The organism is Streptomyces sp. 1222.5 (genome assembly GCF_900105245.1).
Lineage (GTDB): Bacteria > Actinomycetota > Actinomycetes > Streptomycetales > Streptomycetaceae > Streptomyces > Streptomyces albidocamelliae.
Genome location: NZ_FNSZ01000001.1, coordinates 8,456,186 through 8,511,400 on the forward strand (window position 1 = coordinate 8,456,186; position 55,215 = coordinate 8,511,400).

The following is a 55,215-nucleotide window of genomic DNA, read 5'->3' on the forward strand; positions in this document are numbered from 1 at the left end:
CTGACCAGCGGACTTGAGGGCCCCGCACCCGGCGCTCGGATCACGGGGGTCGGAGAGCCCGCCCCACCACGCGACCGGCGCACCTCCTGTCGAGGAGGGAGCCACCGGAGCGCAGGGAGCCGGTTCCGTGCGGGAGGGCCGGGCGGGTTCAGCTCCCGGCCGGGGTGAGCAGAGGGTGCTGCGTGGGCCGCCCCTCGACGTCGGGTAACTCGCCGTCGAGGCGTCGCAGCGGCATCGGCCGGCCGCGCCTCAACGGCCTCTCACTGCTTGCCGTCGCGCAATGCCTCGTCGATCCGACCCAATGCGTGCGTCAGGTGGGCGTAGTCATCGGATGACAGCGGCTTGACGAAGTACTCCTCCACCACGCGAGCGTGGACGGCCGACGCGCGCAGGAACGCCGTCCGTCCCTCGGTGGTCGGTTGCACCAGCGCGAGCCTCCGGTCTTCGGGAGACGCGACGCGGTGCACCAGACCGGCGTTCTCCATCCGGTCGATCAGACGGGTGGTGCCGCTGCTGGTGAGTGTGAGGTCGTCGGCCAGCTGTCGCTGGGAGACCTCCTCGCCGGGGCGACGGCACAGCCGGATGAGCACCTCCAGCATGGTGTGGCTGATCCCGCACTCCCGCCGCAGGGCGCCGTCGATGCGCTGTTCCAGGCGGGTGGCCGACTTGATCAGCAGGCCGAAGTCCCGCACGAGCCTGCTGTCGGCGGCACGGGCGGCGGGGTCGTCGTCGTGCTGTGGCATGGCGTTCATCGCGCACGAGTTTAGTGCCGTATCACCTATTGCTGTCTCAATCTCTGAGCAGTCAATTGCTGACTAGTCAACGAATGGCTACCGTGGGAGCACGTCGGCGAGGGAGAAGGAGAATCCGTGGAATTGCCGCACTGGCTGGCCCGGGCCGCGCACGCGATAGAGGACTGGGCCGGAACCTTCGGCCCCTACCAGCCCCACCCGGCCCTCCAGGTGGACGACGACCGCTTCGCGCCGGTCTTCGAGGAGTTCGCCGGGCGACTGAAGGACAACTACCCCTTCTTCCACCCCCGTTACGCGGGCCAGATGCTCAAGCCGCCCCACCCCGCGGCCGTCGTGGGCTACCTCACCGCGATGCTGATCAACCCCAACAACCACGCTCTGGACGGGGGCCCCGCCACCGCCGCCATGGAGCGCGAGGCCGTCCGGCAACTGGCGGCCATGTTCGGCTACGACGCCCACCTGGGCCATCTCACCACCAGCGGCACCATCGCCAACCTGGAAGCCCTCTTCGTCGCCCGCGAGCTGCATCCCGACCAGGGCATCGCCTACAGCACCGAGGCCCACTACACCCACGGCCGGATGTGTCGCGTCCTCGGCGTGGACGGCCATCCCGTCCCCACCGACGACCTGGGGCGCATGGATGTCGGAGCCCTGGAGGAGCTGCTCGGCACGGGCCGGGTCGGCACGGTGGTGCTCACCGCGGGAACGACCGGCCTGGGCGCCATCGATCCGGTCCACGAGGCCCTCGTCCTGCGCGAGCGCTACGGCGTCCGCGTCCATGTCGACGCCGCCTACGGCGGATTCTTCACCCTGCTGGCCGGAGCGGACGGCCCCGAGGGGCTGCCGGCCGCCCCGTGGCGGGCCGTCGCCCAGGCCGACTCCATCGTGGTGGACCCGCACAAGCACGGTCTGCAGCCCTACGGCTGTGGCGCCGTGCTCTTCCGCGACCCCGCGGTAGGCCGGTTCTACCTCCACGACTCGCCCTACACCTACTTCACCTCCGACGAACTGCACCTGGGCGAGATCAGCCTCGAATGCTCCCGGGCCGGCGCGGCCGCCGCCGCGCTGTGGCTCACCTTCCAGCTGCTGCCGCCCACCCGGGACGGACTGGGGCAGGTGCTGGCGGCCGGCCGGCGTGCCGCCCTGCGCTGGGCCGAACTGATCGAGCAGTCGGACGACTTGGAGCTCTACCAGGCCCCGCAGCTCGACATCGTGAGCTATTTCCCGAAGACCGCCCACGGCGCGCTCTCGGAGATCGACGCCGTCAGCAACCGCATCCTGCTGGAAGGGATGAACGACAGTCAGGACCCGGTCTTCCTCAGCACACTCCGCGTCGGCGCCGACCGGTTCGCCGCCCTGCACCCGAAGGTCACCAGGGACGCCGACGGAGCGCGCATTCTGCGCAGTGTGCTGATGAAGCCGGAATCGGAGACCTACGTGGAGCACCTGCATCGGCGCCTGGAGCGACTCGCCCGCGCCTGACCGGCTGCTGACGCCGTCCGGCCGTAGCGACTTCCCGCCTGACGGGCACCCGGGACGAATCTCCGGCCGCTGCTGCCGCCCGGCGGGAAGTAGCTCTGGTCAGGCGGCTGCTACCAGGTGACGGGCAGTTCGATCGGGAAGCGCCGGATCGTCTTGGTGTCCCAGCGCACCTCCTCGGGCTGCACGGCGAGCCGCAGCGTGGGGAACCGGTCCATGAGCTGCCCGATGGCCACTTCCAGCTCCGCCATCGCCAGTGGCACGGCGACGCACCGGTGTCCGCCCCAGCCGAAGGTCATGTGCGGGGTCGAGGACCGGTCCGGATCGATGAAGTCCGGGTCCGGGAAGCGCCGCGGGTCGCGGTTCGCGGTCAGGTACGACACATGCACGAAGTCGCCCTTGCGGATGCGGACCCCGTCCATCACCACGTCCTCCGTGGCCACCCGGGGAATGCCGACCCCCTTGCGGAACGGGATGACCCGCAACAGCTCGTTGATGACGTCGGTCAGGGCCTCCGGCCGGCCGTCGATGTGCTTCATCAGCTCGGGACGGGTCAGCAGGAGGTAGACGATGTTGCTGATCTGGCAGGTGACCGTGTCCTGGCCGCTGAGGGTCAGCGTCAGTGCCATGACGGCCAGTTCGTCGTCGTCGAACACGTCGTCGCCGTCCACGGCTGAGGCGAGCACGCTGATGAGGTCGTCCCCGGGCGACTCCCTCCGCTGCTGGACCAGCGTGCCGAAGTACGCGCGCAAGGCTGCCTTCGCGGATGCGGCCTTCTCGCGGCTGTCCGGGCCGGTCGCGAGGAGCTGCTGCAGGTTCTGCTGCATGTGGGGCCAGTCGCCCTGCGGGATCCCGAGGAGTTCGAAAATGGTCTGCTGGGGCATGGGGTCGGACAGGTGGCGCACCAGGTCCACCGGAGGCTGCTGAGCGGCCATCTCGTCGAGCAGGGCATCCGTGAGGCGGGTGATCTTGTCCCGCATGCCGTCGACCTGCCGCTGGGTGAACGCCTGCGACGCCAGGCGCCGCAGGCGGCTGCTGAGCGGCGGGTCCATCACGTTGATCGATTCGGGAGAGACGATGGGTTCCGGGGTCAGCCGCGGGTAGTCGAACTCCATAATGCCGGCCCTGCTGAACCGCTGGTCCGTGGTCACCTGCTGCACCCCCTCGAACCCGGTGACCAGCCAGGCGTCGGCGTCACCGTAGGGCAGCCGGATGCGGGTGAGGGAATTCCGGTCCATGAGCGCGGCCAGACAGGGATCGAATTCAAGGCCCTCGCTGAAGTCGAACGGACATGCGATTGTCTCGTCGTCTGGGGTCATCCTGTTCTCCTCTCTTCGCCGGATTTGCTGTGTCTTGAATATGCCAATTTGTGATCGTGGGCCACCGCATGCACCCGGGTGCGCCTCCGTACGATCAGGCGAGTTGGCTCAACGTGCCGGGGAGCCGCCGCGCGGGTCCAGATAGACCTCGTCGACGTAGCACCAGGCCCACGCCTCGCCCGGCGCCGCGGAACGCACGAGGGGGTGCCCGCTGGATTCGTGGTGGGCGGTGGCATGGGCGCCCGGCGAGCTGTCGCTGCATCCCACGTGGCCACAGGTCAGGCAGAGCAGAAGACGCCCCCCGTCCCGCCCTCGGGCGGCGCACTCCAGGCACGAGTCGCTCTGTGCCACGGGCTCCGCGGACAGCGCCGTGGCATGAGCGCAACCGGGGCCATCTGGACGGCCGCCGTCCGGCCGTACGACCCATCCGGTCATGGTGCCTCGCTGTCGGATTGCCCGCCGAATCGCCCTCTCTACTTCGCGCACGGACACCGACCCGGATGCGGCGGAGCCGGTGCACCGATTGAGGTGAGCCGACGCGGGGCACGCGCATCGCAGAACGGCGGACGCCTTGTCGCTCGCGAGGCGGCGGGCGGCAGGGGAAAGGTGAGTCAGGATGGCCGACGGATCAACGACGGTGTCGAGTTCGCGGATCGCTCCACCGGATCGCGGTGGCGTGCGCAAGCCACCGCTGCGCCCCGGCCACTACGACCCCGCCGACTACACCGCATATGTGGTGCGCAGCGCCGGGGAGGCCGGGGTGTCGTCCGTGCTGGTGATGACGGTGCTTCACATCGAGGCGTACAAGCCGCACCATCCGCTGCTGGAGCGGCTGTGGCAGTGGTGGAAGCCCGGGGCGTCCTTCGGGGTGGCCAATATGCACCGGGCGACGTTCGAGCGGGTTCGGCGGACCCACGGCCTGTCGGAGCGGTGGCAGGACCTGCGCGACGATCCCGCCTTCGCGATCCGTGCGGCGGCCCTGCACCTGAAGGACCTCGACCGGAGCCTGCCGCGGCGGCACCTGCGCCGCTACAGCCGTGACGAGCTTCTGGCGCTGGGCTACAACACGGGCGAACGCAACATGCGGACCTTTGCCAGGGGAGTTCCGCCGGGCCCCATGGCGCGGTCGTACCTGCGCCGTTTCCGTGCGTATCGTCCCCGGGCCGCGCAGGTCCTGGCGGACCACGGCGGGCAGCCGCCGTCGTAGCCCCTGAGGCGACCGCCGACGAGTCACTTGGCGTCGGTGGCGTTCTGAGCGCCCTGCGTCTCGTCGTCCCCCTTCATGGGGAGCCGGAACGGCCGGCCGTCGCGGTGTGCCCAGATGTCGCGGAGGACGACCTGGATCATGCCGGCGACGGGGATCGCGAGCAGCGCGCCGAGGATTCCGGCGACCTCTACGGCGATCAGGATGGCCAGCAGCACGGTGAGGGGGTTGAGCTTCACCGTGCGGGAGAGGATGACCGGCTGCAGAAGGTGGTTCTCGACCTGCTGGTAGACGACGAAGAAGACGATCGCGCCGATCCCGGCCGGGAGGGAGTGGACGAGTGCCGCCACCGAGGCGACCACGGCTCCGAGCGTGGCACCGACCAGCGGGATGAGGTCGGCCAGGGCGACGAACAGAGCCAGCAGGCCCGCGAACGGTACACCGGCCACCAGGAGCACGACGTAGGTCAGCACTCCGCAGATCACGCTGATCAGCAGATTGCCGGTCAGGTAGCCGGTGACGGTACGGGCACAGGCGGCTCCCACGCGGCGGATGCGCGCGGCCCGCGGTTCGTCCACCAGGGTCAGGGCGGCATGGACGGCCTTGGGGCCTTCCAGCACCATCAGGTAGGCCAGGACGAAGATCGTGACGGCTCCGGCGAGGGTGGTCGCGGCGCCGCGGACGAACGCCAGGGCCGGGGTGCCCAGGCCGGTGGCGAAGCCGCGGATCTGCTGCTGGTGCTGCTGGACGTACCGCAGAGCGTGGGTGCGCTCCAGGAGGTCGCCGACGGGCCCGCGGCCGGCCCGTGCGTCCTCGATCATCTGGGGCAGCCGGCCGGCGAGCCGGCTTCCCTCCTGGGCCAGCGGGGTGACGAACAGGGCGACCAGCGCGGCGACCGCCACGACCGCGACCAGGAAGACCAGCAAGGTGGCCACCGAGCGGTGGCAGCGTGCCACCCGTCGTTCCAGCGCGTCGACCGCCGGGGAGAGGGCGACGGCGAAGAACAGGGCGATCACCGCCCAGACCAGGACCCGGCGGGTCTCGATCACCAGTTGCAGCACGATGTAGGCGGCGATCACCAGACCGATGGTGACGAGAATGGTCCGGACCGGAACAGGACACGGCTGCATGGGCCCTGGGTGCCCCGCATCGACTGAGGAAAACGACCGGCCGTTCGCCCGACGCCCGCGCCGCCGGGCGACGAGCACCACGGCATCGGTCACCGACACTCGCGAAGATCCACCCGCCGGGAGCGCCGTGCCCGCCCTCGCCCACCGTCGGCGGCACCGACCGCGCACCGCGTGCCGTATCGGACCAGGATGGACACGACGGACGGGTACCTGTGGAGGCACGGTGAGGCAAGGCGACGAGGAGGAAGCCCTCGTGGAGGGTGGCGAGCGCGACGGCGAGGCCGATGCCGAGTACACCGACCCCGAGCCGTGGGACGAGGAGTCCGCGTCGTACGACGAGGCGGGTGCGCTCACCGAGGCGCCCAGCACTTCCGGCGAGACGGTTGCCGGGCGTGCGGTGGCCGACGGGGGCCCTGACGTCTATCTCGACGTACCCGTGCTGAAGGTCGACGAGATCGACCTGGACGTCGAGGACCTGCGTGCGCGCGTCTCGCTGCAGGCCGAGGTGCTGGACCTGCTGAAGCTGAACGTGGGCGCCGACGTCACGCTGGGACGGGTGCACCTCGGCATTTCCGGCGTGGAGGCACAGGCGCAGCTCAAGGTACGGCTGGACAATGTCGCGATGATCATCGACCGGGTGCTGACCACGCTCGATCGCAACCCGGAGCTCCTGCACGAGTTGGCACGGGGCGTGGGGTCTGCCGTGCGGGACGTCGGCGGAGGCGCCCGTCATGCCGTCGGAGAGCTCGGTGCGGGTACCGGACGCGCCGTCCACGACGTCGGCCGGGCCGCCGGGTCCGCAGTCCAGGACGTGGGCCGCGGCGTCGGCGCGGTGGCCGAGGATGTCGGCGAAGGTGCCGGCGCGGCCGTCCAGGAGGTGGGCCGCGGTGTCGGCTCCGCGACCGAGGACCTCGGGGAAGGCGCCGGCGCCGCTGTCCAGGACGTCGGCAGGGGTGCCCGGCGCGCGGTCGAGGACGTCGGCGGGGAGGCCGGACCGGCTGTCGTCAAAGCCGGCCGGAAGGTCGGATACGCGACCGGGAGTGTGGCCGAGAAACCTGCGGAGGCGGCCGGAACGACCGGCGGGGCGGCGGAGGGCGACCCGACCGGCGACACGGTGCGAAAAGGCGCCAGGACCGCTGCCGGCACCACCTCCAAGGCGGCAGGCACCAAGCGTCCGGCCCGGTCGGAAGGACGGGGTGCGGCGCGCAAGCCCGCGGACGGGGACCGGGACGCACCCGCGCGGAGTCCGAGCGGCACGCGCACCCGCCGCGTACGGGACGAGGACGGGAAGCTGCCACCACGGCCCGGCCGCCGCCGTACGTCCGACGGGCGCGAAGAGCCGCCCTGAACGGAGGGTTCGGACACGCGAGGCCCGGCGCCAGACATCTCGTTTCGATCGACGGTCCGCGCGGCGAGGCTCCGCTTCGCCGATGAGCCCCGCACGGCCGTCCGCTTCCCGGGCGGCGGGAAGCGGGAGTCGACGAGTCACAGCGACCGGACCAATCTTCCCGACAAGGTGGTCCCCGGCCGCGAATATCAGGACGCCACGGTGACCTACCGTCTCGCGACCCGGCTCGAGAGGGAGCAGCCGTAGGAGCGTTCGCCCTGGTGACCGCACAGAGCCGGCGCCCGGCGCGTCTGGTCCGGGCCTGTGTGGGCACGTGGAGGGGGACCAGGGGCGCAAGTGGCGAGGAGGGCATCGTGGCCGAGCAGGTGCCGGAGGCACAGAGGAGCCGGAGTACGGGTCGTGAGGACGACCTGCTGAGCGGGCTCGCGGTGGACGACCGGCAGCCGGAGCGGCCGGTGCTTCTCGACGGCGAAGGCCGGCCGATCGAGACCTGGCGGGAGAACCACCCGCACGACCACCGGGTGGGGCGGCGCGAGTACGAGCGGACCAAGCGGATCCTGCAGATCGAGCTGCTCAAACTGCAACGCTGGGTGAAGGAGACGGGGCAGCGGATCGTCGTGGTCTGCGAAGGGCGGGACGCGGCGGGCAAGGGCGGCACCATCAAGCGGTTCACCGAGCGGCTGAACCCCCGTGGGGCCCGTGTGGTGGCGCTGGACAAGCCGACCGAGCGGGAGGCGGGGCAGTGGTACTTCCAGCGGTACGTGACCCACCTGCCGGGTCGCGGTGAGATCGTCTTCTTCGACCGGTCCTGGTACAACCGGGCCGGAGTCGAACGGGTCATGGGGTTCTGCACGGAGGAGGATTACCGGCAGTTCCTCGGGCAGGCCCCGCTGTTCGAGCGGCTGCTCACCGACGACGGCATTCTGCTGGTGAAGTTCTGGTTCTCGGTGTCGCGTGCCGAGCAGCGCACCCGGTTCGCCATACGGCAGGTCGATCCCGTCCGCCGCTGGAAGCTGTCCCCCACCGACCTGGCCTCGCTCGACCGCTGGGACGACTACACCGCGGCCAAGGTCGACATGTTCCGGGCGACGGACACCGAGCACGCGCCCTGGACGGTCGTGAAGAACAACGACAAGCGGCGAGGCCGGCTCGAGGCGATGCGCAGCCTCCTGGACCGTTTCGACTACCCGGCCAAGGACCGCCTGGCGGTGGGAGCGCCCGATCCGCTGATCGTCGGCGCGGCGCACACCCTGCTGGAGCCGGGGGAGGAGCCCACTGCCCTTTCGCCGACACCGCTGGCCGGACCGGGCGGCGGCCCCGGACTCCATCCGGACCCGCGGTGACGACCGACGCGCCGCATGACGAACGGGCTCGTCGCGGCCACGGCACCAGGTGCGGGTGGCCCGGGGAACCGGGCCTGGGGCAGACCCTCTCGGACCCACCCCTCGGCCCGGCCCCGGAATGCCCCGCCCCGGAATGCCCCGCCCGGGAATGCGGCTAGGAATTGACGATGCGGCGTACGTTGTCGACCGAGCCGCAGCCGCCCTTCAGCTGGTGCTCGCGCTCCTCCAGGAACGCCACGCCCAGTTCCTCGCGCCGCTCCATCGAGACGTTCTCGCGCGCGCCGTTGAGGATGGTGCGCTCTTCCTCGTCGGCGTGGTGGGTGACGGCCTCCACCAGGTCCTCCAGCTTGGAGTCCCACTCATCGGAGCCGACCTCCGCCACCTCCAGGAGGGCCAGGAGGGCCTTGTTGCCCTCGTCGTGCTCGTGCTCGCCGTGCTCGACCTCTTCGTCGTCGATGTTCTTGTACCGCTTCAGGGCGGGGTACACCTTGACCTCCTCGGCCAGCGCGTGGGCGATCAGGAGATCCGCGAACTCCTGGCGCGCGGCGGCCCGGTCGGCTTCGACGCTCCGCATCCGGCGGAAGAGATCCTCCATGCGCCGGTGGTCCTGGAGGATGAGCTCGACGACGTCCTGTGTCTCGGCCATGGGACTGCACCACTTTCGTGCGAACGGTCAGGTCGGATCCGCCTACCCTGCCCCTCGGCGTTGATGACCTCCCACCTTCACGGCCACGACGCGCCTCGGATTCAGCCCTTCAGGTACGCCAGTACCGCCAGCACCCTGCGGTTCGCTTCCGGCGACGGTTCCAGGCCCAGCTTCCCGAAGAGCGATGCGATGTGTTTCGCCACGGCGCTCTCGCTGATGTGCAGGGTGCGGGCGATCGCCGCGTTCGAGTGGCCCTCGGCCATGCGGGCGAGGACCTCGTGCTCCCGGGCGGTCAGTGAGTGGACGCGACCGCGCTTCTCACTGCGGGACAGGAGCTTGGCGATGACCTGGGGGTCCATGACCGTGCCGCCGGCGGCGACCGTGCGCAGGGCGTCGAGGAACTGGGCGGTGTGTGTGACCCGGTCCTTGAGGAGGTAGCCGACGGCGCCCTCCCCGGTGGCGAGCAACTCGTGGGCGTAGAGCTGGTCGACGTACTGGGAGAGGATCAGGACCGGGAGCCCGGGGCGGGTGCGGCGTGCTTCCAGTGCCGCCTTCAGTCCCTCGTCCGTGTGGGTCGGTGGCAGGCGGATGTCTATGAGCGCCACGTCCCATTCCGTGTCCTCGAGGGCCCGCCGCAGCTCCGGGCCGTTGTCCACGGAGGCGACGACCTCGCAGCCGTGCTCGCGCAAGGTGCGCGTCAGGCCGTCGCGGAGGAGGAAGAGGTCTTCGGCGAGGAGGACGCGCACGGGATCTCCAGGGTCGCGGTGGTCGGTCCGCCCGGCGGGCTGTGCAGGGCGAGCGTGCCGTCGAAGGTATCCAACCGACGGCGTACTCCGAGCAGCCCGGTTCCGCGGGCCGGATCGGCACCGCCCCGGCCGTCGTCGGTGAGGTCGACGCGCAGACACGCGCCGTCATGCGCCAGGGTGATGTCCACCCTCGTCGCCTCGGCGTGCTTGGCCGCGTTGGCGAGAAGCTCCGACACCGCGAAGTAGGCCGCCGATTCGACGGGGGAGGGCAGTCGTGGCGGGGCCGGGCACGCGGAGATCGCGACGTCCAGGTGACTGTCCAGGGCCAGGGAGCGCACGGCGTCGGTCAGGCCCCGGTCGGCGAGGACCGGGGGGTGGATGCCGTGCACCAGTTCCCGCAGATCCCGCAGGGCGCGCTCGGAGGCGGCGCGGACGTCCAGGAGCAGGGCCCGGGCGGCCGCCGGGTCGCTGTCCAGCAGTCCGGTCGCCTGGTCGAGGGTCAGGCCGAGGGCCACCAGCCGTGCCTGCGCGCCGTCGTGCAGGTCGCGTTCGATACGGGTGATCTCCGCCGCGTGCGCATCCAGGGCGGTGGCCCGGCTGTCGGTGAGCCGCGCCACTCGCCGTGCCAACTCGGCCGTGGGCGGCACGGTGAGCAGGCGGTGGCCCAGCCGGCCGTGCAGGGACAGGACGACACCTGACAGACGCAGGCCCGCCGCCATGAAGGCCAGGCCCAGCAGCAGCGCCAGCGACGCCGTCGTGGTGGAGACGACCGGCAGGAAGGCGTACCAGTTGCCGTCACCCAACTGCCGCCACACGAACGGCTGGACCAGCGCACCGAACGCCCCGAAGACGACCAGCGCCGGCGGCACCGAGGCGAGCGGGCCGCCCAGCAACGGCTCGAGCCACGCCCAGCGCAGGTCCCGCCAGAAGCCGTCGTCGCCGAGGATCGCGGCACTGGTGTGGCGCGCAGACGTGCTCCGGGGCAGAGGGTCCGGCGGGCTGAGGTGGCGGCCGCTCCAGTGAGCGGTGCGGGCGCGGTGGCGGTCGGCGACGCGGCGCAGGACGGCGGCCGCGCGGGGCAGCAGCCAGAGGCCGGGGCCGAGGGGCAGGAGCAGCAGGGCGCAACCCACCAGGAACGCGGCTCCGGCCACCACGAAACCGGACAGCCCGATCAGCTGGCACCGGCCCAGCGCGACCAAGTCGCCGTGCCGCGACACCTTCACCCTCACGCCCCCGGATCCCCCTCCACCGTCGCGGGGATCGTAACCGCCGGGCGCCTGCGCACCCAGGCCGCCGCGATCAGCGCGGACGCCACCCCGAACAGCACCATCGGTGCCGTCCGGCCCGTCTCCTCGTCCATGAACAGGAGCATTCCGAGGTTCACCAGGGCATGGAAGGCCCCCGCCAGGAGCAGCCGTGTCATGCCGCCCGTCCCGTCCAGGGCCAGGCCCAGGACGACGGACAGGGCGATGGTGGCCAGCAGGAAGCCCGCGGCATAGGCCGGGGACCGGCCCAGCACCTGCACGTGCCACAGACCCCACACCGTGCCGACCGCCACCGACGCGGGGAGCGGCCCGAACCTGGTGCGCAGCAGAGGCTGCAGGAAGCAGCGCCAGCCGATCTCCTCACCGCACGCGCCGACGAGTTGCGCGACCGCGACGAGCAGGAAGGAGTGGTGCAGCGTACGCGGGTCGGTGGCGTGGGGAGCGCCGCTGATCAGGGCGTACGGGCCCGCCGACAGCAGGATGATCGGGAAGGGCATGGAGAGAAGCAGCCAGGGGGAGGACGGCCGCCTCCGGGGCCCGCGGACCAGCGTCCACGTGGTCACCGGCCACAGCAGAGCGGTGACCGCCACCGCCAACGCCGGTCCGAACTGCGTGATTTGTAGCACCTCGGCCGGGACGCCCGTCGCCGGCTGGAGGGAGCCCAGTGCTCCGGCGGCCACGAACGCAAGCGTCAGATGGACCGCTGCTCGCGCTGCCGTACGCTCGGCCGGCCGCACCGGCCCGGGCGTCCTCGTCGCCTTGATCGTCCTGGTCGTTCGCACGGGCCCGGTCGTTCTCTTCGTCCACATGACGTCGACGATGCCGGGCTGCCCGACTGTGCGGACTGCACCTGGATACCGAGCGGGGTGTACTTGGGTGCACCCCGGGCGCGTCCGAAGGAAATGCACTTGTGCGGGGGACCGCACCTCGGTTTGAGTGCGTGACCGTGACTGCTCTGAGCGACCTCGTGCGGCCCGACCGCTACCCACGCTCCTCCGGCTACGACCCCGCATGGCTCGTGGATCTCGACATGGGGCCGAACCCGCTGTGGCTGCTGGAGGACCTGGCCCGGGACCTCGAACTGCGCCCCGGGATGCGGCTCCTCGATCTCGGGTCCGGCAAGGGGGCCACCTCGGTGTTCCTGGCCCGCGAGTACGGCGTGGACGTCGTGGCCGCCGACTGGTGGACACCCGCGGAGGAAGCGGCGGCCGTGTTCGCCGAGGCGGGGGTCGCCGACCGGGTCCAGGCCGTGCGGGCGGAAGCGCACACCCTGCCGTTCGAACCGGAGAGCTTCGACGCCGTCGTGAGCATCGACGCCTTCGAGTACTTCGGCACCGCGGACGGCTACCTGCCCTACCTGGTGCGGTTCGTGCGCCCGGGCGGACAGCTGGGCATGGCCACTCCCGCCCTGACCCGGGAGGTCCGCGAACTCGGGGCGATCCCGGCCCACATCAAGAAGGTTGTCGGCTGGGAGGCCATCGCCTGGCACACGGCGCAGTGGTGGCGGTTCCAGTGGGAGATCACCGAACTGGTGGACGTCACCTCCGCGCGCCTCCAGCCGGACGCGTGGAAGGACTGGCTGCTGTGGGCGCGGGCGTGCGCCGAGCGACGGCCGGACGGCCGGACGGCCGACCAGCCGGTGATCGACATGCTCACCGAGGACGGTGGGACGTTCCTCTCCTTCGCCCTGGTGACGGCCCGCAGGAGGTGACCACCGGCTTGATCGTCGAGCGGGTCGGTGGCCTCGTGGTGGGCTCCCTCGACGACGCCGGGGCGGACATCCGGGCGTTGCCGCCCCCGGCGGGCACCTGGGAGGTACGGCGGAAGACGGCCCGGTAGGCGCTCGGACGGTGGCCGGTGTGGCGGGCGAAGAGGGCGGCGAAGGTGCCGGGGTCCTGGTAGCCGACGGCCGCGGCGACGGCGGCGACGGTGCGGTCGGTGGTCTCCAGGAGATGCCGGGCGCGACGGACCCGGGACGACTGCAGATGGGCCAGCGGGCTGCGCCCCGTCTCCTCGGCGAAGCGGCGGAGCAGGGTACGGGTGCTGACCCGGAAGGCAGCCGCGAGGTCGGCGAGGTCGTACCGCTCCGCCAGGTTCTGGTCGAGCCGCCGCATGACCCGCTGGGAGAACTCGCGGCCCGGCTGGGGCAGGAGCCGCGGGTCGACGTAAGGGGTCTGGGAGGTCCGAGCGTCGTCCACCAGTGTCAACCGGGCGGTGGTGCGGGCCACCCGGTCGCCGCTGTGCCGGCGGATCAGGTCCAGCGCGAAGTCGTACATGGCGCTGAAGGCGGCCGTGGTCGTGACACCCGTCTCGGTGACGACCAGGTGCTCGGGCCGCACGTCGGTGTCCGGGCAGCGCCTGGCCAGTTCGCCGGCGTGCAGCCACGACGTGGTGGCCCGGCGCCCGGCGAGGAGCCCGGCCTCGGCGAGCAGGAACGCGCCGACGCACAGGGAGACGACGGCGGTGCCGGCGGCGGCCTGCGCGCGGATCGCCTCGACCTCGGGGCCCAGGCGGGCGAGCCGCGCGTCGAGGTCGGTGTCCGGGCGCAGTTCGAAACCGGGGACCACGAGGACGTCCACTCCCCGCAAAGGACGCACCTCCAGGCTCACCCCGCCCGACGCGGTGACCCGGCGGCGGGGCGAGACGACGGACACCCGGTAGCCGGGCGCGTCCGGCCCGGCGACATGCCCGGCCATCGTCAACAGGTCCGGTACGCCGAACACTTCGGACGCGAAACAGTCCGGGTACGCCAGCACCCCGACCCGCAGCGCACCCGGCCCGACGCCCGCACTCGCGCCTTCCTCCGCCATCGATCCCGTCCCCCTGGTGTACCGCCGGGGCAGGGTCGCCGACCGCGTGTCCGCTCGCCCCTCGGCGTGTGGCGAGATTACCCCTGGCCTTGGCGATCCCGCCCCTGATCCGGCGGCCGTCCTCGGGACCAGGCTGTCCTCATGAGCGACGACGATCCGATCACCGACTTCACCCGCCGGACCATGGCCGTGGAGGGGGTGGCGAAGACGGTGTACGTGGCCGGGGCCGGGCCCGCGGTCGTGGTGCTGCCCGAGATGCCGGGCATCAGCCCCGACGTCCTGCGGCTCGCGCGCTGGGTGCGGGACGCGGGCTTCACCGTCCATGTGCCCTCCCTGTTCGGTACGGACGGCGCCTTCCCCACGGTCGAGGGCGGCCGGGAGGTCGTACGCCGCGCCTGCGTCAGCGCGGAGTTCCGCGCCTTCGCCGGCGGCGGAACCAGCCCGGTGACGCTCTGGCTGCGCGGCCTGGCGCGCCAGGCCCACGCTGCCTGCGGCGGGCCGGGAGTAGGTGCGATCGGCCTGTGCTTCACCGGCAACTTCGCCCTCACCATGGCCCTGGAGCCGGCGGTGATCGCCCCGGTGGTCAATCACCCGTCGCTGCCCCTGGACGACCCCGGCGGACTCGAACTCGACGCGGCGGACGCACGGGCGGTGCGCGACCGCCTCGACCGCGACGGACTCACCGTCCTCGCCTACCGCTTCGAGGGGGACCGCTGGTGCACCGGTCGGCGCTTCGCCGCCTACCGCGCCCTGCTCGGTGACGCGTTCGACGGGCGCGTCCTGCCGGACAGCGCCGCCAACCCGGCCCCGCCGCCCTTCTTCGCCGAACTGGTCGGCACTCCGCACAGTGTCGTCACCGCGCACCTCGTCGACGAGGCCGGCCACCCCACGGTCCGGGCCCGCGACGAGATCCTCGCCTTCCTCACCGGCCGGCTCCACCCGCGGTGAGGCGCCCCTCGCTCCGGGCCGAGGGCAGTGCGCCGGGGCTGGTCAGCGCAGTACGGCCGCCAGCAGGTCGGTGCCCAGCGCCGTCAGGTCGGACACGTTGAGGGTGTGGCGGACGTAGCGGCCCTGCCGTCGGGCGGTGAGGAGACCTGCCCGACGGAGGACGGCCAGATGACGGGAGACCTCCGGGGGTGAGAGTTCCCAGGCGTGGGCCAACTCGCCGGTGGTGTGCGGGCCACGGGCCAGCGTGCGCAGCATCCGCAGCCGTACCGGATGGGAGAGCGCCTCCAGCCGTAGCGTCACCGTTTCCAGCGGAACGGGCTCCGCCGGAGTCGGCTCGGCCACGGCGTACTGCACCACCGGATGCCAGCCGGGTGCGTGGACCGCCACCAGGTGCGGGCGGCCGAAGACACTGGGGATGAAGGTGACCCCACTGCCGTGGGCGGAGGTCGCCTTGTCCTGCAGCTTGTCCACGACGATGCAGTCACCGTCCGCCGCCAGGGTGACCGCGCCGGAGACCGAGGCGAGCGCCGCCGCCAGACCCTGGCGCCTCAGCAGGTCGTTCTTCAGGCGCAGGTCGGTGGCGAGTCGCACGGCGGCTCCCGTCCACGCGGCGTCGAAGAACGCCGAGGCGCACTGCTCCAGGGTGTCGCGCACCCGAGCCCGGACCGCGGCCGGGTCCGCGAGCAGCCGTTCCGCGAACGCCTCCTGCAGGGCACCGCGGGCCTGGGCCACCTCCAGGGCGCGCTCGCGCGCGGTCGCGTCGGTGAGCGGGGACGTGCCCGCGAAGTGGACCCGGTTGCTGCCGCACGTGGTGACGAGCGCGGCGGTCACATACCTCTCGTCGTCGATCCGGTCCACGTCGTCCAGCTCGTCGGCGAGGGTCGGCCGGGGCCTGCCGGGGATCAGGAAGTCGGCCTGCGAGGAACGCCAGAGGAACTCCGCCTCCCTGAGCCGCTCGGCCAGCTCCGGCGGCAGTGCGGCCCAGACGTCCCCGGCCCAGTCGGCGAGCTGCGGATGATGTCCGGGTTCGGCCAGCACGTGCAGCATCGCGGTCAGCTCGGCCAGCGGGGAGGCGGCGAACCTCACCCGCTCGCCCGACAGGCCGCCGATGTCGATCCTCAACGTCATCCCGCCATCATCCCGGCCCCAGCTGCAGTCGCCGCCGTCGGTTGACGGTTCCCGTCAACCGACGTGCCCGCCGGTGCGGTGGTCCGCACCGTCTGACCCATGACCACCACCAAGATCCGGCCCCGCGCGCTCGTCCGCGCCTCCGGAGGCCCCCGCTACGCCCTCGCCCTGGCCGTGGACGCGCTCGGCACCGGTCTGCTGCGACCGTTCCTGCTCCTGTACGGCGTGACGGTGCTGAAGCTGTCCGCGCCGGTCACCGGCACCGCCATGACGGCCGGTGTCGTCGCGGGCCTGGTGTGTGTGCCCGCGGTGGGCCGATGGCTGGACCGGGGCGCACGCAGTACGGTCGTGGCGGCGTCGATGCTGGTGCGGGTGCTCGGCGTGATGCTGCTGCTGGCCACCCCGGCAGGGCACGTCGGGCCGTTCGCCGCGGCGGCGCTCTTCCTCGGCATCGGCAACCAGTCCTGGCCGGCCGCCCACGCGGCACTCGTGGCCACGGTCGCCCACGGCCGGGAGCGCGACACCGCGCTCGCGGCGGCCCGCGCCCTGCGCAACGCCGGGCTGGGTGTCGGCGCCCTCATCGCCACCGTGACCCTGGCGGGCGGTACCACGGCCCTGCGGGCGCTGGCGGCCGTCACCGGGCTCGCCTATCTCGCCGCCGCGAGCCTGGCCTGGTCGGTCCACCTGCGCGCGCGTCCGGCCGCCACCTTGGGCGGGGAGGCCGGTACTGGTCCCACGCCCCGGATGCGGGCGCTGCTCGCCGCCAACGTGATCTACGTTTTCTGCCTCAACGTCCCCGAGATCGCCCTCCCGCTCGTCCTGGTGACACAACTGCACGCGTCCCCGGTGTGGTCGGCGGCGATATTCGTGGCCAACACGGTGCTGGTGGTCACCCTGCAGGTGCCGGTCACCGTGCTGATGTCCCGGTTCCGCCGGCGGACGGCGCTCGCTCTCGCCGGCGTGCTCCTGACTGCCTCCTACCTCGGCTTCCTCGCCGCCACCTCACTCGGCCACGGCTGGGGTGCCCCGGCCGTGGCCGCGGTGTCCGTGGTCTGCACCGTCGGCGAGATCGTCTACGCCGGCAGCGCCACCGCCCTCGTCACCCACCTCGCCCCCGCCCATGCCCTGGGGCGCGTCCTCGCCCGCTTCGAACTCTCCACGGGCTTCGGCCTCGCCGTCTCCCCGGCGGCCATCACCGCCCTCGCGCCCCACGGCCCGGCCACCCTCTGGGGCAGCCTCGCCGCCACGACACTCCTGTCCGCCTCCGCCGTCGCCGCCGAGTCGTGACGGACATGGTCCCCGAAGCGCGGCGTCGGTGTCAGCGGGCGAAGACGTCCGCGAACTTGCGGCCCTCGACCACCGGATACGCGAAGTCCGTCGCGTTGAAGGCGGTTGCGTACGACGTCGTCAGTCCCGAGGTCGTGCCGCGCAGCACCCACGCCGCCCCGTCGTCGTACCCTCCGGGAACCACGTCCTCGCCGAACGCTCCGATCGCCAGGTCCGCCCTGCCGTTGCCGTTGATGTCGCGCAGCCGCAGCGATGAGCCGAAGTGGTCGCCCGCTTCGGCGGCGCCCGGTACGCCCGGCGTGCCCTGGTGGAAGGACTGGGCCCCGCTCGTGGTCAGCCCGGCCGAAGAACCCTTGAGCAGGACGACGTCCCCGACGTTCCGGTGGCCGTCCACGTCCTCGTACGAAGCGCCGACCGCGATGTCCGCGTAGCCGTCGCCGGTCGCGTCGCCCACCGCGACCGCGGCGCCGAAGTCGTCGCCGCTCTCGTCGGTTCCCGGCACTCCGGGGCTGGCCTGGGTGTACGTCCTGCCCGTGGCGGGCAGTCCGGCCGCCCTGCCGTACCGCACGGTGAACGAACCGCCGTTGCCCACGTTCTCGTTACCGGTGACCAGGTCGTCGTAGCCGTCGCGGTCGATGTCGCCCGCCGCGACGGCCCGGCCCCAGGCTGCCCCGCCCGCGGCGCCGCCCTCGGCGAGCACCGAGTAGGAGGAGCCGATGTCGCCGGGACCGCCGCGGAGGAGACCCACGTAGTTGCCGGTGAGGGCGCCGCTGCTGTCCACGCGCCGGCCGTGCACGACGAAGTCGCTGCCGGCGGTGCTGGAGAAGTGGCCGGCGACGACACCGTCCAGGCGTACGCCCTCGGGCAGGAAATCCACCTCCGGTGCCAGCGCGCCGTCCTGGGTGGGCTTCCCCTCGCCGTACCACCAGAAGGTGTCGGCACCGACGACGACCAGGTTCCCGGCACCGTCGCCGTCCAGGTCCGCGAAGGCGGCACCCGACCCGAACCCGTAGGCCTCGGCGGTCGGCGCGGTGAGCAGGGTGCCGCCGGACGTGAACGGTTTCGCGCCGCCCCAGACGATCGTCACCGATCCCCCCGGCTTGCCCGCGACCTGCTCGTACGGTGCCCCGACGATCAGGTCGGCGTAGCCGTCGCCGTCGACGTCACCGCTGGTGACGTTCGCGCCGAACTGGTCCACGGACTCCGAAGTCCCCGGCACACCGGGAGTGTTCTGGGTGATGTTCACCGATCGCGCCGGGGTGACCCCGGACGCCGAGCCGAACAGAACGGTGACCGTGCCGCCGCTCGCCTTGGGCGTGCCGATGGCCAGATCGCGATACCCGTCACCGTTGAAGTCGTCCCACAGCCCGGAGGGCGCCGCCACGGCGGCCGGAGCGCCCAGCCCCGCCACGGCAAGGGCAGCGGACACCGCGACGGCGTAGGTACGAATGCGCAAGGTCGTGCTCCTGTCAGTGATCCCACGTCTCAGCGACGTACGACGTCCGCGGTGAACAAAGGGTTGTACGCGCAGGGTCCACGAATCTCAGGTGCGGTGCTCTTCGACGCCCGTTGCGCGGCCAACTGCCATTGCAACCGGTGCCGTTGTCCATGAGTCTCATCTGGTGACGGCGAGTGGAGGCGCAGGTGGACGAGCGCGAGCCCATGCTGAACGGCGACCCGGATGAGCGCGCTTCTCTCTTCGGGTGGAAGGCGTCGGCGGTCGCCCTCGCCATCGTGGTGTGGACGGCCTTCAGACCCCCCCTGCCGTTGTGGCTCTATGTTCTTTGCTGGGCCGCCGCGCTGGCCGCGGCGGAGGGTGTCGCCAGGCTGCTGCGTCACCGAGGCTCGGCCCGTCGCCGGGGTGGCCCGGTCCCCGCCCCGAACCACCTCGCAGCGCACCTGCCGCGGCTGGGCCCGGACTCGTGGCTCCTGGACCCCCGTTGGACCAGGGCCCGAACGGCCGCCGCGGGATTCCTGGTGTTCGCCACCCTCGCTGGCATCATGGGATGGAACGCCGCGCAGGAGTACCGGATGCTGGCGACTCTCCGCGACCAGGGCCGTCGGACCGAAGCCACCGTGGTCGAGATCACCGGTCGCACGGAGGAAGGCCGGCCGGCCGCCGTGACCGTCCGCTTCGTCACACCGTCCGGCCCCGTCCAGGCGGATGTGGATGTCACGGACAGCTCGGCGAGCGAGGCGAAGCCGGGAGCGCGGATACCCGTCGCGTACGACCCGGCAACCCCCACCCAGGTCGTCCAGGTCGACTACCTCGACGGGCGCGACGCCGAGGGCATTCGCGAGGGCTCGATCGTGATCGGGCTGCTCGCCGCGGGCTTCCTGGCCGGAGCCACTTGGGAGGCCGTACGGGCCAGGCGGCGAACGGACGCCGACACGGCACCGCATGACCACCGATCCTGAACCACGGCCCCTTGAGGGTTCGGCGGCCCGGCCGCCCGAGCCGCCCGCACGCGCCGCGGGAACCGTCCATCCCCTGTGGCCGTCTTGTGCGCTGACTGTGCACGAAGCAGGGGGGACGCTGTGACGCGGAACATGACGAAGGTCGGTCTCATGGCGGTGGCCATGGCGACGGTGTTGGGGGCCTCGGCCTGTGGCGGGGAAGGCGGCACGGCGGATCGGGGGAGCGGCGGGAAGTCCGCCGCGCACGGGAAGGCGGACGGCCGGACGCGATCCGGGAACGGCGCGCCGTCCGGTTCGTCGTCGAAGTCCGCCGGAGCCGTGGTGAAGATGTCCGGGCTCGCGCGGACCGCGGCCTCGCCCGTCACCCGCAAGGTGCCGTGGAACCTGGACATCCTGGACCAGCGGGCGCGGCCGCTGAACGGGAAGTTCACCACCACCGCCACGGGCAAGGGCGTGCACGTCTACGTGATCGACACCGGGATGGACATCGGCCACAAGGAGTTCGGCGGACGTGCCCACCTCGGCGCCGACTTCGTGGGGCCCAAGGACTCCGGTGACTGCTTCAGCGAGGCGGGGACCGGCCACGGCACGTTCGTCGCGGGGATCATCGGCGGAGCGAAGTACGGAGTCGCGCCCAGAGCCGACCTCGTACGGGTCCAGGGAATCATGTGCGAGAGCGACGGCGGCGGCTCCCCGGCGGAGGCCGAGGCGGCCCTGGTGAAGTCGGTCAAGTGGGTCACCGCGCACGCGCAGAAGCCCGCGGTGGTGAACATGTCGCTCAACCTCGACCACCGGTCGGCGGCACTCGAGTCCGCCGTGAAGAAGATGGTCGACGCCGGACTCCCCACAGTGGTGTCGGCCGGCAACTTCCACGACGACGCCTGCAAGCACTCTCCGGCCGGGGTCCCCGGCACGATCGTCGTGGCGGCCTCCACCTCGAACGACCGCCCATGGAGCGACGGCGGCTCCTACGGATCGGGCTACGGACGCTGCGTGGACCTGTACGCCCCCGGCCAGAAGGTGACCGCCGCGCTCGCCGGCGGCGGTACGACCACGGAGGACGGCGGCGCCACGTCCTGGGCCGCTCCGCACGCGACCGGTGTGATCGCGCTGTACCTGTCGGCACACCCCCACGCCACGGCCAAGGAGGTCCACGTCTGGCTCGACCACACGGCCACCCGGGGGGTCCTGCGCGGAGTGCGCTCCGACACTCCCAACCGGCTGCTGAACACGGGCGGCCTCTGACCTTTCCCGCCCGCGCCGGCCGTACGGTCACCCGGGCAGGCGGCGGAGGAGCGCGCTCGCCCCGCCCCGCGGCCGTTCCCGTTCCCTCATGCCCGGCCCGCCCCTCCACCGTGACGGGGCGGGCCGTCGGCGTCTCCGGCCGACCGCGCAGACGGGTGCCTCCCTCGGCCGCATGCCCGAGGGCCGTACGCCCGCGTTCCGCCATTCGGCCGCGGTCGGCTCGCGCGCGTCGCCGGGCGGCGGTGCCGTGGACACAGACGCGTGCCGGCGCCCACCGCAGAGAGGCGTCCGACCGTCAGCCGTGCGGAAGGACAGGGCATGCACATATCCGGACCGGCAGCGGGCCGTCGCGTGTGTGCCGCGGTCATCGCCTCCTTGGTGACCTGCTCGACCGCTCTGACCGGACGGATACCCGCCGCCGCGGGAGGCGCCCCCACACCCACGGTGCCCGAACTGGACTGGAGACCCTGCGTCCAGGGCAGCCCGTTCGACTGCGCGACCGCGACCGTGCCGCTGGACTACGACAAGCCGGGCGGCCGTGCCATAGAACTCGCCGTCGTCAGACGGAAGGCGACCGACCCCGGCCGACGCGTCGGCACCCTGCTGTTCAACCCCGGCGGGCCCGGCGGACCGGGAACGGTCCAGATGCCACAGAACTACGAGGCCTTCCCGCGCGAGGTACGCGAGCGGTTCGACATCGTCAGCTGGGACCCCCGCGGGATCGGCAGCAGCACCGCGGTCAACTGCTTCGCGACCTCGACGGAGGCCGCCGCGTGGAACGCGAGCAAACCGGCCGGCATCCCGGTGGGCGCACGGCAGCGGGCCGCCGTGATCGCCGCGTACCAGGACCTCGCCCGACGCTGCCAGCGGCGCGATCCCGAACTGCTGCGCCACGTGTCGACCACCGACACCGCTCGCGACCTCGACGAGCTGCGCAAGGCGGTGGGCGATGCACGACTCACCTACCTGGGGACCTCCTACGGCACGATCCTGGGCAGCACCTACGCCAACCTGTTCCCCGGCAGGGTCCGCGCCATGGTCCTCGACAGCGACATCGATCCGCAGGCCTGGACGAACCACGCCTCCGACACGGACCCACGGCTCACCACGTTCCTGCGCATGGGCTCGGACCGCGCCGCGGCGGCCGTCCTGGACCGGTTCCTCACCTTGTGCGGATCCACCGACACCGCGGGCTGCGCCTTCTCCGCCGGCAGCCCGAAAGCCACCCGCGACAGGTACGACCAGCTGATGCGGCGGCTGCGCGCACATCCCGTGGGTGAGTGGACCTACGGCCGTACCGTCGCCGACGTGGTGAGCAGCCTCTACTTCGTCCACCCGGGCTGGACGGACCTCGCCGGCCGGCTGCGGGACCTGTGGCAGGCCCGCGCCCCCAAGCCGTCGCCGCTCCCGCCCCCGCCACCGGTTCCGCAACCGAATCCGTACGTCGGCGAGGAACAGGCGAGCGCCGTGCTCTGCGGCGACAGCCCCAATCCGCGTGACCCCGCCGCCTACCCCGCGATGGAAGAGGCCGCCGCCGGCCGTGCGGGCGACGCCGGACGCTTCTGGACCTGGGCGACCGCGGCCTGCATCACCTGGCCGGCCGTCGCCGCCGACCGCTACCGCGGCCCGTGGAACAGGCCGACGGCACACCCCGTCCTGCTGGTCGGCACCAGGTACGACCCCGCCACCCCCTACGCGAACGCGCAGACGCTCGCCGGGGAACTGGCCGACGCCCGCCTGCTCACCAACGAGGGGTACGGCCACACCGCCCTCACCAACCCCAGCAGCTGTGTGAAGACGTACGAGAGCCGGTACCTGATCGACGGCACACTCCCGCCGCCCGGAACGACCTGCCGGCAGGACGAGCCCCCCTTCCCGGCACCCAAGCCGGTCGGCGGCATGGCCACCGGAGGCGGCGGCTTGGCGGCCGCCACCCCCTGAGCCGGCCACGGCCGCCCGGTACGGCGGCCGGCCATCCTCCGCACAGCACTCCGCCGAGGGTGTCACCGGCACCACCCCCGATCCGGTGTCCAGGCCCAGGGACGTCGGACACGGCCGACGGCAGTCTGGACACGTCGGCGAGCGGACCGACGCGCATCCCACGCACGGACTCGGGGGAATTCCCGTGAACGAACGCTTCGTCAGGCGCCTGACCGGCATCGCCGGCATCGTGACCGCCGTCGCCCTCATCGTCGAAGTGCCGTTGTACTTCGTCTACTCGGGGCCGCCACCGGACGCCAACGTGCTGACCAGGCTGCTGATCGGCATCGTCGGGATCACCTCGCTGGCCGTCTTCGTCACCTCGTTCCGGGAACTCGTCGGACTCGCACGGCCCGACTACGAGTGGGCCGGCTCGATGGCGTTCGCCATCGGCCTGGTGTACACGGCGATCGCCCTGGTCTCGACCGGGTTGGAGGCCGGTGCGGTGATCGCCGCCGACCGTCCCATCGATCCGACGATCACGGTCAGCGGCACCTACATCCTCTACGGCACGATCTCCCGGCTGTTGCTGGCACTGTTCCTGGCAGCACTGGGACATGTCGTCTGCCGCGCCGACTTGCTGCCGCGCTGGGTCGGCCGCTCCGCCTACCTCCTCGCGGGTGTCAACCTGGCTTTCGTACCGTCCCTGTTCTTCGGCAACACCCCGGCCCATTTCTACGCGGCCAACGGCTGGGGCACCACCGCTCTCACGGGGGCGCTCCTCAGCTACTGGCTGCTGGCCGCCGGCATCTCGACCTACCGCAGCTCCACCCGCCACCAGGTCCCGGCCGGTTCCTAGCCACCGATCGGGACCGCGGCCGGAAGCCGCCCCCGGCAGCCCAGGATCTGCCACGCGGACATCGCGCGGCAGATCCTGGGCTCGCTGACGACCCACTCCGAGGCCGGATGCCTGCCGACCCAGCGGCGCACGGGAGTGGGAACGTGACGACGGCCTCAGGGGGCCAGGCGGGCGGCGAGGCCGTGGTAGCCGTGGTCGTGGAGGCGGGCCGCCGAGACGGGGAAGTAGCTCTTGTCCGCCACGACTCCAAGACCTTCGACCATGCGGTTCATGAAGTTGAACAGCGCGCCGACCATCACCGCGTCGTGCAGAGCGCGTTCGTCCCAGCCGGCCGCGAAGACCGCTTCGGCGTCCGCCGGGGTGAGCAGGGCCGGGGTCCGGGTGAGGATGCCGAGATAGCGCAGCACGGGCTTGAGCTTCTCGTCGACCTCGGCGCCGTCCAGATCGGCGAGTGCGTCGGCCAGCAGCCCCTCGGGAACGCCGAAGGCCTCCGCGGTCGCGGTGTGAATGCCGTGGCAATACGTGCAGTCGTTGAGACCGGAGACGTACGCCGCCATCAATTCGCGTTCGGCGACGGTGAAGGGCGACTCCTCCCGGAGGACCGACTCGTGGAGCTCCAGGAGCGGCCGCGAGGTGCGCGGGTAGGCCTCGAAGACCTGTAGGAGCGCCGCGTCCGCGGGCAGGGACTTCAGGTAGGTCATCGTGCCGTCATCTCTCCATGGGCCGGGCGCTGGGCCAGCCGGTCGATCTCGTTCCTGCGCAGCCAACACGCCGCCAGATGGGCGGAGGTGGCGGGGCCCGGGTCGCCCAGATCGCAGTAGGCGAACATGCGCAGAGTGTCCTTCCACGCCTTGCGCAGGGCGGCGGGCGGCGACGCCGGTCCGACGGCGGCGGCCAACGCCGGACGGGCCTCGCGCCAGCGCTGCGCACCGGCCTCGACCAGGGCCTCGAAGGTCACGGTCGCCCGTACGCCGTGCCGGATCCGGTCCACGGCCAGGAGCACCTGCGCCGGGTCGTCGGCGAGGGCCGCCAGGCCCAGGCCGGCGAGGAGGCGTTCGGCCTCCAGCCCCATGAGCAGCACACCGGTCTCGGTCATCCCGGGCTCGTCGACCGGCGTCAGGGAGAACCGGGTGTCGAATGCGTCGAGGTCAGACACCGGCCATCACCCTGTCGTCGGTGCTGCGGCTGCCGGAACTCTCCTGGAGGCCGACGGCGACCGCCGTCGCCACCCGGGCCGTCGCGACGCGGTGGCCGTCGATGTTGCGGGCCGCGGGACCCAGCACCATGCCGGCGGCGGCACCGACCGCGAAGACGCGCGGCGCGTTGCGGAAGGCCAAGGTCTTCTCGTCGAGGTCCGGCCAGCCGTCACGCGCCGCGACCACGTCCGCGGGCAGCAGCCGGTCGCCGCTGGAGACGGTGGTGCCGAGAGCCAGCACGGCGTGGTCGGCGACCACGCGCTCGCCGTCGGAGAGGCGGACGGCTACCCGTCCGGCGCGCTCGGGCAGCAGCCCGGTGACCGCGCGGCCGCGGTGGACGATCAGCCGACCGTCGGCCTCGGCGGCCTGCATCTGCGGGCGGAACTCGAACATGACGGACGCCCGGCGCTGGCCGCCCATCAGGGTCAGGCGGTCCTCCCAGCTCGTGCCGTCGAAGCGGGCCCTGCCCTCGGCCCGGAAGAACGACGCGTTGACGTCGGCGCACTGATAGCGCTCTTCGGCGGCCCGCACGATCCAGTGGACGCGCTTGCCGTCGTTGAGGGCGTTCGCGATCAGATGGGCGGCGCTCAGCCCCGCGCCGATGACGGTGAGGTGCTCGGCGTCCTGGGGTACGGGCTCGTCCCAGTAACTGACGCCGGGCGGAACGGAGTCACCCTCCCACCAGTCGCCGGGGGCGGTACGGCGTTCCTCGCCGAGGCAGAGGACGGCGTAGGGCGCGGTGACCGAGGTGCCGTCGGCGTGCACCGTGACCGCGTCGGCGGTGGGCCGGACGTCCCGGACGTCGGCCCGCCATGTGCGCTCGTCCACGTGGTGGAGCGTGGCCACGTGCCGGCAGTAGGCCTCGAACACGTCGACGGGCACCACGGAGCGGTGCCCCGCCTGGGCCATGCGAATCTCCCGGCGTTCCACCGGGGTGAGCCGGGACCAGTTCAGCCGGGCGAAGTCGAGCAGCTCGCAGTCGCGGTAACCCTCGACTCCGGGGTGGTGTTCGTACGGCGAGCGCAGCACGCGCTGCTGGAGCGTGTCGATACGTTCGAAGAACCGGCCGCAGGGCCGTCCGTCGCGGTCGAGCAGGACGACGTCCTGGACGCCGAGGTGCCACAGGGCGGAGGCCGTGGCGAGGCCGGCCGGGCCGGCGCCGACGATGACGACGTCGGCGGTGGCGGGCACCGCGTCCGCACTGACGGCCCGGGGAGCGCTGACCGGGGCCGGGGCCCAGTCACGGCCGCGGGGCGAGTCGAGCAGGTGGGGCTCGGGAACGAAGGTGGTCACCCGATGACCGTCACCGGAACGATGATCTCGATGACCGGTCGCTGGGGCAGTCCCTCGGCGACGAGCCGGTCGAGGGTCTTCGCCGCCGCCTCCGGACTGTCGGTGGCCACAGGGGTGTACCGGGAGTACGAGTACGTGGGCCTGCGGCCGACGGTCTCCAGCGAGTACATCTTCACTACCGCCTCACCGGGGCGCACTTCACCGCCGTAGAAGGTCAGGCGACGCTGGTCGGGGGTGATGAAGGACTTCGAGAACTGTCGTGACATCACGAGGGTGTCGGCGTCGTTCACGAAGACGGAGTCCTCGTCCGTGGCGGCCTGCATGGCGACCCACGTACGGTCCGTCAGGTTGGTCTCGGACTTGATCACCTGCCAGCGTCCGGGCTCGGGAAGATTGACGCACACCGAGACGTCGTGGTCGACGGTGTCGATGGCTCCGGAAATCATCAGCACACGACGTCGTACGTCGGCGACCCCGGCCATTTGGATATCGCGAGCCCGTACTCGCGAAGAAACATCTATCCCCGACACTTCAAGCGACGGCATTGCATCTCTCCGACTTCTTGACAGAGACCCCTGGTGTCACAAGTGGGACCGAGATTTTCACAGGCCCCACACCCTGTCAAGCACGCTTGTGCGAAGGGTAGTTGGATGTTCGACAACTGGCCGGGGCGGAGACCGGTCGAGTAACCGCCGTCACGCCGCCCGACCGGTCTGGAGGTCGATTCCCGGCGCTTCGTCGGCGGATCCGACGTAGGTGATCTCGAACATGTCGAAGTCGCGGATGCGGATCTTCATGACGAGACCCCTCCGTAACCGGACGAAGAACTCCTGCGGCTGCGCGGCGACTTCGGACGTGTCGTACGTCCTGAAGACCGTCCTGTCGACGATCGCGAACAGCGCCTGGTGCACGGCGTTCTTCTCGATCTGGTTCGCCGTGCCGGACCACTGCTCCAGCAGGTCCCAGCCCGCGACGAGCCGGAACGCCGGGTGTCGGGCTCCGGCGCCCTGGGTGCCCGGCTCCAACTCCGAGCGGCGCAGGGACTGGAAATCTGTTTCGGCGGGGCGTCCCAGCAGGGTGCAGGCAAGACGCAGTTGGCTCCGCACCAAGGGCGCGGCCCGGTGGCGCAGCACGGCGCGCAGAATGCGCTCGGCCGTCCAGCTGTCACCGGTGCCGAGGTACCGAAGAGCCTGCTCATGGAGGAAGTCCACCTCGTCCTCGCTGAGTCGACCGCCCGATCGGGCCAGGTGATCGATGCGCAGTTCCCGTCCCGAGACCGTGGCCGAAAGATGCTCCTCGGAGTTGGCGAGTTCTTCCCTGCGGATGTCGACCAGCCCCTCGGACTGATCGGCGAGCGTGGCGAAGAACTCCCGGCTGCCGTCGTCGAGCAGGTCGGCGTCGAGCACGTCGATGCGGCACGGACCCACCTGCTTCAGCCAGGCGCGGCCCACCTCGCGGAAGCTGCGGATCACGCGCTCTTGATGGAACAGGCGGAGGCGGTCGGGAGGCAGTCGTCGGACAGCGTCGACGCGCTCCTCCTGGTCCCCGGGCGTGGCGCTCGCCGGGTCGTCGGGCGCGATGAGCTTCAGCCCGACGCGGGCCGGCCGCGGCCAGGCAGCGGTGACGCCCGCACCCATCAGAGCCCGCACGGGCAGGAATCCGATCAGGCCGTTTTCGGCTCGCACGGTGAAGTGCCGCATCTGTACCCCAGATTCGAAGGGCCCGGACAAGGCCGGGCGCAAGCGGGAATTTCCACCGCCCGCGGAGCGGTGGCGCTGTGTGCCGACGGGCCGCCAGGTGTTGTTGCCGCCCCAGGAACGCGCTGCCTCCGGCGATAGACGCAACCGTCACAGAGTTCATCCGGTCCTCCTGGGAAAGCAGTTCCGGCGGTCCGACACTTTTGAAAGTAGGCACGTCTCCGCGCGCCGACATCTTCCAAATTGCTTTTGATCCTGCGGCGTTCCGCAATCCCGCCCATCTCGCCAAGTAGCCCTTGCCAGACGGCCCGGCGGGTTGCTGGGAGGCATGCGGGTGTTCAAGCGGATGTTCAACTCGCCGGTCGGACGCTCCAGGGTCCCGAGGGCGAGGCTCGCGCGTGGCTCGGCCCGGAGGGGATCCGGCGGAGCATGCGCTGCCGGGTTCTTCCTGGGTGTCGTCAGCTGTGGTGGCCGGGAAGAACCGTCCTTCTTCCTGCGGACGGCACCCCAGCTGTCCGTGTGCTGGACGTCCGTCCGGTCGTTCCGAACCGTACCTAGCGGTGTGATCTCGGGGCCCGGCATGGCCAGAGGCCATCCCCGCCCTCCAGGCACCGCTGCGACCCCATGTGAGGATGTGGCCATGACGTCGCCGAAAAACCGCGGGAGCCGGTCGGCCAGGCTCGTGGTCGCGGCCGGTGCCGCACTCGCACTTTCCGCCTGCGCCACAAGTGCTTCCGACGACGGCGGTTCCGGGAGCCGTGAGGCGGAGTACAGACGAGTCATCGAGGACCCTGCCCCGAGCCCTGCCGACGTCGTCGAAGCCGCCGGCGCACCCAGTGGCGTGGCCCGCGCGGACAACGGCTCGCTGCTCCTGACGTACGACGCCGGAAACGTCGAGGACGACGAAGGACCGGCCGCCTTCGCCTGGCGCATCGTGGACCCCGACGGGCGAACGGTCGCCGAGCACGCGGAACACACGGACGCGGAGGCGGCGCGGGTCGCGTTCGAAGGAGTGCGCGGTGGCTTCATACGGGTGCCGCCCGGCGAGGGAGCCGGGGGAGCGTACGCCCTCGACGTGGACGGCAAGCGGCACAAGGTGGTGATCACCGAGACCGCCCTGCGCACCCGTCCCGGCGACATCCTGCTCGCCGCACCGGAGCCGACCCTTGTCTACCGGCCTGCCACGCGCACCCTGGCGTCCCCGGCCGGAATCCCGGCGAACGGCATCCGCTTCGCCGTGGACGAGCGGGGCACGGTGTGGAGCCTCGACCAGCCCCTGACCGAGGAACCCCACCGCGTCGTACGGCAACGCGGCGGTCGCACGCTCGGCAGCATCGCCGTCCCGAAGCCGTACACGGGAGGTGTTCTCGCCGCGCGGGGCGGCACCGCGGCACTGTCGCTCATCCAGGGGGACGGGGTGCGAGGCCTGCTGATGACGACGGACGGCGGCGGACACTGGCGGACCGTGCTCGGCGGTGGGATCCCCTTCGAGTCCCTGAAGAGGGGACCGGAAGCACTCGTCCTGGAGGCACTTGCGGACGGGCGGCTCCTCGTCGGCGAGGAGGGCGGCCGCTACTGGCTTGCCGGCGACCGCACCAACACCGTCTTCCGGGAGTTGAGGACGCCGGTGAGATTCACGTCGCTCACCGTCGACGGCACCACGCTCTACGGCATCGCGGACGCGACGACGGCGACCTACGACCTGGTCAACGGCGAAGGTCTATGGATCTCTCGCGACGGCGGACGCCAGTGGCGGCGCTACCGGGAGCGCTGATGTCGGCCGGTCGGCACGGTCTGTCCGGACCGGTCCTCACGTCGGCCTAGCCGGGCCTCAGGCTCTGATCAGTGCTTGAAGCTGTCCTTGGCCCTCTCTTTGGTCTCCCGGGCCTTGCCCCGGGCCTCGAGTGCGGCACCCTTGGCTGCGACGGTCTCCTTGCCCACGGCGTGAGCCGCCTTCCTCACCGCTTTCCCGACAGCCTGCTCGCCCATGGCCATGGCCTTCTGTCCGGCACTCATGGCGGTCCCTTCATCGGCACTTACCCGTCCACCTGCCCCTGTCCCTGACGCGGAAACGGCATACGGCGCATAGAGAACATTGTGGCCTCTTGGAGTAACAGGTGAGAGCCATTACGGGACGTGCCGGCGGTGCCAGGGCGCAAGAACAACTGGTCCCCGCCGGATAGCGTCGTCTCGTACCGCGCCGTCGTGAGGGAAGGGGAAGCGTGCAGGATCTGCCCAGGTCGACGACGGAGCCCGACGGCTCCGTGGTGGTGCGTGTGCTCAGCTACAACATCCGCTCCATGCGCGACGACGTCGCGGCCCTCGCCCGGGTGATCCGGGCCTGCCGCCCGGACGTCGTGTGCGTTCAGGAGGCGCCGCGGTTCTACGGCTGGCGCAAGGCCGCCGCCCGCCTCGCGCGGAACTCCGGGCTCGTGTACGTCTCGGGCGGCGCCCCGGCCGCCGGCCCCATGATCCTCTCCTCCCTGCGTGCTCACGTGGAGCGCGTCGAGGACGTCCTGCTGCCCCGTACCCCCGGCCTGCACCAGCGAGGCTTCGCGACAGCCGTGCTGCGGTTCGGCCGGGCCCGGCTCGGGGTGCTCAGCTGCCATCTGAGCATCGACGACCATGAGCGCTACGAGCAGGGGCGACTGCTCCTCGAAAGGCTGTCCGCCCTGGACGCGCCGTACGCCGTCGTCGGGGGCGACTTCAACGACCGGCCCGACGGTCGTACCTTCGGCCTCCTCGCCGACGCCCTGCGGGACGGCTGGGCGACGAACCCATGGGGGAGGGAGCACACCACGCGGCTGGGTGATCCGCTGCAGCGGATCGACGCGGTCTTCACGACGGAGAGAGTGGAGGTACTGGGGTGCGGGGTACCGATGGGCCTCCGCGGGGTCCGGGAAAGAGATCTTCGGGCAGCCACGGACCACCTGCCGGTGCTGGCCGCCTTGCGGTTGCCCGCCGGGTAGGAGACGGCTTCGATCCGGCTCGTGCCGTCACGATCGGCCGGGAGTACGCACCGATGCCAGGACAGGATGGTCGACGCGTCAGCGGCACGCTGCGAAAGCTGTCGTATGTGCGGGCCGGTTCGGGGTAGAACAACTGCTGGCTTCCGGCGTCGGCGGAGCCGGAGCGGCCCCCGGAGACAGGGCTGCTCCCGAGCATGAACGAAGGATCGGCATACATGGCCAGCGGTACCGTGAAGTGGTTCAACTCCGAAAAGGGTTTCGGGTTCATCCAGCAGGACGGCGGAGGCCCGGACGTCTTCGCGCACTACTCCGAGATCCAGGGAAGCGGCTACCGCGAACTGACCGAGGGTGAGCACGTCACCTTCGACATCGGGCAGGGCCAGAAGGGCCCGCAGGCGCAGAACATCGTCCGCGGCTGATCAAGCGTCGTACACACCGGAGGGCGGCTGCCATACGGGCAGCCGCCCTCGCTCTAACGCTTCCTGCCGCCCTCTTCGCGCGCCTGCTTGAATGCGTCCGAAATGGTCTCCGCGGCGCCGGAGAGGGCTCCCTTGGTCACTCCGCGGGCGCCGGACTCGGTGAGCTGTCCCTTGAGTTCGGTGAGGCCGGCCGGTTTGCGCGGCCCGGATTCCAGGTCGAGGCGGTTGCAGGCCTCGGCGAAGCGGAGATAGGTGTCGACACTCGCGACGACGATCCGTATGTCGATCTTGAGTATCTCGATGCCGACGAGGGAGACGCGTATGAACGCGTCGATGACGAGCCCGCGGTCGAGGATGAGTTCCAATACGTCGTACAGGCCGCTGGAGCCGCCTCCGCCACCCTGTTGTGTCGCCACGGTCATCGCGACCAACCCCTGTCGTCTGATTCGGCCTGGACCCCGTAGGGGGAGCCCGTCGCAGCACGGTGACCTCGGTGTCATTGCTGCCGAGCAAGCTTCCCCGTGCGGATGCCCCGCCGGTTCCCGAGGAAACACCAGTGCGAAGGCGACGAGGTGTGTTCGGCATGGCCCCGATGGGAGCCGCGCCCCGTCTTGCTGCTGCGGCCGAGGTCAGAGCTGGTGCCCTCTGTTCGCCTGAGGGCCTGCATGCGCGAAGGCATGCTCACCGCCCGGTAAGGGCGAACCGCGGGTCCAGGGTAAGCACGGGGGAGGTCGTCGGAGGGCCGCCTCTCAGGCGGAGCTGTGGTCCGTGTGGTCAGGTACGGCTGTGCAGGTGGAGGTGGGCCACGACCTGCTTGCCGGTCTCCAGGGCGATGGTGTGCAGCTGAGCGCACAGCTGGGTGACGAGGTGGAGGCCGTGGCCGCCGACGCGGCGGGCATCACGATCCCGCGGCTCGGGCGGCCGGGAAGAGCCGTCGCGCACGGCGATCCGCAAGAGGGCGGCGTCGGGTATGACCTCCAGCTCGAGCCCACCGGGGCCCGGTGCGTGCCGGTAGGCGTTGGTGACGAGCTCGCTGACCACGAGCTCGGCGTCCTGGGACGCCCGGTGCTCCGGTGGGTGCCCCGCACGGGTGAGCAGCGCGCGCACCGCTTGCCTGGCTTCGGCGACGGGCGGGTGGTCTGCGTCCCAGACGGTGCTGTACCGCAGGGGCGCCGTCGGTTCTCGTTCATCCGGTGCCTGATCTGTGAGCGCAATGGCCATGGCAGCGTTCCTGTTGGTCGTTCCTTACCTGATCACATTGTGTAGCTGTCGGGCTGGTTCGCTTACCCGCTGTCGTCGCACTCGTGGTTTCGACGTCAGCTGGCAGCCGTGGGGCCGGTGCGGGCGATCCTGAAGTGGTCGTATGTCCCGCTGAGGGTCAGCAGCCTGGTGACGGCCGGTTGCAGGGGCCCGAGGAGGACGAGGTCGCGGCCGTCGGCACAGTGGCGCCGGCGGGCGTCGAGCAAGGCGTTGAGGAGCATGCTGTCGGCGAAGGTGACCTGGGACAAGTCCACCGCCGTGGTGGAAGGCGCTGCCTGATCGGCCTCGGCGAAGGCTGCTTCGACGGCGTCGGTTTCGTCGTGGTCCACTTCCCCGCGCATGGTGATCAGCGAGACCTGCTCATAGCGTGTGACGTGCACTTTCGTCTCGAAGGCGGCGGGCATCGCGCCATCTTCACACCAGGTCCCCGCAGAATCCAATCGCACGGAAGTGCGGTTTTCCGGACTACGTGAAACAAAGTGGTCCGTGTTCCGCTCGTCTCGGCATGCCCGCTGCGGCTGACGCACGGTTGGGACCCGCGCGAAGCGGGCTGCGAGGGCGGGAACGGTGATGAGCCGGCGTCGCCCGTCGGCGGGCGGTCACCGGCCGGCTGCCGGCGGTGTGCGCTGGTCGAGGGTGAGGACCCCGTCGACCATGTGCGCGGCCTGAGCCCTGCGTCGGCGGTCTTCGCATTGTTCGAGGAGCGCGTAGCCCTCGCAGAGCACGGCTTCATGTCCGCTGTAGGACTCGAGGTTGACGACGGACGCTTCGAGATGTCGGATCTCGGTGGCCAGCATCGGCACACCGTCGGCTCCCCGATCCATGGCCGCGTGGGCTCGTGCGCGAAGGGGCGGCAGCAGTTCCGCGCCGCTGGCGTTGCGGATCGTATCGGTGTCGCCGACGCCGGCCAGCGTGAGGCGGGCCTGGGCGTGTTCGATCACGCGGACAAGTGCCCGGTATTCCCGTACGGACAGCTCGAAAGCCGAAAGGTGCGCGCGTGGACGGCCGTCGAGGGGCGTGGTGTCGTGTGCGGGATGCGGATCACCGGCATGTCCCTGTCTGCCGAACCGCGACATCGATCCCCCCGAGAACAAGTGCAACGGCTGATACCGGCGTACTGGTGCCCCACCCCTGGCAGTTCAACACTCAACTGTTGTCCCCCTGGGAGTCTTTAGCCAATCTTGATCGACTCACCGTCGAGGAGTCTCCGGAGGCTCTGCACGCGGAGGTCTTCCAGGAGCTCTACGGCGACGCCGCGACCCACCGGGACCTCGAGGAACTGTGGCGGGACGAGGCGTTCATGGGGGAGGAGGGGACCCACTCGCTCCTGGACATCGATCGCGTCGCCCCCACGACCGGCGCTCCGGCGAGCCACGATGTCGCGGACTACGGAACGTAGCGCCGGGCGTGGGGCGATCGGTGCCGAAATGGTGCACGACGCGTTCCTGCGCTGGCGCGGTCGGTTCGAGGAGCTTCTCGCTCAGGCCCTTGCGGACATCAGGATTCCGCCAACGGCGTGTACGTCGTTCTGTACACCGGCGACGAGGCAACCCACTGAGAGCCTTCGCTCGCGTGCTCGCGTGCTCCAGGCCGCGCGGGCGAAGGCGGACGCGGCGAACCCGTGAGCCTACAGGTGTGCTGCCAAGGCGGAGTAGACCTTCCGCCAGGCGTCGGCGCCGGCTCGCTGGTCGTAGTCGGCCGGACGGTCGGCGCAGGCGAAGCCGTGACGGGCTCCCGGATAGGTCACCAGCTCGTGCGGCACCCCGGCCTTGGTGAGCCGCTGCTCGGCCTGCTCCCATTCCTCGGCCGGAATGATGTGGTCCAGATCCCCGCGGAAGCCCAGCACGAACGCGCCCCCCGCGGCGATGCGTTCGCTGGTCTCCAGCGGGGGCACGGGACCGACCAGGGGGAAGCCGGTGTTGAGCAACCAGCCGGGGTAGAAGACCGCGGCCAACTCGAAGCTCAGCTCGGTCGCCGCCCGCATCGCGATATGGCCGCCCATGCTCAGTCCGAGGAACGCCACGCCACGCTCCCCGGCCTCGACGCGCGCCGCCGCCAGCGCTGCGGAGGCATCGGCGACCAGCTCATCCCGGTCCAGCGCACGCATCAGCACCAGGCCGTCCTCACGCTCCTCGGCGGAGTATCCGAGTCCGGTGCGGCGGGCACTGCGCCAGTAGTAGTCGGGCGCCAACGCGGCATACCCGGCCTCCGCCAACTCCGCGCAGGTCGCGCGGACGTAGGCGTTGACCCCGTACAGTTCGGAGCAGACCACCACGGCGCCCCGCACCTCTCCCGCGGGTCGGTGCACATACGCCTCGATGCCGCCTGCCTCGCCGAGCGTCTCCCACTGACCGGTCATGGCTACCCCCGTGTATGTAATGACGGCGCAACTCTAGCGGCAGGCAACGGAGTTCAGGGGCCGCACAGCTTACGGCAGACGGATGGGGGTGGGCAGGAGAGCGTGGGCCGGCAGCGGGCGCCATCGGTCCCCCGCGGCGACTCGGCCGAACGCCTGGTCGCCGAAGTGGAAGGCGAAGCCGTAGGTGCGCCGCTCGCGCAGCAGTGCCAGCAGTGTCGCTCGCGCCTTGAGCACGCCGTCGACGTTCACGTCGGGCCCGGACGGCCATTCGGGGTGTGCCACCTGGGCGGGAGTGTGGAAGGCGTCGCCGAACACCAGGATCCGCCGCCCGTCATGGGCCGAGACCATGTAGGTGGTGTGGCCGGGGCTGTGCCCGGGAGTGATCAGCGCAGTGACGCCGGGCCACACCTCGTCACCGTCGCCGAACCGGCGCAGCACCCGCGACATCGGCACCATGAACCCGTCCCAGGACGGCGCCCCCACCTTCACCTCCCGGTTCCAGAACGGATCCCACTCGGCTCCCGCCACCAGATAGTCGGCGCAGGGGAACGCCTTGCGCGGCTGCCGGCCGGGCCCGGTGAGGAAGCCGACACCGGTGTGGTCCGTGTGCAGGTGGGTGAAGGCCACGGTGTCGATCGACTCCGGAGGCACCCCCAGCGCCTGGAAGGTGCGCAGCAGCGCCCCGCCGCGGGAGACTCCGAGAGAGGGCGAGAGGACGTTGGCGCCGAGACCGACGTCGATCAGGAGCCGCCGGTCGCCTCGCTCGACGAGGACACCGCCCGCCGAGGCGGCGATGCGCCCCGACGGAGCCAGCGCTTCGGGATGTTCCCTCCAGTACGAGGCAGGGACGGCGGGCAGGAAGCCGGCACGGTCCAACTCCATCGCCGCGTCGACGACATAGGTGAGCCGGACGTCTCCCATGGTGAAACTGCGCACGGCCGACTGGTCACCGAGTGATCCGGTGCGGAACCGCGCGGCGCGCGCTTTCGGGAGCGAGGGCGAGAGGGGTACGGCGAAGGCCGCGCCGGAGACGAATGCGGTGCGCAGCACGCTGCGTCGCGACGGGCGAGAGGTGCGGCCGTCCGGCTCTGTCATGGCAAGGTGTCCTTCGTAGCGTTGAGGAGACCGAGCGGCTGGCCGCCGCTCTCGGGTGGGCCGGCTCCGCAGCGGCATCGCCGACCGGCGGGCCGTGGGCGCGTGGTGCCGGTCCGGTCACGGCGTCAGGAGGGTCACCGGGTTCGCCCAGGTGATGGCTCTGATCTCCTGGCTCGTCAGGCCCGCGCTCCGGAACCACTGCTCGCTCACGTCCAGCCACTCCTTCACGTCCGGCTGGTCGGGCTGGCCGAGGTCGGAACTGAACACCACCCGTGGGTGGGCTCGCACCACTTCCCCGAGGTGGCTGATGTCGCGGTGCCCCAACAGCAGCGTCAGCGCCGTGATTTCGACGTACAGGCCGGGTACCTGGGCCAGGTCCGCCAGGTCGGCGCTCGAGAAGCCCGACATGGGATGCGTGGCGTGGGTGAGGACGAGGCGCGGCACGTCGAGGCGTACGGCCTCGTCCACGACGCGCAGTGCCGCCTCCCGGTCGCAGTGCCCCGTCGCCACGGCGACGGGCAGGTCACGGGCTGCCCGCAGGACCTCGCGCACGTCCCGGCGCAGCCGCCCGTCGGCGTCGAGGACCCGGCCGGTCCGCCAGCGGTCGGCATCGAGCAGGGGGTGGAAGGAGGTACGGCGCAGGCGCGAGGTGTGCGCGGGGCCGACCAGGGTCGGCAGGTGGACGACGAGACGGGCGGGGGTGTCCGGGCCGTGCGCGTAGACGGCCTGCTCCACGGCCTGGGGCCGGACACCGCCGACCAGTTCGTTGAGGACGAGGCTGCCGGAGACCGGCAGCCCTTCCTGGCGGGCCTCCCAGGCGCGGGCCGCGGTGGAGGTGAGATGGCTCTTCAGGACCACCCAGCCGCCGACCTCGGCATACGCCCGGCCCGCGCCGGCCGAGGTGAGCCGGCGACGGTACAGGTCGGGGCCCGCGTGGTAGTGGACGTCCACCACCACGCGCCCCGCCAGGTCATGCATCGGAGGGCCGGGCGCCACTTTTGCCCCAGGGCCTGGCGTAGCCGAACCGGCGCCGGGCCTCGTCGAGACGCAGCCCGGCGCCGACGGCCCCGGCGATCGCGTCCTCGGTGTGCTCGACCCGTTCCGCCCGGTCGGCGACTTCGACGGCGTGGTCGGCGGGCACGACCAGGGCTCCGTTGTCGTCGGCGACGACGACGTCACCGGGCCGTACGGTGACATCGCCGATGACGACGTCCCGGCCCGTGCCGGCCAGTTCCACCCGGTTCTTGCCACTGACCATGGTGACGCCCGTGCTGAACAACGGGTATCCGGCGGCGCGAATCTCGGCGATGTCGCGGGCCGAGCCGTGCAGGGCGGTGCCGCGCACCCCGCGCCGCTGCGCCAGCCTCGTCAACAGCGATCCCCAGTTCGTGCAGGTGGTACTGCCCGCGTTGTCGACCACCACGAAGGACCCCGCGGGTACGTCGTCCAGGTAGTTGGCGGCATTGCGGAAGCCCTGCTCGGAGTCGTCGACGGGCTGGTAGGTGACGGTGAACGCACGGCCCGCCGCTCGGGTGCCGGGCACACGCGCAGCGATGCCGACGAGGACACCGCCGACCCCGAGGCTGTCGAGTGCGTCGGAGACCGACGCGGTGTCGAGGCGGGAGAGCCGGTCCACCACCTCGTCAGTGGTGTCCGACACGGTCTCGTCCGTGGCGAGTTCCTCGGTCACGGCCTGCGCGACCTCCCGGGTGCCGCTCGAGCCGCCCATGTCGTAGGTGACGGTCGTACGGCGTGTGGCCACCGCGCGCACCGCCGCCCTGAGTTCCTCGCCGGGTACGGAGAGGTCCAGGTGGTCGAGCATCTGGGCCACGGCGAGCATCATCGCCATGGGGTTGGCGCGGCCCTGTCCCGCCATGCCCGGGGCACTGCCGTGCACCGGCTCGAAGTAGCTGCCGTGGTCGCCGATGTTGCCGCTGGGCGCGAGGCCGAGGCCCCCCATGACGCCCGCGCCGAGATCGGAGAGGATGTCGCCGAACATGTTCTCGGCGACCAGCACGCCGAACCGCTCGGGCCTGCGCACCATCCACAGGGCGACCGCGTCGACGTTGAGGATCTCGGTCTCGATGTCAGGGTGGTCGCCCGCCATCAGTTCAAGGCGTTCACGCAGGTGGTTGCTGGTGTGGCGCAGCACGTTGGGCTTGTCGACCAGGGTGAGCCGGGTGTAGCCGCGGTAGCGGGCGTAGGCGAACCCGTAACGCAGCAGCCGGTCCATGCCGAACTCGGTCTGCAGACGCAGCGTGACACCGGTCGCCCGCGGGCCGGACGCCTGCGCGTTGGGGTGTTCACGGACCACGTTCCACAGCGCGTCGTCCAGGCCGTGGAAGTCGAACCCCGCGTACAGGCCCTCGGTGTTCTCGCGGATCACCGTGAAGTCAAAGCGCCGGTCGACCAGATCGATGACGGGGCGGACGTTGGCGTACAGGCTGAGCCGCTGACGCAGTTGGATGACGGGGGAGACGAAGGTGAGGCCGGTGCCCCTCAGCCCGGAGGGGAGTTCGGCCTCGGCCTCGCGCAGCGGCTTGCTGGTGATGGCGCCCAGCAGACAGGTGTCGGTCTCCTCCAGAAGCTTCCAGGTGCGCTGCGGGACCGGATCGCCCTCGTGGCGCCAGCACTCCCAGCCGATCTCGCCGAAGCGCAGATCGAGGGGGAGACCGAGCTTCTCCACGACGTCGAGGGCCGCGGCGGTGACCTCCGGCCCGATGCCGTCGCCGGGGAGTACAGCGACGCTTTTCATGTGAGTCCCTTCTCCCGCAGGAAGGATCCGACGAGGGCGGACACTTCAGCGGTGCGTTCGAAATGGGGGCGCATGCCGGCCCCCGGTACGACGGCCACGCGGTGGTGGGCCGCCGCCACGGTGTGGCGTTGGGTGACGAGCTGCGAATGGCTGCCGACGATCTGCAGCAGCGGACCGGGGTGGGCCCGTACTCCGTCGGTCACGTCGATGCCGCACAGCATCCGCATCCCGGCGGCGAGCCGGCGCCCCGCGGCCGGGTCGTGCGGCGCCGGTGCGTCGCCGGCGGTTCCGTGGCACTGGCCCTGTGGCTGGACGCGCCGGTCGAGGAGGGCCAGGGCGTAGTCGGACCGGCCGCCCGCGGCCAGGTCGGCGATCTCCGTGAGCCTGGCTTCCAGGAGGGCGTCCGTCCGGGCCGGCCCGGAGACGAGCAGCACCGCGGTTTCGGGGGCGACGCCAGGGAGCAGTGCCTGGGCCACCGCGCCGCCCAGCGCGTTCCCGCAGAGCATGTCCACGGGGCCGTACCGGGTCAGGAGCGCGCGGCAGCGGGCGACGAGGGAGTCCAGCGAGTCGATCTCCTCGTCCCACAGGGAGAGCGTGTCGACCACGGTGACCCGCAGTCCGGCCTCGGCCAGGATGCCGGTGACGGGGGTGAAGAACGCTCCGCCGTCCCAGCGCGGGGTGACGGGGGCGAGGACGAGGGCATGTGCCGGACCGGCGGCGGCCTCGGGTCCGAAGACCGCCGCCGGGACAGCGAGTTCGGCGTGGGTCACCGAACGGTGGCGAGGGTGCGTGCGGTGGCGATGCCCTCACGGTGATTGCCGCCCAGCAGGTCCTTGCGGTGCTCGACCGGCAGGTCGTAGCGGCCGAGGACCAGGTCGGGCAGTGGCAGGGAGGGCGTGCCCTCGGGAATGGTGGCGAGGAGCAGGTCCGCCAGTTCCAGGGCGGGGCCCAGGTGGAGCCGGGCGGAGGCCTCGGGGTCGGTGCGGTCCAGGTGCGCCAGCCACTGTTCGGCGATGAGGTTGCCCGGGCCCTTGCCCATGCCCTGGATCGACGAGTCCATCCAGGTCGCACCCGCGGCGACGGCGCTGATCGCGTTCGCCAGGGCGAGCCCCAGATTGTTGTGCGCGTGCAGACCGACCGGGCCGCCGGTGACCGACTTGGTCAGAGTGGTGAGATCGGTCGTGTCCACGGGGGAGAGGCTGCCGTTGGAGTCGGCCAGGTAGACGAACTCGGCGCCCGCGTCGGTGGCCGCGGTCGCCACCTCGACGATGTCACGGCCCGGCCACTGACTGATCCGCGCGAAGTTCACGCCGACGCTGAACCCGATGTCCTTGGCCTGGCGTATGTACTCCAGACCGCGTTCGTAGCCCTTGGCCGGCAGGATGATGCGGACCAGTCGGGCACCCGCCGCGTACATGGCGGGCAGATCGTGTTCGGTGATGTTCTTCGGGTGCAGGATCATCGCGACGCGGTGCGCACCGATCTCGTGGGCCACCGCGGCGATGAACTCGTCGTCTCCGCGGCCGGTGAGGCCGAGGTCGGGGATCGGCAGGAGCGAACCCTTGCGGTAGGCGATCTCGACCCAGTCGAAGCCCGCCTCGACGGTGAGCTTCGCGTGCTTGAGCGCGTAGCTCAGCGGGAAGTTGAAGCCGTTGCGGTACCCGCCGTCGCGGAGGGTGACGTCGATGTTGACGATGCTCATGGTTCCTCCAGGTAGCTGGTGTGGGCGGTGTCAGGCGGTCTGCTGGGCCGCGGCGTGGTGCGCGGCGAGCCGGCCGAAGATCAGCGACCGCAGCACGGATGTGGCCGGCGGGTAGGCGTGGTAGTAGAGGCCGGTGGCCTCGCCGGCCGCGTACAGACCCGGAATGGCGGTGCCGGACGGGGTGACGACCCGGCCGTCCAGGTCGGTGCGGATGCCGCCGTAGGTGAAGCAGATGGCAGCGGTGACCGGCACGCCGATGAACGGCGGGGTGTCCAGCGGTGTGGCCCAGTTGGACTTCCTCGGCTCGAGGCCCACGGTGGCCTTGCCGTCGAGGCGGGTCGGGTCGAACTCGCCGGGTCCGACGGCCGCGTTGAACTCCGCGATCGTCTTCTCCAGCCCTTCGGCGTCGATGCCGAGCACGGCGGCGAGTTCCTCGAGGCTGTCGGCCTGCTCCGGCGGCACGTCGCTGAGCAGCGAGTTCATGATGCCGGGGATGGCGAGCGTCTTGGCGTCGGCGATCCAGTACGCCTCCTGCTCCTGGTTCCTCCAGATCTCGTAGCCGACGTGTTCGAAGGTGTTGTCCCAGGTGTCACGGCCTTCGTCGAAGAAGCGCTCCATCCGGCCGTTGACGAACACACCGGTGCTGAAGCCGTAGAGGACGGAGTCGGCCTTCCGGGTTCGGCGGTCGACGGGCTCGGCGTGGATGCCGTCGAACTGGCCCGCGGTGTCGGCACCCAGCTCCAGGGCCATGCGCAGCGCGTCACCGCGGTTGTTGGTGATTCCGGGGGCGATCAGCGGAAGATCGCACGCCTTGTCGCCGACGTAGCGGGTGAGCATCTCGGTGTTGCCCTCGAAGCCGCCGCACGCCAGGACGACGGCGTGGCCGGACAGGCGCTGGGTGCGCCCGTCGGAGGTACGAACCAGCACGCCGTCGACGGCGCCGTCGTCGGAGGTGGTCAGACGCAGTGCCTCCGTCTCGTAGCGGATGTCGACGCGCGGATCGTTCTCCAGGGCGGCGCCCAGGTGTTCGACGATCGAGGCACCGCCGCCGCGGGGGCTGGCCGGCGGGGTCATGGACGGGGTGCCGCCGTCGAACGTGTGGGGCAGCGGGAAGTCCTCGAAGGCGATCTCGACGCCGTGCTTCTCGATGAAGTCGAGGGTCTGGGGGGTCTCACGCTCGACGGTGCGGCAGTACTCGATGTCGGCGAGGCCGCGGGAGACCCGGCTGACGTGCTCGGCCCAGTCGGTGTCCAGGTTCCTGTCCTGGGTGATCCGCAGGAACGCGCCGGTCCAGCGGGTGGCTCCACCGCGCTCGTCACGGCCGGCGCGCTCGAGGACGGCGATCCTCGTGGGGGTCTCGCGGTGTTGGGTGGCCTCGGCGAAGGACAGGGCGGCCGACAGGCCTGCCGCGCCGAACCCGATCACGATGAGGTCGTACTGCGGCGGGGTGTTCGAGCCTGACATGATTTCTCCTCGGAAGAAGGCTGAAAGCTGTGATCCGTCGTGGGGGAGTGGGCTCAGCGGTTGGGCGTGATGACCCGGCTCGTGCGGTAGAGCCGGTACTTGGCGCCGGTCGTGGTCTCGGCGAACGCCTGGTAGCGGCGGGTGAATTCAGGGTCCTCGAAGATCGCGTCGAAGCGCTCCTGGTTCGTCCACGCCGCGAAGTTGACGATGGCGTCGCCGTCGACGCTCGTCAGCAGGCGGGAGCCGCGGAAGCCGTCGGCGGTGGCGGAGACGTGATCGACTGCGGAGGCGAGCGCCGCCACACTGGCGGCGGCGTCGTCGGTGGTGGCCACATTGATGAGCAGCACGCCGTCGTCCGGCTCCGGAGCGGTGATCACGCCCGGGCTCGCGTTGCGGCCCTCGAAGGAGAGCTGCTCGTACGACGCGATGCCGAGCTTGTGCCAGGGGTCGCTCTCGATCAGCTCGCGCACCCGGCTCTCGTCGAGGTCGGCGGTCACGATGACGGCGCCGCCCTCGGGCCGGGGGCCGCTGAGCAGGATCCGGCCCTGGTCCGCGTGCTCGCGCAGCCAGGCCTTGTGCTCGGCCATGTGGGCGACGACGGTCTCACGCGGCGTGAGGTAGGTGAGGGTCAGTACGTGGATCATCGGGTCCTCTGCTTGGGTGGGGAGAGATCAGCGGATCGAACAGGACGAGGGGGACCGGCGGAAGGGGCGAGGAGGCCGGCCCGGTCAGGCAGTGGGAACGCCGGTCCGGCGGGCGAGCCGGGCGAGGATCGCCTCGGCATCGGCCACGACGTCGTGGACGACCTGGGCGGCGGGCTGGATGTCCTGGATCAGGTCGAGGACCTCACCGGCGAACATGGCGCGCTGAGTGGTGTCGTCACGGGCGACGGCGGCGGCCCACTCGGGCTCGACCGTGGCCCGCTGGGCGGCGAGCTCGGCGTCACGGCCGGTCCAGGTGCGGGTGAACTCGTTGCTCACGGAGCGGGCCTGGTAGGCCTCGTCCCACGGGATGCCGCGCACCACGTCGAACGAACGGGTGTCGACGGTGTCCGCGGTGTGCGATGAGACCAGGTGGGACTTGAACCCGGCGGTGGCCAGCGACTCTTCGGTGGCGGCGAACCGGGTGCCCATCATCACCCCGTCGGCGCCGAGCGCGAGGGCCGCGGCCAGACCGCGGCCGTCCGCGATCCCGCCGGCCGCGACCACCGGCACCGCGCCCTGGGTGACGTCGAGTACGGCGGGGATGAGGGGCAGGGTCGCCAGCGACGCGTGGTGGCCGCCGGCCTCGGCACCCTGGGCCACGAGCACGGAGGCTCCGGCCCGCACGGCGACCTCGGCCTGCCCGGCGTCGTGCACTTGGACGATCACGTGGGACCCGGCGTCGGCGGCGGACGCCACGTACTTGTGGACCTGTGCCGCGTCGCCGAAGGAGAGGGCTATGACCGGCGGGGCGTACCCGAGCACCTTGTCCCACAGACCGGGCCGGGTGTCGAAGGTGAACATGACGCAGCCGACGCCCCAGACACCACCGGTCTCCGAGGCCCGCGCCACATGCTCGTCGATGAACGCCGGGTCGCCATAACTGACGCCGACGAGGCCGAGGCCGCCCGCCCGGGTGACGGCGCCGGCGAGCCGGCCACCGGACACGGAGCCCATCGGGGCGCAGACGACCGGGTGGTCGATGCCGAGCAGTTCGGTCAGCTTGGTCGAGATCACGATGCTCCTTGGTCGGGTCGATGGCATGGCACGGCCCGTCAGGCTGAAGAGGAAAAGATGCGCCAGGGAATTCCATAAGAATTTCCCGGCGAAGGAGAGGCGAGGAGTTCCACGGATGGAGACCGCTTCGGAAGGAAGATCGCCTCCGTTTCGTTCAAAAGGCTATCTTCGGTCTCCGCAGCCGTCCAAGACGCAAACAGCGTGACGGCCATAAGCGGGCGGTTATACCGCTTGGCAGCAGAAACCGGAAAGGCGTGTGACCCGGGCCAGGAAGGCCCGGGTCACACGCCGGACGGACAGGAGTGCGGAACTAGTCGGCGACGAACGCCCAGCCGCGCTCCGCCGCGACCTTCTGCAGGAGACGGGCGGTACGGCAGTCGCCGGCGGCGATGACCGCGAGGCGCTCGCGCGGCGGCCGGCTGGTGGGCAGGGGCCGCCACACCAGGTGCGGCTCCCGCTCCACCGCGTGGTGGGGGCGCAGGGCGACGAGGTCCGCGGTGGTCTGCAACGCGTGCAGGAAGAGGGCGTGCTGATCCTGGTTGACCGGGTGCAGCACGGAGTTCCAGCCGAGCTGCGCCAGATGTGCCGGGACGGTCTCCGCGAATCCCGGTGCGCAGCCTTCCTCGTACCAGAGCAGACGCTGGCGGGCGAGGTCCTTCCAGCTGAGCTCCGGGTGTGCGGCGAGCGGGTGTTCCCGCGCCATGACGAGGCCGAGGGGCTCGTCGCGGACCACGGCGCGCACGACGTTCGGCATCGGGATCGGCAGGCGCACGATGCCGAAGGCGATCTCGCCGTGCCGCAGCAGTTCACCCTGGTCCGCGGCGTCGACCGAGCGCATCCGCAGCTTCCCGCCGGTCTCGCGGCTGCCGTCCGGTCGGCTCCCGGACAGAGCGTTCTGCACCTCGATGAGGACCTCTGCCGGGACTCCGCCGCACACGCCGACGGGCCAGGTCTGCGGTGCGGGGGCGGCCGCCGCGATGGCGGAACGCAGTTGACTGGGAATTCCCTGAATTTCCCGGAGAAAGGCCCGGCCCCCGGTCGTCAGCTCCACTCCTCGTGAACTGCGGATGAACAACGCGGCACCGACACGTTGTTCAAGGCGTCGAATTTGCTGACTGAGACTCGGCTGGGATATCCGAAGTTCCTGCGCGGCGGCCGATACGGTTCCGGCGCGGACCACGGTCAGGAAGTAGCGAAGGTGCCGCATGTCGAAGTCGTCGACGCTGCGCGCGTCGGACATCGCGCGAAGTACGGCGTCGCCCGTCGGATCCGGGCCCTGCGTATCGGTGTCCGAATGTTCCGAGGCGATCCGGTCCGTCCACTCGTCCAGCACGCTCATCCGCTTCCCTCCCCAGAGTCGCCGCCCCTGCCCCGCGCAGGGATGCCACCACCCGGCCTCGCAGGCGCGAGACCCGGTGGAGCATGGCAGAAGAATTCGTTCCCGAAGGTATGTTTTATGGACCTGAAACAGCGTCGTCTCCTGCGCGCAAGACTTCTGGCCCGTCGGCCCCCGACAGAGCGTCGAAGAGCAGCCGCCACAAAGAGTCCCCGCCTGTCACGCGGTCGTCGTCGACGCGTCCGGGTGGCGCGTGCAGCAGCCCGTACATCACGATCATCACCAGATGGGCGACGAGCCGCGGCGAGTACGCGGGAAACCCACTGTCGCGCTGGGCTCTGCGAACCAGTTCCATCAAGGCGTTGTGCACCTCGACGAGGACGTCGGACAACGCCCTCGCCAGGACCGGGCAGTCGGCGGCGAGCCGCACCGCGGCCCGCAGTCGCACATCCGACTGCAACCGGCCGGCGAACCCCATGACGACGTCTTCGAGCACACCACCGGCATCGGCGCCCGGGGTGTCGTACTCGGTCCGCAGGCTCGTCCACGCCTGCCGGGACTCGTCGATCAGGGCCCCGGCCAACGACCTCTTCGACGAGAAGTGGCCGTACAGCGCGCCCTTCGTCATGCCGATCCGGTCGGCCACCGAACTGAGTGTGGCCCTGCTGTACCCCTGGGAGGCGAACACCTCTGCGGCGGCCGTCAGCACTCTCTCCCTCGTGCGTCGTGCCCGTTCCTGTTTGATCATGTCTGTGCCCTTCGTCATGGAAAGAGAGCACATACATACCATTGGAGCGACACGCCGCCGCAGCGTTCCGGCCCGCGGGACATCTCACGTGCTCTCCGATCTGAACGGGCCCCGGCGAGCGGAGGCCACCGACCAGCCGAAGCGCTCTGCCTCGTCGTTCAGCAGGGGGGAATCTCCCACCACCACCGGATTCCCCACCGCGCGCAGCATGGCCAGGTCGCTCTCGTGGTCGCCGTACGCGAAACAGTCCTGCGGATCCGCACCGCGTTCCCGCATCACCCGGACCACGGCCTCGCCCTTCGCCGCCCCGATCATCGGGCGGTGCACCTCCCCGGTCAGCACCCCGCCGGGTCCCACCACCAGCTCGGTGCACACGACCGTCGCCACCGCCAACTCGTCGGCCAGCGGGGCGAGGAGCGGGCGCATCGAGCCCGAGACCAGCACCACCTCCCGGCCGGCGGCACGGTGTGCGGCAACGGCGCGCAGGGCGGACCGAACGAAGGCTGTACCACCGCGGCGATAGCCGTCGTACCAGGTCCGGCCCGCGGCTTCGAGGTCGGCCAGGGCCACGCCCGCGTAGCGCCGGTAGTAGCCGCGGTTCAACGTCTCACGGTCGGGGGTCACCGTCGCCTCCGTCCGCAACTCCAGCCAGTCGGTGGCGACCCGCGTGGGGTGCAGGCGCGACCAGTGCCTCCAGAACTCGATCATGCTCTTCTCGGCGATGAGCGTTTCGTCCACGTCGAAGAAGGCCAGTGTCGGACACCCCGTCCCGGTCGCCGTCGTCATCGGGCACCTCCACTCGCCAGAGCCGCGTCCGCGTACGCGTCGGCCGCCGCGTCGAGGCCGAGGGCCCCGTGAGCCGCGGCCGTCGTGACATCCCGCCACGCCCGCTGCAGCCGGCTGTCCGGGGACTGTCCGTGCAGCCCCGAGGCGTGAAAGAGGTCATCGACCGCCTCACGGCACCATGCGACCGCGGTTGCCGCGTCCCGGCGGTTCTCCGCCACCGCGAGCGGGGTCGCCCCGTGCCGGTCCGCTCGGTCCGCGGCGCCCTCGAGAAGCAGACCCGCGGCGTGCAGCCGCGCGGACACCCGGGCCAGCAGCAGGTTCTGGCCCGGTCTGCGCCCCGGCGCCTCCTGCACGCAGTCGTCCGCCCAGGCCCGCAGTGCCGCACGGGCAGCCCCCAGGACGGGAGCCGCGAACATCAGCGCGGCGACCATCGGATAGGGGACGCGGTGGCAGCGGGCCGCGTCCGGCAGGGGACTCAACAGCGCGCCCAACGTGAAGGAACGGTGGGCAGGCACGACGATCCCGTCTGCCGTCACGCTGTTGCTTCCGCTTCCTCGCAGCCCGACGGAGTCCCAGGTGTCCAGGACGGAGAGCTCCTCGCGCGGCACGGCGAAGAGTCGGTGCTCCCGTGCACCGTCCCCGCCCGGCGTCCAGGACGCCAGCAGGACCCATTCCGCGTGGTCGACCCCGCTTGCCGTCCGCCATTCCCCGTCGAGCCGCCAACCGTCGGTCACAGCCGTGGCGCGGCCCTGCGGCGGAACGATGGAAGCGGCGATGCGGACGTCGGGCCCGTTCGCCCAGAGATCCCGCTGTCCCCGCTCCGGAAGGTAGGCGGCGAGTCGGCCGTGCGCCGCGTAGAGCGCGGCGCACCAGCCCGCGGCGGCGCAGGCCTCCGCGACCGCCGAGGCATCCGCGAGCAGCTGCCCGAAGGTCCCGGCCGCGCCGCCCCATCTCACCGGTACGAAGTGGCGCGGGAAGCCCGCGTCGACGACGGCCGCGGCCACCTGGGGCCCGAGCTTGCGCCGCTCGTCGGCCGCCTGCGCGTCCTGCCGGGCGACCTCGATGAGCAGGTCTCGGGCCGGCCGTCCGGCCTGGCTGCTCCGCACGCCCTGGCCGTCCGATGCAGCCTCACCACCCGTCGGATTGCCGTCGGTTCGCCGTTCAGCGGCGGCCCTCTGCTGCGCGGTCAGCATGCTGCCTCCAGCCGCATCCCAGGGGACTCCGGCACGCCGTGGCCAACCTCGGCGGAAGCGAGTTCACGCCCGGCCTGGCGGGCGCGGAGGGTGAAGACGGCCGCACCGCGGTCGGCCGGTTCCGCCGTGATCGACACCGGCACGTCCGGCTCGCAGAACGCGGTGAACGTCACGTCCAGCAGCGTCGCGCCGCTCGCGCCGGGACGGCTGTCCGCCGAGGCGACCCGGCCGGCCTGCCGGAACGCCTCCACGAGCGTCATGCCCGGTACGTGGTCGGACTCGTGGTCGAACAGCACGGGGTGTGCGCGGTCGAGCCGCAGCCACCAGACATTGCCCTCGGAGGTGTCGGCTGCGATGAGCACGTCCCGCTCGGACAGCTGGCCGACGCGAGCCGGCGACAGGGGGACACAGGACGGTGCCGTACGGGGCGCTGCCTCTGCCGGTCCCTGCCCCCCGCGCCGGCGCAACAGGGCATAGCGGCGGGGCTCCATCGGCTCCCAGCGAACCCGTGCCCGCCCGACGGAGCGGTGCCGCACCACGACGTCCGCATCCAGTTCCAGGCGCAACCGCGCGCCCTCGGCGGGCTTGCGGCAGACGACGTCGAGCCCGACGGCCAAGTACGCCTCGCCCACCGGCGGAAGCGCTTCGAACAGTTCGACGGAGATCCCGCTCAGCACGAACGGCACCCCGTGCGCCACACCGAAGAAGCGGTGCGACAAGTAGATCGCGATCTGCCGCGCGGTCTCGGCCAGCAGCACCGGATCGGCCGCGGGACCGCCGTGGTGAGCGAGATAGTGGTCCCGGCGCCACGCGGCCCCGACCGCGAACCGGTCGTCGCCGAGCCGTTCCGCGTCCGTCAGCAGCACCTCCGCCGCGGCCGCCTTGTGGACGGTCTCCCGCGGGACACAGCGGTCGAAGTCCAACCTCTGCCAGTGGCGCTCCGGCCCCGGTCGGCCGATGCCCATCCCTAATCCAGACATGGCGTGCACGCGCAACCTCCTCCCCCTGGCCGCCGTGCCGATCGCGCCGGTATCGTCCCGACGCACACGGCGACTCCCGAAGAAATATACCTTCAGGAAGGTATGTTGCAGGGATTATTTTGCGCCACCAGGTACGGCCGAGCGTGACCGAACACGTCATGACAGAGACCTACAGAGGATGCCCCTCATGCCAGAGCCGCACGTCAACGCCTTCGCCCCGTGGAGAACTCCGTCCAGGAGGGGCTCCGACCCCAAACAAGAGCGTTCGGTCCTCACCCGCCTCCGGGTCCTGCGAGGAGCCGCGGAGCTCTTCACCGAGCGCGGCTACCGCCAGACGTCGGTCAAGGACGTGGCCGACCGGGTCGAGATGACCAAAGGGGCCGTCTACTTCCACTACCCGACCAAGGAAGCCCTGGCCCTGGCCATCGTGGACGAGCACTACGCTCGTTGGCCGAAAATCCTCGATGAGGTCATCAAAGAGGGACTCGGCCCCGTGGATGCCGCGGCACGCATGCTGGAACGTGCGGCGGTCGCGTTCCAGGACGACGTGATCGTGCAGGCCGGCGCCCGGCTACAGCTCGAACGCCCTCAGATCGAAGCCGAATTGCCCACTCCGTACGTCGACTGGATCTCGCTCCTGGAGTCCCTGCTCGTGTCCGCCCAGGAGGCGGGCGAACTTCGTCCCGGCGTCGAGCCCGGCCCGGCCGCGCGCTCCCTGGTCTCCGCGTTCTTCGGTTCCCAGCACGTGTCCGACGTCCTGAGCGGCCGCGCGGACGTGGTGCGGCGCTGGCGCGACCTGAGCGATCTGCTCTTCCGTGCGATCCGAGCCGACTGAGCACGCGTGTCCCCGACCGCGCACAGCACGCTCCCGGGGTTTGGTGCACCACCGCCGTCCAGCGGTGCACCACTCCCCGGGAGCGTGCCGTCCCTCACGGCCCGTCAGGCGGGATCGGTGACCTGACGCCTGGTGCTCAGGACCACCAGGCCGCCGATGACGGCGAGGCCCATGAGCACGGCGCCGAAGATCGTGGCGCCACTGGTCAGGCCCACGGCGTCACTGAGGTAGCCCGCGGAGACGGGCAGGATGCCGGCCGGGATGTAACCGCCCACGTTGAGCGCGGCATTGGCCTCGGCGAGGCGCTGCGTGGGCACACTCGAGTTGAGCAGCGACAGCCCGCCGAGCTGACCCATGCCCTGGCCGGCACCGGCCAGCAACGCGGAGATGATGAGAACGGCGACCGCCGAGGTGTGCACGGCGATGATCAGCGTGATCATGCTCATCGTGGTGCTCACCGCACCCGCCGTGAGGATGGTGCGGCGGCGCAGCCTCTGGACCGCGAACTGCACCCCGGTGGCGGCAAGGAACATCACGAACGCCATGGCCCCGGCGACGATCCGGTTCGTGGTGTCCAGAAGTCCCGACAGCAGCGAGGGGCCCAGCGAGAGCACGAAGGACGTGGCGGTGATACCCGGCGCGAACACCGCGATGCCGAGCGCGAGTTGACGGCCGTTGCCACGCGGCACGCCCGGTACCCGCACCCAGCTGCCCTTGGCTCGCGTCGCGGGACGGCGCACCGGCATCCGCAGCACGCAGAGCACCGCCGTGACCAGGAGCACGGCCTCGACGACGAAGACGGTGACGGTCGGCGCGGGCGCCAGCTCGGAGAGCAGTCCGGCGAGCAGTGGGCCGAGCCCGGCTCCGAACACCATGGCGCAGGAGGCGAGGAGGGCGGCGATCCGCTTGCGCTCGGGTCCGGCGACGTCGGTCACCGCGGCCATGCCGGCCGAGACGACGGCGCCGACCGCGATCCCGGTGAACAGCCGCGCCACGATCAGCGCGGCCACGCTGGTGGCGGTCGCGAAGATCAGGCAGGCGGCCAGCCCGAGCGTCAACGCCGGGAGCAGTACGGGTTTGCGGCCGACCCTGTCGGAAACCACCCCGGACACCAGCAGCGAGCCGAGCAGGCCGACGATGTAGAAGGCGAACACGACGGTCAGTGTGCCCTTGGAGAAACCGATGTCGCGCTGCCAGAGCACGTACAGCGGCGTCGCCGCGTTCGAGAGCACGAACACGGCCGTGACCGGCCATGCTGCCAGCCACACCCACCACAGCGGTGCCGCGGGCCTTCCGGCCCCCGCCTCCGCGGTGTCAGTACGTCGACCCCCGTCGATGGCTTGGACGGATGTGGTCCGGGTCTCGGACATGACTGCTCCTCCCGATCTTTCCTGCCGCGTCTCCAGCAGTACGAGTTGAGTCGAACTTAGCATGCAGTACGATGAGACTCGTACATAGGAATCGCGTTATGAGGAGTTGCCTATGTCTGCGACCAAGGCCGCCGCACCCGCCATCAAGGTGCTCCCCGAGCCGGCCGAACTGCCCGCGCCACTGCCGGAGCCGGGAGTCGACGAGTTGCGTCTGGAGACCGTCCTCGGCGCGCTCAGCGATCCCCTGCGCCTGACGATCGTCCGCAAACTCCTCCTGGAGTCCGAGGACTTCGACCACTCTTGCGGCTGGTTCGGGTTCGACCGGCCCAAGTCGTCACTTACCCACCACTTCAAAGCGCTGCGCGAGGCGGGAGTGACGCGGCAGCGCCAGTACGGTCTCGAACGCCGCAGCCATGTGCGCATCGAAGACCTCAACGCCCGGTTCCCCGGCCTTCTCGACCTGGTGGCGGCCTGGACTCCGCAGGCCTGACGCAGCGCCGGCACTCGGTCCCGGGACGATGGGCAGCGGCTGCGAGGGGGAGTGGCCCTGCGGTGCCGGGCTTCGGCCGACCGGAGCCCAGCGAGTTCCCAAGTGCCGGGCCCGCGCCGCGTGTTCTGGACGAAGGGCTTCGGCGCCTTGTGGCGGCCGGGGGGCGTCAGGTGTCGGCCGCTGCCAGCGCTTCCGCCGCCGCCCGCCGCAGCGCACGGTACGTGGTCCAGCGTTCTCGCCCGCCGGCCAGGTGCGCCACGGCATGGCCCACCCATTCCGGGTCGCCGAGGAGGTGTGGCTTTCCCTCGTCGATGAGCTGCCGCAGCAGATACTCCAGCCGAAGGGCGTCCAGTGCCCGGTACGGGCGCGCATGCTGGTCGAAGCGCAGCAGGTGGTCCTCGTACGGGTGACGCAGCGTCATGTGCATCCAGCCGCCATTACGCGAGGCGACCGATCCCCTCAACGTGTAGACGCCCCTGGCGCTCGTGTTCCAGGAGTGCTTGCCCCAGGTGATCCAGATGCCGGTCATGATCCTGGACCAGGGGATCAACCGTCCCTCGGAGTCCGGCTCGTACTGGTGGAGCCCGTCCGGGCGGAACTCCACCCAGTGGGTGTCCGGGCGTGTGGCGTCCCCGACTCCCCAGCGGCCGTCGGTCAGTTCCAGCGGTCCCAGATGTGTACGGCCTTCCCCCATGCGGTCATTGAACCATGTGTCCTGCGAACCGTTCCTCCGGCTCGGCCGGGACCTCGCCGTCCGTAGGGCGCACACAACCTCTCGCCGAAGACGGGCACCCTCGACGGGCCACGGGCGCAGACGGTCGCAGGACAGCTTTGGTCAAGAGCTGGATCCCGTATGTCTCCCGTTGCGGAAAGAGGCTGGAGAGTGGGGCTCGGGCCGCCCTACGGTGGCGCCATGACCAATCACTCGGAAGCACCTGTCGCGCCTGTCGAGGCGTACGAACCCCCTTACTACGCGGCTGTCTTCACCACGGTGCGAACCCAGGACCAGAGCGGCTACAGCGAGACCAACGCCCGCATGGAAGATCTGGTGAAGGACATCCCCGGGTTCCTCGGCATGGACCACGCGCAGACTCCCGGCGGGCTCGGCATCACCGTCGCGTACTTCCGCGACGCCGACGCCCTCGCGGAGTGGCGGACCAACGCCGAGCACCGAGCGGCGCAAAAGCGCGGGCAGGCCGAGTGGTACGAGAGCTACACGCTTCATGTGGCGAGAGTGGAACGCAGCCACGGGTTCAAGCGAGTCTGAGGGTTGTCCCGTAGATGATCTGCGGGCTGGTGTGAGCGCGATCGTCCGTTGCTGTGGTGACTCGCTTGTCCGGCGAGGCCGGGGTTGTGCAGGCGGGCGATGCCGCGCATCGCGTGGTGGACGCCGTCGCCGCGAAGCCGGCAAGAGCGCAGGACCTTGTACGTCTTCACGCGGGCGAAGACGTACTCGACGCGAGCGCGGACCTGGTCGTGGGGCTTGCGCCATGCTCGACGCTCATACGGCACTCGCCGGCGTGCAGGGCGCGGGCTGGGACCTGCACGAATGGCGCCACTCCGGGCTCACTCACCCCGGCGGCGCCGGAGCCGGCCTGCCGATGCTTATGGCCGAGTCACGGCGCGGGCGCGGCAGGTTCCGGCCGCGCACCGAGCGCGATGGCCGGCCGCAGTCGCGGGTGCCGATCGAGGCCGCCCGCGCCGGTCCGCCATTTCCATAAACTATGAATATAAAAAGGCTATGCTTCGAGCATGAGTCGTCAAGACACCGCTCCTGGCGCGTCCGCCGCCATCGGGGCAGCCCTCTACGGCCTGGCCACCAGGGCCGCGAGACGCCTGCCTCGGGACATGAGCCTGACGTCCGCCGCCACCCTGGCCACCCTGGACCGGACCGGCCCGCGGCGCATCACCGATCTGGCCGCGGTCGAGGGTGTCACCCAGCCCGCGATGACCGCCCTGGTCCGGGTGATGGAGGAGTCCGGCCTGGTCGAGCGGCGGGGCGACGCGTCCGACAAGCGGGTCACGCTGGTGTGCCTGACCGAGGCCGGCGCCTCCTATGTCCGGACGCGGCGCCGGGCGGGCGTCCAGGCGTTCGAGCGGTTGATCGGCGAGCTCACCGGCGACGAGGTCGAGGCGCTGATGGCGGCCCTTCCGGCGCTGAAGCATCTGGCAGAGCTCGAAAGCCAGGACCGCGAAGGGCCGAAGCAGTGACCGGGCAGCCGGGAGGCGGGGTCGCGGTGAAGGCGTTTCCGGTGGCGCGTTCCGAGGCGCGGCTGCTGGTCCCCGCCCTGATGTTCATCGCTCTGGTCGTGGCGGCGGTCGCCAGCCTCGGGACACCGCTCATCACCAGCGTGGCGACCTCTTTCCACGTCTCGCTCGGCAGCGCGCAGTGGACGCTGACCGTCGCGCTGCTCAGCGGCGCCGTCGCCACGCCGGTCCTGGGCCGGCTCGGAGCCGGCCCGCACCGGCGGGCCACGATCCTCGCCACGCTGGCGGTCGTCGTCGCCGGCAGCGCGCTCACCGTGCTGCCGCTGCCGTTCGCGTGGCTGCTGGCCGGCAGGGCGGCCCAGGGCGTCGGGCTCGGGCTGACGGCGCTGATGATGGGCGTGGCCCGGGACCACCTCCCCGAGGAGCGCAGCGCGTCCGTGATCGCCTTGATCTCGGTGGTCTCGATCATCGGGGCCGGCGTCGGCTACCCGCTGGCCGCGCTGCTCGCCGAACTCGGCGGGGTACGTGCCGCCTACGGCCTCGGCCTGGTCGTCACCGCCGCCGCCCTCCTGACCGCGTGGCGCTCCATGCCCGAAGCCCCCGAAGGCCGCTCCGCCCACGTGGACGTGGCAGGCGCGGTGGTCCTGGCCGCTGCGCTGCTCCTGGTGCTGTTCCTCGCCGGCGAACGGAATCTGTGGAGCCTGCACCTCGCCGTGGCGGCGGGCCTCGCCGTCCTCGCGGTGGTGCTGCTCTGCGTCTGGGCCGTCATCGAGCTGCGCAGCAGGACGCCCCTGGTCGATGTGCGGGCGGTGCGGCACCCGGCGGTCGCCGGGGCGAACCTCGCCATGTTCGTCGGCGGGATCGGCATGTACCTCCTGCTCACGCTCATCACCCGGTACGCGCAGACGCCGCACGGCGCCGGCTACGGCTTCGGGCTGACGACCTTCGTCGCCGGGCTGGTCCTCATCCCGTTCTCGGTGCTGGGGTTCGTCGCCGGCAAGCTCACGCCGCGGGTCCGGACGCGGATCGCCGACCCCCTGCTCCTGGCCGGCAGCGCCGTCGTGGTCGGCGGCGGGTTCGCCCTGTTCGCGGCGGCCCGGTCGGACCTGGCCGAACTGTTCGCGGCGATGGGCGTGCTCGGCTTCGGCGTCGGCGGCTTCTCGGCCGCGATGCCCGGCGTCATCCTGGCCGTCACCCCCAAGAGCGAGACGTCGAGCGCCATGAGCTTCAACTACGTCGTCCGCAGTGTCGGGTACTCCCTGGGCAGCGCCATCGGCGGCCTGATCCTCGCCGCGGGCACCGGCCCCGGTCACCTCTTCCCCGACGACAGCGCCTACACCACCGCGGCGCTGGTCGGCATCGGCGCCATGGCGATCACGACGCTGGCAAGCCTCGCTCTCGCCCGCCGACGCTCGTCCGAGACCAAGCCGTAAGCCACTTCCGCGACCGGCTCGCCGAGGGTGACCGCGCCGACCGGCTGCTGGGCCTCGCGCGC

Annotated in this window: 57 protein-coding genes and 1 pseudogene; 20 read left to right on the forward strand and 38 right to left on the reverse strand. The window is 71.2% G+C overall.

The annotated features are described in order from the left end of the window. Positions 1–260 precede the first annotated feature (260 nt). Entirely contained in the window at positions 261–752 is a 492-nt protein-coding gene (locus BLW57_RS38505; protein WP_256339748.1) for a MarR family winged helix-turn-helix transcriptional regulator, read from the reverse strand. 117 nt (positions 753–869) lie between these two features. Between BLW57_RS38505 and BLW57_RS38510 the strand changes: the two genes are divergently transcribed. Beyond that, complete coding sequence (locus BLW57_RS38510; protein WP_093480266.1) at positions 870–2,234, forward strand: pyridoxal phosphate-dependent decarboxylase family protein; 1,365 nt, start codon at positions 870–872, stop codon at positions 2,232–2,234. Between the two features lie 110 nt (positions 2,235–2,344). On the opposite strand, the gene BLW57_RS38515 is transcribed toward BLW57_RS38510, so the two are convergent. After that, positions 2,345–3,550, reverse strand: a complete 1,206-nt coding sequence (locus BLW57_RS38515) for a cytochrome P450 (RefSeq protein ID WP_093480267.1) — start codon at positions 3,548–3,550, stop codon at positions 2,345–2,347. A 108-nt stretch (positions 3,551–3,658) separates the two neighbouring features. Beyond that, positions 3,659–3,985, reverse strand: coding sequence for a UBP-type zinc finger domain-containing protein (locus BLW57_RS38520; RefSeq protein ID WP_093480268.1), 327 nt, complete (start codon positions 3,983–3,985; stop codon positions 3,659–3,661). Positions 3,986–4,166: 181 nt separating this feature from the next. Here BLW57_RS38520 and BLW57_RS38525 point away from each other — a divergent pair, with 181 nt between their 5' ends. Beyond that, complete coding sequence (locus tag BLW57_RS38525) at positions 4,167–4,757, forward strand: lysozyme family protein (protein ID WP_093480269.1); 591 nt, start codon at positions 4,167–4,169, stop codon at positions 4,755–4,757. 23 nt (positions 4,758–4,780) lie between these two features. On the opposite strand, the gene BLW57_RS38530 is transcribed toward BLW57_RS38525, so the two are convergent. Continuing rightward, positions 4,781–5,884, reverse strand: a complete 1,104-nt coding sequence (locus BLW57_RS38530) for an AI-2E family transporter (RefSeq protein WP_093480270.1) — start codon at positions 5,882–5,884, stop codon at positions 4,781–4,783. A gap of 223 nt (positions 5,885–6,107) precedes the next feature. Here BLW57_RS38530 and BLW57_RS38535 point away from each other — a divergent pair, with 223 nt between their 5' ends. Continuing rightward, positions 6,108–7,232 (forward strand): hypothetical protein, encoded by a 1,125-nt coding sequence (locus BLW57_RS38535; RefSeq protein WP_093480271.1) that lies wholly within the window; start codon positions 6,108–6,110, stop codon positions 7,230–7,232. Positions 7,233–7,585: 353 nt separating this feature from the next. Beyond that, positions 7,586–8,575 carry a polyphosphate kinase 2 gene (gene ppk2 / locus BLW57_RS38545; protein ID WP_256339749.1) on the forward strand — a complete coding sequence of 330 codons (990 nt, stop codon included), beginning with the start codon at positions 7,586–7,588 and terminating at the stop codon, positions 8,573–8,575. Positions 8,576–8,729: 154 nt separating this feature from the next. On the opposite strand, the gene BLW57_RS38550 is transcribed toward ppk2, so the two are convergent. The 4 genes from BLW57_RS38550 to BLW57_RS38565 form a co-directional block, all read right to left on the reverse strand. Continuing rightward, complete coding sequence (locus BLW57_RS38550; protein WP_093480272.1) at positions 8,730–9,221, reverse strand: hemerythrin domain-containing protein; 492 nt, start codon at positions 9,219–9,221, stop codon at positions 8,730–8,732. A 101-nt stretch (positions 9,222–9,322) separates the two neighbouring features. After that, the gene (locus BLW57_RS38555) at positions 9,323–9,967 is read right to left on the reverse strand and encodes a response regulator transcription factor (RefSeq protein WP_093480273.1); all 645 of its coding nucleotides are present in this window, start codon (positions 9,965–9,967) and stop codon (positions 9,323–9,325) included. Further along, positions 9,919–11,196, reverse strand: a complete 1,278-nt coding sequence (locus BLW57_RS38560) for a sensor histidine kinase (RefSeq protein WP_256339750.1) — start codon at positions 11,194–11,196, stop codon at positions 9,919–9,921. Before BLW57_RS38560 ends, BLW57_RS38555 begins: the two co-directional genes overlap by 49 nt. Then, a complete protein-coding gene (locus BLW57_RS38565) occupies positions 11,193–11,912 on the reverse strand; it encodes a CPBP family intramembrane glutamic endopeptidase (protein ID WP_256339751.1) in 720 nt (239 codons plus the stop codon). The genes BLW57_RS38560 and BLW57_RS38565 overlap by 4 nt, the downstream gene beginning before the upstream one ends. A gap of 260 nt (positions 11,913–12,172) precedes the next feature. Here BLW57_RS38565 and BLW57_RS38570 point away from each other — a divergent pair, with 260 nt between their 5' ends. Further along, positions 12,173–12,943, forward strand: a complete 771-nt coding sequence (locus BLW57_RS38570) for an SAM-dependent methyltransferase (protein WP_093480275.1) — start codon at positions 12,173–12,175, stop codon at positions 12,941–12,943. Here BLW57_RS38570 and BLW57_RS38575 read toward each other — a convergent pair. Continuing rightward, positions 12,885–14,042 (reverse strand): GlxA family transcriptional regulator, encoded by a 1,158-nt coding sequence (locus BLW57_RS38575; protein ID WP_093480276.1) that lies wholly within the window; start codon positions 14,040–14,042, stop codon positions 12,885–12,887. The genes BLW57_RS38570 and BLW57_RS38575 overlap by 59 nt on opposite strands. Positions 14,043–14,183: 141 nt before the next feature. Between BLW57_RS38575 and BLW57_RS38580 the strand changes: the two genes are divergently transcribed. After that, positions 14,184–14,990 carry a dienelactone hydrolase family protein gene (locus BLW57_RS38580; protein WP_093480277.1) on the forward strand — a complete coding sequence of 269 codons (807 nt, stop codon included), beginning with the start codon at positions 14,184–14,186 and terminating at the stop codon, positions 14,988–14,990. Between the two features lie 42 nt (positions 14,991–15,032). Here the strand turns inward: BLW57_RS38580 and BLW57_RS38585 are convergent, their stop codons facing one another. Beyond that, positions 15,033–16,118 (reverse strand): DUF5937 family protein, encoded by a 1,086-nt coding sequence (locus BLW57_RS38585; RefSeq protein WP_093480278.1) that lies wholly within the window; start codon positions 16,116–16,118, stop codon positions 15,033–15,035. Positions 16,119–16,217: 99 nt separating this feature from the next. Here BLW57_RS38585 and BLW57_RS38590 point away from each other — a divergent pair, with 99 nt between their 5' ends. After that, positions 16,218–17,405 (forward strand): MFS transporter, encoded by a 1,188-nt coding sequence (locus BLW57_RS38590; RefSeq protein WP_093480279.1) that lies wholly within the window; start codon positions 16,218–16,220, stop codon positions 17,403–17,405. Positions 17,406–17,436: 31 nt separating this feature from the next. Here the strand turns inward: BLW57_RS38590 and BLW57_RS38595 are convergent, their stop codons facing one another. Next, positions 17,437–18,861 carry an FG-GAP-like repeat-containing protein gene (locus BLW57_RS38595; RefSeq protein WP_093480280.1) on the reverse strand — a complete coding sequence of 475 codons (1,425 nt, stop codon included), beginning with the start codon at positions 18,859–18,861 and terminating at the stop codon, positions 17,437–17,439. A 188-nt stretch (positions 18,862–19,049) separates the two neighbouring features. Here BLW57_RS38595 and BLW57_RS38600 point away from each other — a divergent pair, with 188 nt between their 5' ends. From BLW57_RS38600 to BLW57_RS38615, 4 genes are all read left to right on the forward strand, one after another. Beyond that, the gene (locus tag BLW57_RS38600; protein ID WP_143051650.1) at positions 19,050–19,823 is read left to right on the forward strand and encodes a DUF3592 domain-containing protein; all 774 of its coding nucleotides are present in this window, start codon (positions 19,050–19,052) and stop codon (positions 19,821–19,823) included. Between the two features lie 132 nt (positions 19,824–19,955). Then, positions 19,956–21,068, forward strand: coding sequence for a S8 family peptidase (locus BLW57_RS38605; protein WP_093481141.1), 1,113 nt, complete (start codon positions 19,956–19,958; stop codon positions 21,066–21,068). 318 nt (positions 21,069–21,386) lie between these two features. Further along, positions 21,387–23,009 carry an alpha/beta hydrolase gene (locus tag BLW57_RS38610; RefSeq protein ID WP_093480282.1) on the forward strand — a complete coding sequence of 541 codons (1,623 nt, stop codon included), beginning with the start codon at positions 21,387–21,389 and terminating at the stop codon, positions 23,007–23,009. Positions 23,010–23,193: 184 nt separating this feature from the next. Then, complete coding sequence (locus BLW57_RS38615; RefSeq protein WP_093480283.1) at positions 23,194–23,847, forward strand: hypothetical protein; 654 nt, start codon at positions 23,194–23,196, stop codon at positions 23,845–23,847. Between the two features lie 155 nt (positions 23,848–24,002). Here the strand turns inward: BLW57_RS38615 and BLW57_RS38620 are convergent, their stop codons facing one another. The 5 genes from BLW57_RS38620 to BLW57_RS38640 all read right to left on the reverse strand — a co-directional run bounded on the left by BLW57_RS38620 (position 24,003) and on the right by BLW57_RS38640 (position 28,036). Then, positions 24,003–24,548, reverse strand: a complete 546-nt coding sequence (locus BLW57_RS38620) for a carboxymuconolactone decarboxylase family protein (protein ID WP_093480284.1) — start codon at positions 24,546–24,548, stop codon at positions 24,003–24,005. Further along, positions 24,545–25,003 (reverse strand): DUF6187 family protein, encoded by a 459-nt coding sequence (locus BLW57_RS38625; protein ID WP_101376914.1) that lies wholly within the window; start codon positions 25,001–25,003, stop codon positions 24,545–24,547. The genes BLW57_RS38620 and BLW57_RS38625 overlap by 4 nt, the downstream gene beginning before the upstream one ends. Continuing rightward, entirely contained in the window at positions 24,996–26,336 is a 1,341-nt protein-coding gene (locus tag BLW57_RS38630) for an FAD/NAD(P)-binding protein (protein WP_093480285.1), read from the reverse strand. Before BLW57_RS38630 ends, BLW57_RS38625 begins: the two co-directional genes overlap by 8 nt. Then, the gene (locus BLW57_RS38635) at positions 26,333–26,818 is read right to left on the reverse strand and encodes a DUF6423 family protein (protein ID WP_073896318.1); all 486 of its coding nucleotides are present in this window, start codon (positions 26,816–26,818) and stop codon (positions 26,333–26,335) included. Before BLW57_RS38635 ends, BLW57_RS38630 begins: the two co-directional genes overlap by 4 nt. A 213-nt stretch (positions 26,819–27,031) precedes the next feature. Further along, the gene (locus BLW57_RS38640) at positions 27,032–28,036 is read right to left on the reverse strand and encodes a DUF6235 family protein (protein ID WP_093480286.1); all 1,005 of its coding nucleotides are present in this window, start codon (positions 28,034–28,036) and stop codon (positions 27,032–27,034) included. A gap of 637 nt (positions 28,037–28,673) precedes the next feature. On the opposite strand from BLW57_RS38640, the gene BLW57_RS38650 reads away from it, so the two are divergent. Further along, complete coding sequence (locus tag BLW57_RS38650) at positions 28,674–29,807, forward strand: hypothetical protein (protein WP_093480287.1); 1,134 nt, start codon at positions 28,674–28,676, stop codon at positions 29,805–29,807. 68 nt (positions 29,808–29,875) lie between these two features. On the opposite strand, the gene BLW57_RS41700 is transcribed toward BLW57_RS38650, so the two are convergent. Further along, the gene (locus BLW57_RS41700; RefSeq protein WP_176985880.1) at positions 29,876–30,049 is read right to left on the reverse strand and encodes a hypothetical protein; all 174 of its coding nucleotides are present in this window, start codon (positions 30,047–30,049) and stop codon (positions 29,876–29,878) included. A 206-nt stretch (positions 30,050–30,255) separates the two neighbouring features. On the opposite strand from BLW57_RS41700, the gene BLW57_RS38655 reads away from it, so the two are divergent. Beyond that, the gene (locus BLW57_RS38655) at positions 30,256–31,002 is read left to right on the forward strand and encodes an endonuclease/exonuclease/phosphatase family protein (protein WP_093480288.1); all 747 of its coding nucleotides are present in this window, start codon (positions 30,256–30,258) and stop codon (positions 31,000–31,002) included. A 215-nt stretch (positions 31,003–31,217) separates the two neighbouring features. Then, entirely contained in the window at positions 31,218–31,421 is a 204-nt protein-coding gene (locus BLW57_RS38660; RefSeq protein WP_073896324.1) for a cold-shock protein, read from the forward strand. Between the two features lie 53 nt (positions 31,422–31,474). Here the strand turns inward: BLW57_RS38660 and BLW57_RS38665 are convergent, their stop codons facing one another. The 4 genes from BLW57_RS38665 to BLW57_RS38680 form a co-directional block, all read right to left on the reverse strand. Further along, positions 31,475–31,843 carry a gas vesicle structural protein GvpA gene (locus tag BLW57_RS38665; RefSeq protein WP_093480289.1) on the reverse strand — a complete coding sequence of 123 codons (369 nt, stop codon included), beginning with the start codon at positions 31,841–31,843 and terminating at the stop codon, positions 31,475–31,477. Between the two features lie 352 nt (positions 31,844–32,195). Continuing rightward, positions 32,196–32,642: an ATP-binding protein gene (locus tag BLW57_RS38670; protein ID WP_093480290.1), complete on the reverse strand. Its 447-nt coding sequence runs from the start codon at positions 32,640–32,642 to the stop codon at positions 32,196–32,198. A gap of 95 nt (positions 32,643–32,737) precedes the next feature. Further along, positions 32,738–33,085 carry an STAS domain-containing protein gene (locus BLW57_RS38675; protein ID WP_256339753.1) on the reverse strand — a complete coding sequence of 116 codons (348 nt, stop codon included), beginning with the start codon at positions 33,083–33,085 and terminating at the stop codon, positions 32,738–32,740. Between the two features lie 195 nt (positions 33,086–33,280). Further along, positions 33,281–33,622: a hypothetical protein gene (locus tag BLW57_RS38680; RefSeq protein ID WP_256339754.1), complete on the reverse strand. Its 342-nt coding sequence runs from the start codon at positions 33,620–33,622 to the stop codon at positions 33,281–33,283. Positions 33,623–33,834: 212 nt separating this feature from the next. On the opposite strand from BLW57_RS38680, the gene BLW57_RS38685 reads away from it, so the two are divergent. Beyond that, positions 33,835–34,080, forward strand: coding sequence for a hypothetical protein (locus tag BLW57_RS38685; RefSeq protein ID WP_143051651.1), 246 nt, complete (start codon positions 33,835–33,837; stop codon positions 34,078–34,080). 228 nt (positions 34,081–34,308) lie between these two features. On the opposite strand, the gene BLW57_RS38695 is transcribed toward BLW57_RS38685, so the two are convergent. The 14 genes from BLW57_RS38695 to BLW57_RS38760 all read right to left on the reverse strand — a co-directional run bounded on the left by BLW57_RS38695 (position 34,309) and on the right by BLW57_RS38760 (position 48,802). Continuing rightward, entirely contained in the window at positions 34,309–35,040 is a 732-nt protein-coding gene (locus tag BLW57_RS38695) for a dienelactone hydrolase family protein (RefSeq protein ID WP_093480293.1), read from the reverse strand. 69 nt (positions 35,041–35,109) lie between these two features. Next, complete coding sequence (locus tag BLW57_RS38700) at positions 35,110–36,135, reverse strand: MBL fold metallo-hydrolase (protein WP_093480294.1); 1,026 nt, start codon at positions 36,133–36,135, stop codon at positions 35,110–35,112. A 117-nt stretch (positions 36,136–36,252) separates the two neighbouring features. Next, positions 36,253–37,113 (reverse strand): DUF6282 family protein, encoded by an 861-nt coding sequence (locus BLW57_RS38705; RefSeq protein ID WP_093481145.1) that lies wholly within the window; start codon positions 37,111–37,113, stop codon positions 36,253–36,255. After that, positions 37,106–38,890 carry an isocitrate/isopropylmalate family dehydrogenase gene (locus BLW57_RS42775; protein WP_093480295.1) on the reverse strand — a complete coding sequence of 595 codons (1,785 nt, stop codon included), beginning with the start codon at positions 38,888–38,890 and terminating at the stop codon, positions 37,106–37,108. The genes BLW57_RS38705 and BLW57_RS42775 overlap by 8 nt, the downstream gene beginning before the upstream one ends. Next, the gene (locus tag BLW57_RS38715; protein ID WP_093480296.1) at positions 38,887–39,660 is read right to left on the reverse strand and encodes an alpha/beta fold hydrolase; all 774 of its coding nucleotides are present in this window, start codon (positions 39,658–39,660) and stop codon (positions 38,887–38,889) included. The genes BLW57_RS42775 and BLW57_RS38715 overlap by 4 nt, the downstream gene beginning before the upstream one ends. Then, complete coding sequence (locus tag BLW57_RS38720; protein ID WP_093480297.1) at positions 39,657–40,592, reverse strand: beta/alpha barrel domain-containing protein; 936 nt, start codon at positions 40,590–40,592, stop codon at positions 39,657–39,659. The genes BLW57_RS38715 and BLW57_RS38720 overlap by 4 nt, the downstream gene beginning before the upstream one ends. A gap of 30 nt (positions 40,593–40,622) precedes the next feature. Continuing rightward, complete coding sequence (locus tag BLW57_RS38725) at positions 40,623–42,056, reverse strand: FAD-binding protein (protein WP_093480298.1); 1,434 nt, start codon at positions 42,054–42,056, stop codon at positions 40,623–40,625. A gap of 53 nt (positions 42,057–42,109) precedes the next feature. After that, positions 42,110–42,700 (reverse strand): YciI family protein, encoded by a 591-nt coding sequence (locus tag BLW57_RS38730; RefSeq protein ID WP_093480299.1) that lies wholly within the window; start codon positions 42,698–42,700, stop codon positions 42,110–42,112. Positions 42,701–42,784: 84 nt separating this feature from the next. Continuing rightward, positions 42,785–43,774: an NAD(P)H-dependent flavin oxidoreductase gene (locus BLW57_RS38735; protein WP_218137922.1), complete on the reverse strand. Its 990-nt coding sequence runs from the start codon at positions 43,772–43,774 to the stop codon at positions 42,785–42,787. Positions 43,775–44,084: 310 nt separating this feature from the next. Next, positions 44,085–45,113 (reverse strand): LysR family transcriptional regulator, encoded by a 1,029-nt coding sequence (locus BLW57_RS38740; RefSeq protein ID WP_093480301.1) that lies wholly within the window; start codon positions 45,111–45,113, stop codon positions 44,085–44,087. 115 nt (positions 45,114–45,228) lie between these two features. After that, positions 45,229–45,900, reverse strand: coding sequence for a TetR family transcriptional regulator (locus BLW57_RS38745; protein ID WP_093480302.1), 672 nt, complete (start codon positions 45,898–45,900; stop codon positions 45,229–45,231). Between the two features lie 42 nt (positions 45,901–45,942). Further along, entirely contained in the window at positions 45,943–46,644 is a 702-nt protein-coding gene (locus BLW57_RS38750; protein WP_093480303.1) for an HAD family hydrolase, read from the reverse strand. Beyond that, positions 46,641–47,750 (reverse strand): acyl-CoA dehydrogenase family protein, encoded by a 1,110-nt coding sequence (locus BLW57_RS38755; RefSeq protein WP_256339755.1) that lies wholly within the window; start codon positions 47,748–47,750, stop codon positions 46,641–46,643. The genes BLW57_RS38750 and BLW57_RS38755 overlap by 4 nt, the downstream gene beginning before the upstream one ends. Positions 47,751–47,830: 80 nt before the next feature. Further along, a complete protein-coding gene (locus BLW57_RS38760; RefSeq protein ID WP_176985882.1) occupies positions 47,831–48,802 on the reverse strand; it encodes a ScbA/BarX family gamma-butyrolactone biosynthesis protein in 972 nt (323 codons plus the stop codon). 202 nt (positions 48,803–49,004) lie between these two features. Between BLW57_RS38760 and BLW57_RS38765 the strand changes: the two genes are divergently transcribed. Beyond that, positions 49,005–49,652 (forward strand): ScbR family autoregulator-binding transcription factor, encoded by a 648-nt coding sequence (locus tag BLW57_RS38765; RefSeq protein ID WP_093480306.1) that lies wholly within the window; start codon positions 49,005–49,007, stop codon positions 49,650–49,652. A gap of 104 nt (positions 49,653–49,756) precedes the next feature. Here BLW57_RS38765 and BLW57_RS38770 read toward each other — a convergent pair whose 3' ends face one another. After that, entirely contained in the window at positions 49,757–51,022 is a 1,266-nt protein-coding gene (locus BLW57_RS38770; protein ID WP_093480307.1) for an MFS transporter, read from the reverse strand. Between the two features lie 112 nt (positions 51,023–51,134). Here BLW57_RS38770 and BLW57_RS38775 point away from each other — a divergent pair, with 112 nt between their 5' ends. After that, positions 51,135–51,512 carry an ArsR/SmtB family transcription factor gene (locus BLW57_RS38775; protein ID WP_093480308.1) on the forward strand — a complete coding sequence of 126 codons (378 nt, stop codon included), beginning with the start codon at positions 51,135–51,137 and terminating at the stop codon, positions 51,510–51,512. Positions 51,513–51,678: 166 nt separating this feature from the next. On the opposite strand, the gene BLW57_RS38780 is transcribed toward BLW57_RS38775, so the two are convergent. Next, complete coding sequence (locus tag BLW57_RS38780) at positions 51,679–52,206, reverse strand: hypothetical protein (RefSeq protein ID WP_093480309.1); 528 nt, start codon at positions 52,204–52,206, stop codon at positions 51,679–51,681. A gap of 219 nt (positions 52,207–52,425) precedes the next feature. Between BLW57_RS38780 and BLW57_RS38785 the strand changes: the two genes are divergently transcribed. Further along, entirely contained in the window at positions 52,426–52,779 is a 354-nt protein-coding gene (locus BLW57_RS38785; RefSeq protein ID WP_093480310.1) for an antibiotic biosynthesis monooxygenase family protein, read from the forward strand. A gap of 68 nt (positions 52,780–52,847) precedes the next feature. Here BLW57_RS38785 and BLW57_RS43215 read toward each other — a convergent pair. Then, positions 52,848–52,997, reverse strand: a pseudogene (locus BLW57_RS43215) (IS5/IS1182 family transposase); the annotation flags it as partial. A gap of 363 nt (positions 52,998–53,360) precedes the next feature. Here BLW57_RS43215 and BLW57_RS38800 point away from each other — a divergent pair. Both BLW57_RS38800 and BLW57_RS38805 read left to right on the forward strand, forming a co-directional pair. Continuing rightward, positions 53,361–53,723 (forward strand): MarR family winged helix-turn-helix transcriptional regulator, encoded by a 363-nt coding sequence (locus BLW57_RS38800; protein ID WP_093480311.1) that lies wholly within the window; start codon positions 53,361–53,363, stop codon positions 53,721–53,723. Further along, the gene (locus BLW57_RS38805; RefSeq protein ID WP_093480312.1) at positions 53,720–55,153 is read left to right on the forward strand and encodes an MFS transporter; all 1,434 of its coding nucleotides are present in this window, start codon (positions 53,720–53,722) and stop codon (positions 55,151–55,153) included. Before BLW57_RS38800 ends, BLW57_RS38805 begins: the two co-directional genes overlap by 4 nt. Positions 55,154–55,215: the final 62 nt, after the last annotated feature.

What these genes read in the sequence shown, in the direction of transcription:
- BLW57_RS38505 (WP_256339748.1), bottom strand. Translation starts at nt 752, where the DNA reads ATGAACGCCATGCCACAGCACGACGACGACCCCGCCGCCCGTGCCGCC.
- BLW57_RS38515 (WP_093480267.1), bottom strand. Translation starts at nt 3,550, where the DNA reads ATGACCCCAGACGACGAGACAATCGCATGTCCGTTCGACTTCAGCGAG.
- BLW57_RS38520 (WP_093480268.1), bottom strand. Translation starts at nt 3,985, where the DNA reads ATGACCGGATGGGTCGTACGGCCGGACGGCGGCCGTCCAGATGGCCCC.
- BLW57_RS38525 (WP_093480269.1), top strand. Translation starts at nt 4,167, where the DNA reads ATGGCCGACGGATCAACGACGGTGTCGAGTTCGCGGATCGCTCCACCG.
- BLW57_RS38530 (WP_093480270.1), bottom strand. Translation starts at nt 5,884, where the DNA reads ATGCAGCCGTGTCCTGTTCCGGTCCGGACCATTCTCGTCACCATCGGT.
- BLW57_RS38550 (WP_093480272.1), bottom strand. Translation starts at nt 9,221, where the DNA reads ATGGCCGAGACACAGGACGTCGTCGAGCTCATCCTCCAGGACCACCGG.
- BLW57_RS38575 (WP_093480276.1), bottom strand. Translation starts at nt 14,042, where the DNA reads ATGGCGGAGGAAGGCGCGAGTGCGGGCGTCGGGCCGGGTGCGCTGCGG.
- BLW57_RS38580 (WP_093480277.1), top strand. Translation starts at nt 14,184, where the DNA reads ATGAGCGACGACGATCCGATCACCGACTTCACCCGCCGGACCATGGCC.
- BLW57_RS38585 (WP_093480278.1), bottom strand. Translation starts at nt 16,118, where the DNA reads ATGACGTTGAGGATCGACATCGGCGGCCTGTCGGGCGAGCGGGTGAGG.
- BLW57_RS38590 (WP_093480279.1), top strand. Translation starts at nt 16,218, where the DNA reads ATGACCACCACCAAGATCCGGCCCCGCGCGCTCGTCCGCGCCTCCGGA.
- BLW57_RS38605 (WP_093481141.1), top strand. Translation starts at nt 19,956, where the DNA reads ATGACGAAGGTCGGTCTCATGGCGGTGGCCATGGCGACGGTGTTGGGG.
- BLW57_RS38610 (WP_093480282.1), top strand. Translation starts at nt 21,387, where the DNA reads ATGCACATATCCGGACCGGCAGCGGGCCGTCGCGTGTGTGCCGCGGTC.
- BLW57_RS38620 (WP_093480284.1), bottom strand. Translation starts at nt 24,548, where the DNA reads ATGACCTACCTGAAGTCCCTGCCCGCGGACGCGGCGCTCCTACAGGTC.
- BLW57_RS38635 (WP_073896318.1), bottom strand. Translation starts at nt 26,818, where the DNA reads ATGGCCGGGGTCGCCGACGTACGACGTCGTGTGCTGATGATTTCCGGA.
- BLW57_RS38640 (WP_093480286.1), bottom strand. Translation starts at nt 28,036, where the DNA reads ATGCGGCACTTCACCGTGCGAGCCGAAAACGGCCTGATCGGATTCCTG.
- BLW57_RS38650 (WP_093480287.1), top strand. Translation starts at nt 28,674, where the DNA reads ATGACGTCGCCGAAAAACCGCGGGAGCCGGTCGGCCAGGCTCGTGGTC.
- BLW57_RS41700 (WP_176985880.1), bottom strand. Translation starts at nt 30,049, where the DNA reads ATGAGTGCCGGACAGAAGGCCATGGCCATGGGCGAGCAGGCTGTCGGG.
- BLW57_RS38660 (WP_073896324.1), top strand. Translation starts at nt 31,218, where the DNA reads ATGGCCAGCGGTACCGTGAAGTGGTTCAACTCCGAAAAGGGTTTCGGG.
- BLW57_RS38665 (WP_093480289.1), bottom strand. Translation starts at nt 31,843, where the DNA reads ATGACCGTGGCGACACAACAGGGTGGCGGAGGCGGCTCCAGCGGCCTG.
- BLW57_RS38670 (WP_093480290.1), bottom strand. Translation starts at nt 32,642, where the DNA reads ATGGCCATTGCGCTCACAGATCAGGCACCGGATGAACGAGAACCGACG.
- BLW57_RS38675 (WP_256339753.1), bottom strand. Translation starts at nt 33,085, where the DNA reads ATGCCCGCCGCCTTCGAGACGAAAGTGCACGTCACACGCTATGAGCAG.
- BLW57_RS38695 (WP_093480293.1), bottom strand. Translation starts at nt 35,040, where the DNA reads ATGACCGGTCAGTGGGAGACGCTCGGCGAGGCAGGCGGCATCGAGGCG.
- BLW57_RS38700 (WP_093480294.1), bottom strand. Translation starts at nt 36,135, where the DNA reads ATGACAGAGCCGGACGGCCGCACCTCTCGCCCGTCGCGACGCAGCGTG.
- BLW57_RS38705 (WP_093481145.1), bottom strand. Translation starts at nt 37,113, where the DNA reads ATGCATGACCTGGCGGGGCGCGTGGTGGTGGACGTCCACTACCACGCG.
- BLW57_RS42775 (WP_093480295.1), bottom strand. Translation starts at nt 38,890, where the DNA reads ATGAAAAGCGTCGCTGTACTCCCCGGCGACGGCATCGGGCCGGAGGTC.
- BLW57_RS38720 (WP_093480297.1), bottom strand. Translation starts at nt 40,592, where the DNA reads ATGAGCATCGTCAACATCGACGTCACCCTCCGCGACGGCGGGTACCGC.
- BLW57_RS38725 (WP_093480298.1), bottom strand. Translation starts at nt 42,056, where the DNA reads ATGTCAGGCTCGAACACCCCGCCGCAGTACGACCTCATCGTGATCGGG.
- BLW57_RS38730 (WP_093480299.1), bottom strand. Translation starts at nt 42,700, where the DNA reads ATGATCCACGTACTGACCCTCACCTACCTCACGCCGCGTGAGACCGTC.
- BLW57_RS38740 (WP_093480301.1), bottom strand. Translation starts at nt 45,113, where the DNA reads ATGAGCGTGCTGGACGAGTGGACGGACCGGATCGCCTCGGAACATTCG.
- BLW57_RS38745 (WP_093480302.1), bottom strand. Translation starts at nt 45,900, where the DNA reads ATGGTATGTATGTGCTCTCTTTCCATGACGAAGGGCACAGACATGATC.
- BLW57_RS38750 (WP_093480303.1), bottom strand. Translation starts at nt 46,644, where the DNA reads ATGACGACGGCGACCGGGACGGGGTGTCCGACACTGGCCTTCTTCGAC.
- BLW57_RS38760 (WP_176985882.1), bottom strand. Translation starts at nt 48,802, where the DNA reads ATGGGCATCGGCCGACCGGGGCCGGAGCGCCACTGGCAGAGGTTGGAC.
- BLW57_RS38765 (WP_093480306.1), top strand. Translation starts at nt 49,005, where the DNA reads ATGCCAGAGCCGCACGTCAACGCCTTCGCCCCGTGGAGAACTCCGTCC.
- BLW57_RS38770 (WP_093480307.1), bottom strand. Translation starts at nt 51,022, where the DNA reads ATGTCCGAGACCCGGACCACATCCGTCCAAGCCATCGACGGGGGTCGA.
- BLW57_RS38775 (WP_093480308.1), top strand. Translation starts at nt 51,135, where the DNA reads ATGTCTGCGACCAAGGCCGCCGCACCCGCCATCAAGGTGCTCCCCGAG.
- BLW57_RS38780 (WP_093480309.1), bottom strand. Translation starts at nt 52,206, where the DNA reads ATGGGGGAAGGCCGTACACATCTGGGACCGCTGGAACTGACCGACGGC.
- BLW57_RS38785 (WP_093480310.1), top strand. Translation starts at nt 52,426, where the DNA reads ATGACCAATCACTCGGAAGCACCTGTCGCGCCTGTCGAGGCGTACGAA.
- BLW57_RS38800 (WP_093480311.1), top strand. Translation starts at nt 53,361, where the DNA reads ATGAGCCTGACGTCCGCCGCCACCCTGGCCACCCTGGACCGGACCGGC.